Annotated in this window: 51 protein-coding genes and 1 pseudogene (1 of these 52 running past the window's edge); 42 read left to right on the top strand and 10 right to left on the bottom strand. The window is 38.1% G+C overall.

The genetic code is table 11. The annotated features are described in order from the left end of the window. Positions 1-183 precede the first annotated feature (183 nt). The 4 genes from AC1VNJ_RS20330 to AC1VNJ_RS20345 all read left to right on the top strand — a co-directional run bounded on the left by AC1VNJ_RS20330 (position 184) and on the right by AC1VNJ_RS20345 (position 3,301). Entirely contained in the window at positions 184-1,428 is a 1,245-nt protein-coding gene (locus AC1VNJ_RS20330; protein ID WP_482641212.1) for a Bcr/CflA family efflux MFS transporter, read from the top strand. 118 nt (positions 1,429-1,546) lie between these two features. Continuing rightward, a complete protein-coding gene (locus AC1VNJ_RS20335; RefSeq protein WP_028413974.1) occupies positions 1,547-2,389 on the top strand; it encodes an aldo/keto reductase in 843 nt (280 codons plus the stop codon). Positions 2,390-2,528: 139 nt separating this feature from the next. Then, positions 2,529-3,014 carry a PaaI family thioesterase gene (locus AC1VNJ_RS20340; RefSeq protein ID WP_034266606.1) on the top strand — a complete coding sequence of 162 codons (486 nt, stop codon included), beginning with the start codon at positions 2,529-2,531 and terminating at the stop codon, positions 3,012-3,014. Between the two features lie 38 nt (positions 3,015-3,052). Further along, on the top strand, positions 3,053-3,301 hold the full coding sequence (locus AC1VNJ_RS20345) for a hypothetical protein (RefSeq protein WP_328132593.1): 249 nt from the start codon (positions 3,053-3,055) through the stop codon (positions 3,299-3,301). Between the two features lie 333 nt (positions 3,302-3,634). Here the strand turns inward: AC1VNJ_RS20345 and AC1VNJ_RS20350 are convergent, their stop codons facing one another. Continuing rightward, positions 3,635-4,429 carry a helix-turn-helix domain-containing protein gene (locus tag AC1VNJ_RS20350; RefSeq protein ID WP_482641213.1) on the bottom strand — a complete coding sequence of 265 codons (795 nt, stop codon included), beginning with the start codon at positions 4,427-4,429 and terminating at the stop codon, positions 3,635-3,637. A gap of 206 nt (positions 4,430-4,635) precedes the next feature. On the opposite strand from AC1VNJ_RS20350, the gene AC1VNJ_RS20355 reads away from it, so the two are divergent. From AC1VNJ_RS20355 to AC1VNJ_RS20380, 6 genes and pseudogenes are all read left to right on the top strand, one after another. Beyond that, positions 4,636-6,585: a primary-amine oxidase gene (locus AC1VNJ_RS20355; RefSeq protein WP_034266611.1), complete on the top strand. Its 1,950-nt coding sequence runs from the start codon at positions 4,636-4,638 to the stop codon at positions 6,583-6,585. Positions 6,586-6,651: 66 nt separating this feature from the next. Continuing rightward, complete coding sequence (locus AC1VNJ_RS20360; protein WP_034266613.1) at positions 6,652-7,224, top strand: hypothetical protein; 573 nt, start codon at positions 6,652-6,654, stop codon at positions 7,222-7,224. A 60-nt stretch (positions 7,225-7,284) separates the two neighbouring features. Next, positions 7,285-8,712 carry an APC family permease gene (locus AC1VNJ_RS20365; RefSeq protein WP_034266615.1) on the top strand — a complete coding sequence of 476 codons (1,428 nt, stop codon included), beginning with the start codon at positions 7,285-7,287 and terminating at the stop codon, positions 8,710-8,712. Between the two features lie 185 nt (positions 8,713-8,897). Then, positions 8,898-9,431, top strand: a pseudogene (locus AC1VNJ_RS20370) (pyruvate kinase); the annotation flags it as partial. Between the two features lie 492 nt (positions 9,432-9,923). Next, complete coding sequence (locus AC1VNJ_RS20375) at positions 9,924-12,677, top strand: CHASE3 domain-containing protein (RefSeq protein ID WP_482641214.1); 2,754 nt, start codon at positions 9,924-9,926, stop codon at positions 12,675-12,677. Between the two features lie 18 nt (positions 12,678-12,695). Further along, positions 12,696-13,550 (top strand): CheR family methyltransferase, encoded by an 855-nt coding sequence (locus AC1VNJ_RS20380; protein ID WP_028413962.1) that lies wholly within the window; start codon positions 12,696-12,698, stop codon positions 13,548-13,550. Between the two features lie 30 nt (positions 13,551-13,580). On the opposite strand, the gene AC1VNJ_RS20385 is transcribed toward AC1VNJ_RS20380, so the two are convergent. Then, a complete protein-coding gene (locus AC1VNJ_RS20385; RefSeq protein WP_028413961.1) occupies positions 13,581-14,720 on the bottom strand; it encodes a SpoIIE family protein phosphatase in 1,140 nt (379 codons plus the stop codon). Positions 14,721-14,906: 186 nt separating this feature from the next. Next, complete coding sequence (locus AC1VNJ_RS20390) at positions 14,907-15,521, bottom strand: LysE family translocator (RefSeq protein WP_482641215.1); 615 nt, start codon at positions 15,519-15,521, stop codon at positions 14,907-14,909. 304 nt (positions 15,522-15,825) lie between these two features. Between AC1VNJ_RS20390 and AC1VNJ_RS20395 the strand changes: the two genes are divergently transcribed. The 15 genes from AC1VNJ_RS20395 to AC1VNJ_RS20465 all read left to right on the top strand — a co-directional run bounded on the left by AC1VNJ_RS20395 (position 15,826) and on the right by AC1VNJ_RS20465 (position 34,971). Next, positions 15,826-17,199, top strand: a complete 1,374-nt coding sequence (locus AC1VNJ_RS20395; protein WP_482641216.1) for an amino acid permease — start codon at positions 15,826-15,828, stop codon at positions 17,197-17,199. A 173-nt stretch (positions 17,200-17,372) separates the two neighbouring features. Beyond that, positions 17,373-18,065 (top strand): Crp/Fnr family transcriptional regulator, encoded by a 693-nt coding sequence (locus AC1VNJ_RS20400; RefSeq protein WP_099000049.1) that lies wholly within the window; start codon positions 17,373-17,375, stop codon positions 18,063-18,065. A gap of 36 nt (positions 18,066-18,101) precedes the next feature. Then, positions 18,102-18,818, top strand: a complete 717-nt coding sequence (locus AC1VNJ_RS20405) for a YjjG family noncanonical pyrimidine nucleotidase (RefSeq protein ID WP_482641217.1) — start codon at positions 18,102-18,104, stop codon at positions 18,816-18,818. A gap of 221 nt (positions 18,819-19,039) precedes the next feature. After that, on the top strand, positions 19,040-20,728 hold the full coding sequence (gene ggt / locus AC1VNJ_RS20410; protein WP_482641218.1) for a gamma-glutamyltransferase: 1,689 nt from the start codon (positions 19,040-19,042) through the stop codon (positions 20,726-20,728). Positions 20,729-21,313: 585 nt separating this feature from the next. Continuing rightward, on the top strand, positions 21,314-22,768 hold the full coding sequence (locus AC1VNJ_RS20415) for a glycoside hydrolase family 68 protein (protein WP_325075782.1): 1,455 nt from the start codon (positions 21,314-21,316) through the stop codon (positions 22,766-22,768). Between the two features lie 96 nt (positions 22,769-22,864). Further along, positions 22,865-24,430 (top strand): glycoside hydrolase family 32 protein, encoded by a 1,566-nt coding sequence (locus tag AC1VNJ_RS20420; protein WP_482641219.1) that lies wholly within the window; start codon positions 22,865-22,867, stop codon positions 24,428-24,430. 106 nt (positions 24,431-24,536) lie between these two features. Continuing rightward, a complete protein-coding gene (locus tag AC1VNJ_RS20425; protein WP_013056263.1) occupies positions 24,537-24,971 on the top strand; it encodes a ferritin-like domain-containing protein in 435 nt (144 codons plus the stop codon). A gap of 301 nt (positions 24,972-25,272) precedes the next feature. Then, complete coding sequence (locus AC1VNJ_RS20430) at positions 25,273-26,733, top strand: MDR family MFS transporter (RefSeq protein WP_482641220.1); 1,461 nt, start codon at positions 25,273-25,275, stop codon at positions 26,731-26,733. Between the two features lie 462 nt (positions 26,734-27,195). Continuing rightward, positions 27,196-28,386 (top strand): glycine C-acetyltransferase, encoded by a 1,191-nt coding sequence (locus tag AC1VNJ_RS20435; protein ID WP_028413952.1) that lies wholly within the window; start codon positions 27,196-27,198, stop codon positions 28,384-28,386. A 37-nt stretch (positions 28,387-28,423) separates the two neighbouring features. Beyond that, the gene (locus AC1VNJ_RS20440; protein WP_482641221.1) at positions 28,424-29,383 is read left to right on the top strand and encodes an L-threonine 3-dehydrogenase; all 960 of its coding nucleotides are present in this window, start codon (positions 28,424-28,426) and stop codon (positions 29,381-29,383) included. A 207-nt stretch (positions 29,384-29,590) separates the two neighbouring features. Continuing rightward, on the top strand, positions 29,591-30,055 hold the full coding sequence (gene hutP, locus AC1VNJ_RS20445) for a hut operon transcriptional regulator HutP (RefSeq protein WP_028413950.1): 465 nt from the start codon (positions 29,591-29,593) through the stop codon (positions 30,053-30,055). A 354-nt stretch (positions 30,056-30,409) separates the two neighbouring features. After that, positions 30,410-31,630 (top strand): MFS transporter, encoded by a 1,221-nt coding sequence (locus tag AC1VNJ_RS20450; protein ID WP_049163753.1) that lies wholly within the window; start codon positions 30,410-30,412, stop codon positions 31,628-31,630. Positions 31,631-31,896: 266 nt separating this feature from the next. After that, entirely contained in the window at positions 31,897-32,562 is a 666-nt protein-coding gene (locus tag AC1VNJ_RS20455; RefSeq protein ID WP_028413948.1) for a type 1 glutamine amidotransferase domain-containing protein, read from the top strand. Between the two features lie 198 nt (positions 32,563-32,760). Next, on the top strand, positions 32,761-33,051 hold the full coding sequence (locus AC1VNJ_RS20460) for a putative quinol monooxygenase (protein WP_098627159.1): 291 nt from the start codon (positions 32,761-32,763) through the stop codon (positions 33,049-33,051). A 480-nt stretch (positions 33,052-33,531) separates the two neighbouring features. Next, positions 33,532-34,971 (top strand): aldehyde dehydrogenase family protein, encoded by a 1,440-nt coding sequence (locus tag AC1VNJ_RS20465; protein ID WP_034266655.1) that lies wholly within the window; start codon positions 33,532-33,534, stop codon positions 34,969-34,971. 142 nt (positions 34,972-35,113) lie between these two features. Here AC1VNJ_RS20465 and AC1VNJ_RS20470 read toward each other — a convergent pair whose 3' ends face one another. After that, positions 35,114-35,350, bottom strand: coding sequence for a hypothetical protein (locus tag AC1VNJ_RS20470; RefSeq protein WP_098627160.1), 237 nt, complete (start codon positions 35,348-35,350; stop codon positions 35,114-35,116). A 170-nt stretch (positions 35,351-35,520) separates the two neighbouring features. Here AC1VNJ_RS20470 and AC1VNJ_RS20475 point away from each other — a divergent pair, with 170 nt between their 5' ends. The 3 genes from AC1VNJ_RS20475 to AC1VNJ_RS20485 all read left to right on the top strand — a co-directional run bounded on the left by AC1VNJ_RS20475 (position 35,521) and on the right by AC1VNJ_RS20485 (position 37,817). Then, positions 35,521-36,144: a LysE family transporter gene (locus AC1VNJ_RS20475; protein ID WP_080754396.1), complete on the top strand. Its 624-nt coding sequence runs from the start codon at positions 35,521-35,523 to the stop codon at positions 36,142-36,144. 119 nt (positions 36,145-36,263) lie between these two features. Next, positions 36,264-37,607 carry an amino acid permease gene (locus AC1VNJ_RS20480; protein ID WP_033578508.1) on the top strand — a complete coding sequence of 448 codons (1,344 nt, stop codon included), beginning with the start codon at positions 36,264-36,266 and terminating at the stop codon, positions 37,605-37,607. A gap of 69 nt (positions 37,608-37,676) precedes the next feature. Further along, entirely contained in the window at positions 37,677-37,817 is a 141-nt protein-coding gene (locus tag AC1VNJ_RS20485; protein WP_013082476.1) for a hypothetical protein, read from the top strand. 44 nt (positions 37,818-37,861) lie between these two features. Here the strand turns inward: AC1VNJ_RS20485 and AC1VNJ_RS20490 are convergent, their stop codons facing one another. Next, positions 37,862-38,014, bottom strand: a complete 153-nt coding sequence (locus AC1VNJ_RS20490; protein ID WP_014460817.1) for a YpzG family protein — start codon at positions 38,012-38,014, stop codon at positions 37,862-37,864. A gap of 227 nt (positions 38,015-38,241) precedes the next feature. Beyond that, positions 38,242-39,915 (bottom strand): ribonuclease J, encoded by a 1,674-nt coding sequence (locus AC1VNJ_RS20495; protein WP_482641222.1) that lies wholly within the window; start codon positions 39,913-39,915, stop codon positions 38,242-38,244. 216 nt (positions 39,916-40,131) lie between these two features. On the opposite strand from AC1VNJ_RS20495, the gene AC1VNJ_RS20500 reads away from it, so the two are divergent. The 4 genes from AC1VNJ_RS20500 (at position 40,132) to AC1VNJ_RS20515 (ending at position 42,630) form a co-directional block, all read left to right on the top strand. Further along, a complete protein-coding gene (locus AC1VNJ_RS20500) occupies positions 40,132-40,275 on the top strand; it encodes a hypothetical protein (protein ID WP_165573353.1) in 144 nt (47 codons plus the stop codon). 68 nt (positions 40,276-40,343) lie between these two features. Next, positions 40,344-40,490 (top strand): hypothetical protein, encoded by a 147-nt coding sequence (locus tag AC1VNJ_RS20505; protein ID WP_155017158.1) that lies wholly within the window; start codon positions 40,344-40,346, stop codon positions 40,488-40,490. A gap of 181 nt (positions 40,491-40,671) precedes the next feature. Then, on the top strand, positions 40,672-42,258 hold the full coding sequence (locus AC1VNJ_RS20510) for a type 1 glutamine amidotransferase family protein (RefSeq protein WP_274863566.1): 1,587 nt from the start codon (positions 40,672-40,674) through the stop codon (positions 42,256-42,258). A gap of 147 nt (positions 42,259-42,405) precedes the next feature. Next, on the top strand, positions 42,406-42,630 hold the full coding sequence (locus AC1VNJ_RS20515) for a hypothetical protein (RefSeq protein WP_028413940.1): 225 nt from the start codon (positions 42,406-42,408) through the stop codon (positions 42,628-42,630). Positions 42,631-42,726: 96 nt separating this feature from the next. On the opposite strand, the gene AC1VNJ_RS20520 is transcribed toward AC1VNJ_RS20515, so the two are convergent. Then, positions 42,727-43,458: a ZIP family metal transporter gene (locus AC1VNJ_RS20520; protein WP_033578511.1), complete on the bottom strand. Its 732-nt coding sequence runs from the start codon at positions 43,456-43,458 to the stop codon at positions 42,727-42,729. 464 nt (positions 43,459-43,922) lie between these two features. Here AC1VNJ_RS20520 and AC1VNJ_RS20525 point away from each other — a divergent pair, with 464 nt between their 5' ends. Both AC1VNJ_RS20525 and AC1VNJ_RS20530 read left to right on the top strand, forming a co-directional pair. Beyond that, positions 43,923-45,308, top strand: coding sequence for an amino acid permease (locus tag AC1VNJ_RS20525; protein WP_098113420.1), 1,386 nt, complete (start codon positions 43,923-43,925; stop codon positions 45,306-45,308). A 369-nt stretch (positions 45,309-45,677) separates the two neighbouring features. Further along, positions 45,678-45,878, top strand: a complete 201-nt coding sequence (locus AC1VNJ_RS20530) for a hypothetical protein (protein WP_028413937.1) — start codon at positions 45,678-45,680, stop codon at positions 45,876-45,878. Between the two features lie 89 nt (positions 45,879-45,967). On the opposite strand, the gene AC1VNJ_RS20535 is transcribed toward AC1VNJ_RS20530, so the two are convergent. Beyond that, positions 45,968-46,177: an alpha/beta-type small acid-soluble spore protein gene (locus AC1VNJ_RS20535; RefSeq protein ID WP_013058452.1), complete on the bottom strand. Its 210-nt coding sequence runs from the start codon at positions 46,175-46,177 to the stop codon at positions 45,968-45,970. 90 nt (positions 46,178-46,267) lie between these two features. Continuing rightward, positions 46,268-47,251: a LacI family DNA-binding transcriptional regulator gene (locus tag AC1VNJ_RS20540; RefSeq protein ID WP_028413936.1), complete on the bottom strand. Its 984-nt coding sequence runs from the start codon at positions 47,249-47,251 to the stop codon at positions 46,268-46,270. 326 nt (positions 47,252-47,577) lie between these two features. Between AC1VNJ_RS20540 and AC1VNJ_RS20545 the strand changes: the two genes are divergently transcribed. The 5 genes from AC1VNJ_RS20545 to AC1VNJ_RS20565 all read left to right on the top strand — a co-directional run bounded on the left by AC1VNJ_RS20545 (position 47,578) and on the right by AC1VNJ_RS20565 (position 53,515). Next, positions 47,578-48,819 carry an MFS transporter gene (locus AC1VNJ_RS20545; protein ID WP_028413935.1) on the top strand — a complete coding sequence of 414 codons (1,242 nt, stop codon included), beginning with the start codon at positions 47,578-47,580 and terminating at the stop codon, positions 48,817-48,819. A 21-nt stretch (positions 48,820-48,840) separates the two neighbouring features. Next, positions 48,841-50,298, top strand: a complete 1,458-nt coding sequence (locus AC1VNJ_RS20550) for a glycoside hydrolase family 32 protein (protein ID WP_047751886.1) — start codon at positions 48,841-48,843, stop codon at positions 50,296-50,298. A 273-nt stretch (positions 50,299-50,571) separates the two neighbouring features. Then, positions 50,572-52,032 (top strand): protein adenylyltransferase SelO, encoded by a 1,461-nt coding sequence (locus AC1VNJ_RS20555; RefSeq protein WP_482641223.1) that lies wholly within the window; start codon positions 50,572-50,574, stop codon positions 52,030-52,032. Positions 52,033-52,249: 217 nt separating this feature from the next. Continuing rightward, the gene (map, locus tag AC1VNJ_RS20560; RefSeq protein WP_014460782.1) at positions 52,250-52,996 is read left to right on the top strand and encodes a type I methionyl aminopeptidase; all 747 of its coding nucleotides are present in this window, start codon (positions 52,250-52,252) and stop codon (positions 52,994-52,996) included. Positions 52,997-53,206: 210 nt separating this feature from the next. Further along, positions 53,207-53,515, top strand: a complete 309-nt coding sequence (locus AC1VNJ_RS20565) for a DUF5634 family protein (RefSeq protein WP_028413927.1) — start codon at positions 53,207-53,209, stop codon at positions 53,513-53,515. Between the two features lie 869 nt (positions 53,516-54,384). On the opposite strand, the gene AC1VNJ_RS20570 is transcribed toward AC1VNJ_RS20565, so the two are convergent. Continuing rightward, a complete protein-coding gene (locus tag AC1VNJ_RS20570; protein ID WP_482641224.1) occupies positions 54,385-54,858 on the bottom strand; it encodes a YbaK/EbsC family protein in 474 nt (157 codons plus the stop codon). 315 nt (positions 54,859-55,173) lie between these two features. On the opposite strand from AC1VNJ_RS20570, the gene AC1VNJ_RS20575 reads away from it, so the two are divergent. The 3 genes from AC1VNJ_RS20575 to hutH all read left to right on the top strand — a co-directional run. After that, positions 55,174-55,365 carry a hypothetical protein gene (locus AC1VNJ_RS20575; protein WP_033578521.1) on the top strand — a complete coding sequence of 64 codons (192 nt, stop codon included), beginning with the start codon at positions 55,174-55,176 and terminating at the stop codon, positions 55,363-55,365. 37 nt (positions 55,366-55,402) lie between these two features. Further along, the gene (locus AC1VNJ_RS20580; RefSeq protein ID WP_482641225.1) at positions 55,403-56,227 is read left to right on the top strand and encodes an aldo/keto reductase; all 825 of its coding nucleotides are present in this window, start codon (positions 55,403-55,405) and stop codon (positions 56,225-56,227) included. Between the two features lie 354 nt (positions 56,228-56,581). Then, positions 56,582-57,671: the 5' portion of a histidine ammonia-lyase gene (gene hutH, locus AC1VNJ_RS20585; RefSeq protein ID WP_482641226.1), read on the top strand. The gene runs 422 nt beyond the window's last position; only the first 1,090 of its 1,512 coding nucleotides appear in the window; it begins with the start codon at positions 56,582-56,584; its stop codon lies beyond the right edge, outside the window.

Below are 57,671 nucleotides of genomic sequence, written 5' to 3' on the forward strand. Positions count from 1 at the left end.
GAATTTCAAGCGCTGTTTTTTATGTTAACCGTATGTAGTTGTAGTTTCTCATACCTCCTTCTTTGCCAGTGGAACTTTATCTGCATCTCTAGACAAATGTCCTAGACAGAAGGGGTGCCTTTCAATAGACTAGAGGTTATCTGTGAAAATACAATATTTAAGTAAGGAAGGTGCTCTGCTATTATGCTTCATAATCCAACTGGAAAAAAACGTCTAGGATTAGCGTTTCTTCTCAGCACGCTTGCGATATTAGGTCCGCTTAATATCGATATGTATTTGCCAAGTTTTCCTGCTATTGCTGATCATTTAGATGCGCGAGCTTCACTTGTACAGCTTAGCTTAACATCGTGTTTACTAGGACTTGCCGTTGGTCAAATCGTGATTGGTCCAATCAGTGATGCAAAGGGACGAAAAGGACCTTTACTCATCTCCATCTCTTTATTTATGTTATCGTCATTGCTCTGTGCACTGGCTCCTACTATCACGGCTTTAGTTATCGCACGCTTTTTGCAGGGGTTTACGGCTTCGGCAGGAGTTGTTCTTTCTCGCGCCATTGTCAGAGACGTCTTTAGCGGAAGAGAACTTACGAAGTTTTTTGCTCTGTTAATGGTTATCAATGCCTTTGCACCAATGATAGCACCAATGGCCGGAGGTGCTATTTTACTTCTTCCTTTTGCAAGCTGGCATACTATTTTCTTGTTTTTAAGTTTAATAGGTCTTTTAATTGTTTTAACAATCTCAATGCGTTTAAAAGAAACTTTGCCCATTGAAAATAGAACACCAAGTTCAATTGGTCATTCTGTTCGCATAATGGGCAGTTTATTACAAGACCGTTCTTTTATTGGATATGCCCTAATTATCGGACTGGTCCATGGAGGAAGCTTTGCTTATGTATCAGGCACTCCATTTGTCTATCAAGGGATATACCATGTTTCTCCGCAAGTTTTTAGCATTTTGTTTGGTATTAACGGCTTGGCTATTGTGACTGGAAGCTTTATTATTGGGCGCTTTAGCGGAATTATCCATGAAAGAAGCCTGCTTCGCATTGCCGTGATTACGGCTGTAAGTGCTACTAGCGTACTTCTTATCATGACTATGCTTAAAGGACCGCTTGCTACGATTGTTATTCCCATTTTTATTTACATGATCTCTATAGGAATGACGATCACAGGCTCGGTGACATTGGCAATGAAAAATCAAGGACATAGAGCAGGGAGTGCGAGTGCCGTGTTAGGTATGCTTCCATTAACTTTAGGATCAATTGTTTCTCCTTTAGTAGGGATTAACGAAACAACAGCGATTCCGATGGCTGCTATCTTATTTAGTACGGCGCTTTTAGGTTTTGTAGCTTTCTTTACGTTAACTAAAAACAAGAAAGAAGCAGAAAAGTGCGAAGTTAACGAGTTTAAAACGGAGGTTTCTCCGTAATCGCTTTTTGGATTGTTTTAAAAGCATCACTCCTTTGTGAAAAGGAGTGATGCAAATTTATTCAAGTATTGGATAATATATGCTAACCTTAGGGCATGATCGAAAGGAGTGGATAATAATGAGTAAAGTAATTCCTGAAATAACCCTTAATGACGGGGTAACCTTGCCTGCTATAGGTTTTGGTACATACAAGCTTAACGGAAATGAAGGAGTCAACGCTATAACGAGTGCGATTGATGTAGGGTATCGTTTAATCGATACTGCTTATAATTACGAAAATGAAGGCACTGTGGGGCAAGCTCTCCGAAAAACACCGGTTTCTAGACAAGAACTATTTGTTACCTCTAAACTCCCAGGGCGATACCATACGTATGACAAAGCAATTCCTACCATTCAAGAATCTTTATATCGGGCGAATTTAGACTATTACGATTTGTATCTTATTCATTGGCCTAATCCTAAACAAGATCATTATGTAGAAGCTTGGCAAGCACTGATTGATGCGAAGCGCTGGGGCTTGATTCGTTCAATTGGTGTTTGTAATTTTCTTCCCGAGCATATTGAGCGCTTGGAAAAAGAGACCGGCATTTTACCAAGCATCAATCAAATAGAACTGCATCCTTTTTTTAATCAACATCAATATCGAAATTGGTATCAAGAGAAAAACATTCAAATTGAATCTTGGAGTCCACTAGGACGAGCGAGTGCTGTTTTAGAAAATGAAACAATTAAACAAATTGCAGACCGTCATAATAAGACAGTTTCACAAGTGATTTTGCGATGGCATTATCAGCTAGGCGCCATTTCAATCCCAAAATCGTCATCTCGCAAGCGGCAGCTTGAAAACATATCGATTTTTTCATTTTCTTTAGATGAAGCGGAGATGAATATGCTTTCAGAATTGAACCGCGAAGATGGAAGACTTAATAATCAAGACCCCGCTGCCTATGAAGAATTTTAACCATAAGGCCTCACTTATTTTTTAGGTGAGGCTTTTCTTCTAAGATTTTTAGTTATGTAAGCTTGAAAATAGTCCGTTTAGTTCTAACGATTGTAAGAGAAAATGTGTTAAAATATTCCGAAAAAAGGAGTGGTGAACCATGGAAAAAGTAGTAAAAGCGATTCAAGACGAATATCCGGATGATTTTGCATGGTGTTACGGTTGCGGCCGATTAAATCAAGACGGCTATCATTTTCGGACAGGATGGCTAGGAGAAAAAACAATTACCCTTTATACACCTAAGCCTGAACATACAGCTATACCAGGATTTGTATATGGCGGACTTCTTGCATCACTGATTGATTGTCATGGAACAGGCTCTGCATCTCTTGCTCTATACCGTAAAAATGGCTGCGAAATAGGAGATTCAGCAGAGCCGCCGCGGTTTGTTACCGGTTCTCTCCACGTAGATTTTAAAAAACCAACGCCACAGGGTGAAGTACTAAAAGCGATAGGAACGGTTGAAGAAATTCACCCGAAGAAATGGAAAGTTAAAACAGAAGTATACGCGAATGATATCGTTGTTGCGACCGGAGAAGTTGTGGCAGTTGTTATGCCAAATACGTTTAAACGAAAAGAAGACTAAAAAATGCAAAACAGTTACATAAAAGGGGAGGAAAAGGTATGGATAAATGTAATTTAGACCACTCGGTAGAAGATGTACATCAGAAGTTTAATTCGCAGTCACAGTGGCTGCCAGAAGATATTCGTTCATTATTTCATGAGTTTCTCGTGCGAAACCCTTCGCAAACAACATTAAACGAGATGTTTCATTTGCTGAAGAAATATGATTTAGTTGATGAACAAGAAAGAAAAGAGCGAGATCGAAAAATCAAATGGCTGATATTAAATAAAGAAGATACGAGAGCTTAAGTTTTTATCCCTGAACAGCTTGTGACCCCGCAGTTGATTTCCGTGCAAGACTTCACTTTCCGTGGGCGCCCGCTGAGCCTCCTCGTCACATACGCTCCTGCGGTGTCTCACCTGTTCCGCTTTTCCCGCAGGAGTCTTCGTCTTGCCCTTCAATCAACTGCTAAAAAGATCTATACGCATGAAACCGGCTTTTACCACAACAAAAAAACGAACCCTTCATCAAACATCTTGATGAAGGGTTCGTTTTTCACTTCGTCTAAAATCCTTTTGTCCCAGCCTCTTTCTTTGAATAGCTGTAAATAGACCGTTGCTCTCAACACTAGTATTTTTTTATCACTTGAAAATATACTTATATTCAATAGGTGTTATATTCATATATTTTTTAAATTCTTTGTAGAAATGAGATTTATCATAAAAATCATACCCCTCTGTTATAGTATGTACCGTTTGCCGAGTATTCAACAGTTCATATACTGAATGCTGTAACCTGACAATTTGACTAAATTTTTTAGGAGAATATCCTACGTGTTCTTCGAATTTTTTACGCAAGTAACGGTCCGAATATCCCGTATCCTCCGCTAACTCTTTAATTTCAAAAGTTCCTCGCGAGGTATAAATTTTGTTAAGACAATATGTAATTAAGTTTTGAGCATAGTTGATGTGTGAATTTTTTGTGCGTAAGAATTTATTAAAAGCTATTATACGCTCTTTAAATCCTACCGACTTTGCTATCTCTTCTAATAAATTGTTTTGAATATTTAACACTTCGTATAAAGGAAGTTGACGATGTTGAATAATTTCTTTAATTGAACATTGAAACTTCAATTTGCATTGCTGTGGAGAGAGACGAACTCCAAAATAATCTACATTTTCTTCAAAGAAATAAAAACTTCGCTCTTCTGGACCAGAAGCTAAGAGTGCGAGAGGATTAGAGTCATCACAGCAAAAAAGTAAATCTAAACAACCGTCTGGAATAATAGGGAGTGATCCCTTCAGCGAAGTTCCTACGTTAAATTGATAAAACAAGGAAATGTCGCTTTGTGTATGCTGTTCAGGTCTATACTCTATATAGGAGTAACAATTTGATTTCATTTCAGGCTGAGTAGGATTAAATATGTAACTTTTCATTACAGTATAGCCTTCTTTCTTAAATTCTGAATTTTTAGTTTTTAAATAAAAAAAGTATAGTTTAAATTAATGGTGATGGCAAAGAACATGTCAGAATATCTGACGCATTATGTTATTTATGTGAGGTAGTTCCGTTTTTTACAATGCTTCTTCCTTATATCCGAGCTATAGTAAAAACAAGCAAAAGAATAAGGGAGGAATTATTTATGCAGACCCATGAAACCATCATTAATACAGTCAATCACCCTTTAGAACCTCTAACAGCAGATGAAATTAAAAATGCTGTTCGGATCTTGAAAAAAGAACAAAAAATTAGTGAATATGTAAGATTTGTAACGGTTGTGTTAAAAGAGCCGGCCAAGGATATCGTACTTGCTTATGTATCAGGTGAAAAAATTAATCGCGAAGCATTTATGATTCTATTAGATAATGAATCTGGAAATACGTATGAAGCAGTTGTATCGTTGACGAGTCAATCAGTAGTAAGCTGGGAGCATATTCCTGGGGTGCAAGCTGGAATTATGCTAGATGAGTTTGAAGAGTGTGAACAAGTTGTTAAAAATAACGAAGAATTTCGAATTGCTTTGCAAAAAAGAGATATTACAGATGTCGATTTAGTAATGGTGGACCCTTGGTCTGCAGGACATTTTGGCATAGAAGAAGATGAAGGCAAACGATTAGCTAGAGCCATTTGCTGGATTAAAAAATTCCCTAATGATAATGGATATGCCTATCCATTAACAGGAATTGTTGTATATGTGGATTTGAATAAAATGGAAGTTGATCGAGTAGAAGATCATGGTGTAAGGACTATACCTCCTACCCATGGAAATTATACGCCAGAAACGACTGACAGCATTACGTTTAGGGAAGACTTGAAACCTTTAGAAATCGTTCAACCGGAAGGGCCAAGCTTTGAAATAGACGGTCACTTTATAAAGTGGCAAAAATGGAATATTCGTTTCGGCTTTACACCGCGAGAAGGCCTAGTGCTTCACACGGTAGGATATGAAGACAAAGGAAAAGTACGTCCTATTTTGTATAGAGCTGCGCTTTCTGAAATGGTTGTTCCGTATGGAGATGGAAGTTTTGCTCATAATAGTCAAAATGCATTTGATGCAGGAGAGTATGGAATGGGGCAGCTTGCAAATTCATTGACATTAGGCTGTGATTGCTTAGGAGAAATTCGTTATTTTGACGCCGTTATGACTGATAGTAGAGGAAATGTGCGAACCATTCCAAATGCAATTTGCCTTCACGAAGAAGACTATGGGATTGCTTGGAAGCATACGGATTGGAGAACTGAGCAAGTGGAAGTGCGTCGTTCACGCAGGTTAGTTCTATCATTCTTTTGTACAGTAGGAAACTATGATTACGGATTTTATTGGAGTTTTTATCAAGATGGAACAATGGAATGTGAAGTAAAGTTAACCGGAATGTTAAATACAGGAACATTTGACGAAAGCGGTATATCTAAATATGGTACTGAAATTGCACCGCAGTTAAATGCGATTTATCATCAGCATTTCTTTAATTTTCGTTTGGATACGATGTTAGATGGTATGAAAAATTCAGTTGTCGAAATTAACACGCTTCCTGAGAAAAAAGGTGAAGGAAACCCTTATCATAACGCTTTTTATATTGATACGAAAACATTTAAAAAAGAGCAGGAAGCGCAGCGTATTATGGATATGGCTTCACAAAGAACGTGGAAAATTGTCAATCCTAATTCCTTAAATGCCGTGGGGAAACCTGTAGGTTACAAAATTATGCCTGGTGAGAACTGTTTGCCTTTTGCAAGCGATGAGGCAAGTGTAATGAAGCGTGCAGGATTTCTGAATAAACACCTATTTGTGACAAAGTATGACCCAAATGAAATGTACGCTACAGGTAATTACCCAAATCAGAATCAAGGAGGGGACGGTTTACCAAAATACGCGGCTGGAAATCGTGATATTGAAAATGAAGATTTAGTAGTTTGGTATACAATGGGGCATCACCATATTACAAGACCAGAAGATTGGCCCGTTATGCCTACGGCTTATATTAATTTCCAGTTAAAACCGGTTGGGTTTTTCGACCGAAATCCAGCGATTGACTTGCCGCGGCCAAAAGCAAAAAATTCGACATGTAGTTCTAGCTGTCATAAAGAATAAATCGCAAGAAAAGAAGAAGAATAGATTTCTTCTTCTTTTTTTAAAAGAGAAAAGGAGACGAACATAATGTTATTAATTGTGAGTGTAATAATGGTTATTGGATACAGCGTTTATTTTTTCAGTAGTTCGCACGTCAAAGGCATCACTACACAAGCATCTATCACTAAGTGCATTTCTATGTTGTTAGGCATGACAAGCAGTTTAACAATTGGTCTTATTATAGTAGCTTGGCTACCTAATATGCTGGCTTTTTCTACAATAATTGCAATTTTATTAAGTATAGGAACGGCAATATTAGTAGGAGGGAGATTTGGATTGGGCGGTATTCTTGAAGCTCTTGCATCTAGTTTAATGGGAGCGATGATGGGGACGATGTTAGGCGCTATGCTTTCTTCACAAGAACTCACCATGATGATAGCGATAATGGCTGTTGTTTATCTGATAAGTGTGTTTTCAATGATAATGATTTTAATGAATGCCGATGTAAATACAAAGTGGTCTGTCTTAAAGAAGAAGCCAATTTCATTTTATGTAGCATTTTTATTAAGTGTATGCTTGGTTAGTACCATGGGGGTTTTGCATCTAAATGATAAAGAAGTAGAAAACCATGAGATGAATCATACTCACCAGCATTCATAAAAAGTTTGAATTGTGTCAAAGGAAATAGATTAAAAAATTAGTAAGGAGATGATACTATCCATGCAAGATAAGCAAATACCTCAAGAAAAGGCTATGGAGACATCTGAATTTGGGTATGAGCAAGAGTTAAAAGGATCTATGAACGTGTGGCAGCTGACGGCTTTTGGTCTAAATTATATGCTTCCGTTAGCTCCGGCCGTCATCTTTGGTGTTTTATTATCCACTTCAGGAGGAACAGTGGCTTTACCATTTTTATTAGCCGGTATGGCAATGTTTTTAACCGCTTTTAGCTATGCTGTTATGGTACGAAACTTTCCATTATCCGGTTCAGTATATAGCTATGTTGGTCGGGGGTGGAATGCACATTTAGGTTTCCTGGCAGGATGGGTCGTTACCCTTGATTATGTGCTGATTCCTACTATTACGTCTGTAAGTGCAGCATATTTAGTTCAGCAATACTTTCCAAATGTGCCATTTTGGATTCTTCTTGCAGTGTTTTCAGTAGGTATAGGTTTACTAAATTTATTCGGGGTGGAATTAATATCAAAGATGGGGCTTTGGTTTTTATTGCTCGGTGAATTTGTTGTATGGACTTGTATTTTATTTTGGGGAAAATCAGTATATGTGGATGGTATAGGAACAGGTACTCTATTGAGTGTGGAGCCCTTTCATTTTGAAAGTGCGCCAGGACTAGTAGCTGCGACTTCTGTAGCTGTATTAAGTTTTTTAGGATTTGATGCCATTACAACGCTTGCAGAAGAGACACGAAATCCTAAACGAGATATACCAAAAGCAATATTCATGTGTATTGGAATTGGGATGATCACCATGGTGACTTGCAGCTATGTAGCTATGCTTGTTATACCTGACTGGGAAACTCATGTGAATGATCTAAATTGGATGAATACGGTTTTATTTCAAGTGTCTAAAATGACTGGAGGAGATACGCTGGGACTCTTTTTTACAGCGGGTTATCTGAGTTCACTGGCTGTTTTTAATTTAGTTGCCACAGCCGCCGGCGCCCGGTTGTTATATGGAATGGGAAGAGACAATCTGTTGCCAAAAAGTGTGTTTGCAGCAGTAAATAAAAGGTTTAATACTCCTCACTTTAATATTATCATCATCGTTGCTATTGAATTTATTTTAGGTAATACTGTAGACTTGGGAACAATCTCAAACTTAGTAAACTATGGGGCATTTTTTGGTTTTGCTGCGTTGAATGTATCAGTGGTTTGGCTATATTATATTAAGAGAAAAGGGCAAGGTCCTCTTCATTTAAGTTCAGAGACGGAGTGGGTACCAAAGGGCAGACATCATGTTCGCTATTTGTTCATTCCCCTATTAGGTTTTTTAGTTATTATCTATGTGTGGATAGGAATGGATAAGCTGGCTCTTCTCTTAGGAAGTATGTGGCTAATTGGAGGATTTATTTTTCTCTTCTTTCGAACTAATCGCTTTAAAGATCTACCACCTCATTTAAAGAATTAACAAAGAAGCAGATTTTGCTTTTTAGAATCTGGCTCCTGCCTACTATATATGTTCCACTCCAGCGCTTTAATAGCTTTTTTATTAAAGATTAGCTGAGGTTTACTATTCTTTTATATTTTGGGGACTCTACATTAATAATCTACCACCGCTAAAATATAAAATACAGTTGTTTAGTAAAAAGATCTTTATTGAAAGAAAAATTAGATTTTCTTGCTTGTTCGTTCGTAAGAACCCCTGAACATTTAAAAGACATTAAAGATTTTATCCATTTAAAACATCTAAATGCACCAAAGCTGATTGCGAAAGTGGAAACAATGGAAGCTATAGAAAATTTCAAGCAAATATGTGAAGAAGGCGATGGAATTATGATTGCACGAGGAGATTTAGGGGTAGAGCTACCGTATGAATGGATTCCTTTGCTCCAAAAAATATTAATTCATGAATGCAGCTTGCACGATAAATATGTGATCACCGCGACACAAATGCTTCAATCAATGGTGAGCAGCGCAATTCCTACAAGAGCCGAGGTGACGGATGTGTTTCAGGCAGTACTGGACGGCACGAATGCAGTGATGCTTTCTGCTGAAACAGCAGCTGGGAAATATCCGATTGAAAGCATGGAAACACTTTATAAAGTATCACATCTTGCTGAAACGATTCAAAATAAAAGAGTTGCGAGCTCCGCAGAGATTTTGGCAATGTTAAAGAGCTCGAGATAAAAAGTACAGCAAGTAGATATGTAAGTTTAAAAAATATATTTAAATTAAAAAAAGTGGAAATGTTTTCTACTATCCAAGTACAATTCAATTAATGAATGCTTTGCATTTTGCATATAAGTATTTATACCTATGTTGTCATAATTTATGTGATTCCCCAAAGCATAAATTACTTTTCATTACCTTATTGTGTACAAATATATTATGAGATAAGCCCATGCCTGTACAGGCATGGGCTTATCTTTATATGGCGTTTTAAAACGTCAATTTCTAATTGGGGAATTAATCTTCACCTCTTGCACAATAAATATTCTTCTGTACAAAAATAGAGTGTATAATAGGAATGTTGACTTGATAGGAAAAAGAGAGAAGCCTTATCAAGCAAAGGAAGATGGAGTGGAGAGTGTGTACTGAAAGTGAAATTGTCCAGCGGCAAAAATAAACATGTTTTTCGAATGCTTCTAGAAGAATATCTAGAATGAAAGTAGGAACATTATGGAAAAGAAAATGAGGTTTGGCATCAAATCCAAAATTATTATTGGATATTTAATTGTTATTGTCTGTTTATTTATTGCATTTATTGTTTTAAACAGTCAAATTTCATCTTTGCAAAAAGAGCGAAATTTTATCATTGATCATGATATTGAAGTCCATGATCTGACCAATCGAATTGAAAAGCACCTGCTTGATATGGAAACCGGACAAAGAGGCTATATTATTACAGGAGAAGCGAGTTACTTAGAACCGTATAACAGTGCAGCAACAAGTTGGGAAAAAGATTATAATGCGCTGTATCAGCTTCTAAATAATAATCCAAATCAGCAGGAGAAACTGGAGAAGATTAAAGGAAGTATTCAAGACTGGATTGAAGCTGCTGGTGAACCGACCATTGCATTAAAAAAAGAAAATAATACAAAAGAGCTTCAGCAATTTTTTGAGAAAGATCCTGGGCGCCAGTATATGGACGATATACGCAGCCAATTTACTTCTTTTAGAAATGTAGAGAAAAAATCGACTGAAACAAGAGCAACAGAGTTAGACGAGAAAAATCAAAAAATTAAAATTGGACTTTACGGTTTGCTGTTATTCGTTACGCTTATTTCACTTGCTATCGCTATTGTGTTGTCTAATTCTATTGTGAATACGATTAAAGAAGTTACGCAAACGATCAAACGAATTACGGCTTCAAAAGGCGAGCTAAAAGGAAGAATTAAAGTTCGATCTAATGATGAAATTAAAGATTTAGGACTAGCCACGAACGCGTTGTTAGAAAATATTGAAGAGCGAAACTGGCTTCAAACGAACATTGCTCATGCTGTAACGATGTACCAAGGCATAGCATCGGTAGACAAGCTAGCGGAAAAATTTCTCTTTACGGTTTCAGAAATGACAGGAGCTTCTTTCGGAGCATTTTATGTTCGAGAGGAAAATGATAAAGGAAACCTATTCGTCAAACAAGCTGCTTTTGCAGATAGAAAAAGCGACGCGGGAAGAGAGAGCTTTTTGATAGGCGAAGGGCTTATTGGACAAGCTGCTTTAGAGAAAAGAACCTTTGTCATAAACGATGTACCTGACACGTACCAGCTCATTACTTCCGGATTAGGAGACGTAAAACCTAAGAGTATTTTTATTGTACCCGTCTTGTTTGAAGATGAAGTAATTGCTGTTATCGAGCTTGCATCGCTGCACGAGTTTACAGTTTTAGAGCAAGAACTTATTAGTCAAGTGATTGAAACGTTTGGTCTCACTATCAATGGCGTAATTAGACGTATGGAAATTGCTCGTCTATTAAAAGAATCTCAGGCGATGACAGAAGAGCTCCAAGCTCAGTCTGAAGAACTTCAAACACAATCAGAAGAACTGCAAATGCAGTCTGAAGAGCTGCGTATGATTAATGAACAGCTAGAAGAAAGAACAAAAGACGCAGAAGAAAAATCGTTTGAATTAGAGGCTGCAAAAGAAGATTTAGAAGAAAAAGCGCATCAGCTGGAGTTGAATTCTCAATATAAATCTGAATTTCTTGCTAATATGTCGCATGAGCTTCGAACACCACTTAACAGCATTCTTATTCTGTCTGAAATGCTTGAGGAAAACGCAGCCAAAACGCTATCTGAAGATGAAGAAGAATACGCTCGTATTATTCATTCTTCAGGAAAAGACTTGCTCGCGTTAATCAACGATATCTTGGATTTATCAAAAGTAGAGTCTGGAAAACTAGATATCTTGCTTGCTGAGATGAATATGAGTGAGCTTCCAGATCAAATCGAACGTAATTTCAGCCACGTTGCTGAACAGAAAAACGTACAATTGAAAATTCATAAAGCACAAGATGTACCGGACATCATTCACACAGATGAAAAGAGATTCCAGCAAATTGTGAAAAATCTTTTATCAAATGCATTTAAATTTACGGAATCGGGATCTGTCACCGTATCCATTCAACGAGTAGCTGACCATCGTCTCACAACAGCTATGCGTACAGTTGATACAGATTGCTGGCTAGAAATAGCTGTAGCTGATACAGGAATTGGTATACCAAAAGAAAAGCATCAGCTTATCTTTGAAGCGTTTCAGCAGGCGGATGGAGCTACGGTCCGCAAGTACGGAGGAACAGGACTTGGCTTATCTATTTGCAGTGAGTTTGCAAAATTATTGGGCGGCTGGATTTCTCTAAGCAGTGAAGTAGGAAAAGGAAGTACGTTTACACTCTATCTTCCTAGTCTCTCTAATGGTCTTATTGATTATGAAAAAGTGAATTTTGCATATGAAGAAGTAGCGGTATCTGTAGAAGAAGCTGAACCTGAAGCAGAAATAACTGAAATTGATCATCCTGTACAACCAGTTGAACCTTCATTGCAAGATGATGAAAATGTGTTTCAAGATAAGCGAGTGCTCATCGTAGATGATGACCAGCGCAACATCTTTGCCTTAAAAACTGCGCTAGCTAAACAAGGTATGACCATTATGACAGCTCATAACGGAATAGAGTGTCTTGAAATGATGGAGAATAGTGAACCATTTGATCTCATTTTAATGGATATTATGATGCCGCAAATGGACGGATATGAAGCCATGCAGAAAATCAGAGGAGAGCTAAAGCTTGTTGATTTGCCTATTATTGCATTAACCGCTAAAGCGATGAAAAACGATCGTGAAAAATGCTTGGAAGCTGGAGCATCAGATTATATCAGCAAACCTTTAGATTTAAATCAGCTGTTCTCCGTTATGCGTGTATGGCTAGTAAATTAAGCGGGGTATGAAACATAAATGGATATGAAGCACCTAGATTTAAGTGAAGACTTAGTTATGAATAAAAAAACAGATTTAGAGATTGATTTACTGCTGACGGCTATTTATCGATTAACGGGATTCGATTTCAGACAGTACGCTAAATCTTCTATTTGTCGCCGAGTCTATAATCGAATGAAAATTGAACGTATTCCAACCGTGTCTCGATTGTTAGAAAAAGCGATTCACGAAGAAGAATTTATGAATCAGCTTTTAAATGATTTTTCAATAAATGTAACAGAGATGTTTCGCGATCCAAGCTTTTTTAAAGCATTTCGCACAAAAGTGATTCCGGTATTAAAGGATTATCCGGAAATTCGCATTTGGCACGCTGGCTGTGCAACGGGCGAAGAGGTATTTTCTATGGCGATTCTTTTAGAAGAAGAAGGGTTAATGGATAAAACGGTCATTTACGCAACCGATATGAACGAAGATGTATTAGAAAAAGCAAAACAAGGCGCCTTTTCTTTACGTAAAATGAAGTCATATACAAAAAATTATATTCAAGCCGGGGGAAAGAATGCCTTCTCGGAATATTATCAAACGGATCATCACTATGCATATTTTCATCCGTCGCTGTTAAAAAATATTATCTTTGCTCAGCATAATTTAGTCACGGATCAGTCATTTAATGAATTTCACGTTATCATTTGCCGAAACGTCCTTATTTATTTTACAGCTCAGCTGCAAAATCAAGTGTATAATTTATTTTCAGAAAGCCTGTGTGTAAAAGGGTTTCTTGGGCTTGGCGATAAAGAAACGCTTCGCTTTGCTGAGGGAGCAGCTTCTTATATTGAGTTTGCAGGAAACGAGCGCATCTATCAAAAGCAATAAAAAAAGACCTCATTTGTGAGGTCTTTTTTATTATGCTTGCGCTTGAATCATAAGCACGCACATGTCATCAGGCTGGTTTAACTTTTGTTCTTCTGAGAAAATTTCATTCATAAATGCCTGCGGATTTGTCCATTTTTGTTCAGTAAGTTGTTGAAGACGAAGAGCAGACTCATTTTCGCAAGGGCCCATCGATTCAAGAGCTCCGTCTGTAAATAGCAAAATTTGCACATCGTTCTCAAAGCTGACAACAGATTTCTGAACGTCCATTTCTTCAAAAAAACCTACAGGGCAGCTTCCTCGTTGAAGAGGAACGAGCGTATGTTCATCCACTAACATATAACCTTCTGGGTGCCCGGCATTCACATATTCTACTGTCTTAGCTTCCGTATCAATCACTAAATAAATAGCAGTGAAATAGTAAGGAATTTCATCTTTTTCGCTGTGCAATAATTCCATGTAACGATTCAACTCTGTAATAACCTGCTCAGGGTCTATGAGGGACTTGATAGCTTCTCTGAGCACAGACGAAATAAACATACAAACAAGCGAGGCAGAGATGCCGTGCCCCATCATATCAAAAAGAATAATACCGTACCGGTGCTCGTCAATTTTGTGCCAATAGTACATATCACCCGCTAATTTAAAAGAAGGGTAATATGAAACTTCCATTTGAATATCTTTCTCTCGTAAAGGGGGGCTGAGTAAGTTTTGCTGTACGTGCGTAGCTAAATCTAACTCAGTTTGAATTTTCTTTTCATGTTCAGTGTGCCAGTCAATTTCTGCTTTAAGGCGTAAGGCTACCCGCATACGAGCCAGCAGTTCCACTTTATTAATCGGCTTTGTGACGTAATCTGTTCCGCCAGCGTCTAGAGCTTCTACTAATTTGCTGCTGTCTTCTAGGGCTGTGACAAAGATAATTGGAATATGTTTTAAGCGTTCTACCTGTTGAATTCGCCTGCAGGCTTCGATTCCATCAATTTCGGGCATCATAATATCAAGTAAAATCAAATCGACCGAATTCGTTTTTGAGTTCTCATCGTCCAGGTTAAGATAGTCAAAAAGCGCATGGGCAGACGTAAGAGACACACAGTTATCGTAGCCAGCGCCTTTTAGAATTTTTTCAATCACAAATAGATTGACTTGATTGTCATCTACGAGAAGAATGGTCATGCTTTATTTCCCCTTATTATGTTTGAAGACTATTGATTGAGTATGTAGTTTTCAAGCATTTTTTATACTTTTTCTGTTTTTCTATTTATCTATTATACAGAAAACACAGCGTTTAGGGTATTTTTTAAGATTATTCTTTTCTATTAAAAAAGTCACTTGTCCCCAGAAAAGGAGACAAGTGACTTTTTATAGCAACTTGTATAACGCAAATATCCCGAAAGTCAGTACCACCGCTCCCGAAATACGATTTACCCAGATCAAGCTGTTATTCGTAAAATTCGACCGGGCAAGACTAATAGCAAAACTGAGCGAAAGCCACCAGCAGGCCGATCCTAAAAATACGCCTGCAACCATTGTCAGCGCAGAAGCAACATCAAATGCTGATTTACTAATGCCTACACCAGAAAACACGCCAATAAAAAATAAGATCGTCATTGGATTCGTAACCGTTAAAAAAAGAACGGATGTATACGAACGAAGCAACCCTTCTCCTTTAGCAGCAGCAGCGTGCTCTGCAGGTTGAGAACGAAAAGTTTGTACACCTAAATAGCATAAAAATAATCCCCCAATCAGCTGAAGCCAAATCTTTTGGGTTAATAAAAAGGTTGTAATGAACGTTAGGCCAAACGCAGCGATGCATCCATAAAGAGCATCTGCTGTAGCTGCTCCCAGCCCGGATACAAACCCGTGTAATCGCCCTTTAGATAACGTTCGATTAATGCATAAAATGCCGATGGGACCGACCGGAGCAGCGACGGAAAACCCAATCACTAATCCCTTGAGAAAATAAAATAAGTTCATCTTTTATGTTGCTCCTAAGAAGTTTTTCTTTAGTATAGTACAAAAGCAATCAGGAATGAAGGAAATTTTGATAAAGTTTTTAACGCATGTATTTAGTCTGGTCGGGTACACCATAATAGGGTGATAGAAAAAACATCATTAGTGAATTTGTTTTAATCATTAAAAAGTTCATAAACTAAAATATTTTACACAGAAAATTAAATGTAGTAAAATAGTTTACTGTTACATACATAGAAAGATCTACCATTAAAAAATAGACTATAAAAAGTATTATTAGTAACAAAATGAAGAGAGGTTAGTCATCATGAGTAATCTGTTTGCAAAAAAAGACATTAACAAGCTGTTAGATGAAAATGCAGCAAAAGAATCAACTAAAACGCTAGGTTTATTCGATGTTATTTTGATGGGAGTAGGAGCAACCATTGGGACAGGAGTTCTGGTTATAGCAGGACTAGTTGCCGCCAGGGATGCAGGGCCCTCGGTCTCCGTTTCATTTATTATTTCTGCAATAGCCTGTATTCTTGTTGCGTTGTGCTATGCAGAATTTGGTTCAGCTGTTCCAAGTTCAGGAGGCGCATATACATACATATATGTTTCATTAGGAAAATTTATAGCGCATTTAATAGGGTGGTCCATTGTAGGATGCTATACGGTGTCTTTAGCGTCTGTAGCAGGCGGGTGGTCTTCTTACGTAAATAATGTGCTTACTGAATTTGGTATTAGACTTCCTGAATCGTTCACGGCCATACCAAGCAACGGAGGTATTATTAATGTTCCGGCAGTATTTATTGTACTGTGCATGTCGTTTTTATTAACAAGAGGAGTAAAAGAAAGTAAAAAAATAAATAACTTAATGGTTTTAATCAAGATAGGTATTGTTCTTTTATTTGTAGCGGTCGGCGTCTTTTTTATTCATACAAATAACTGGCACCCATTTACTCCATACGGTGTGAAAGGGATCTTTGCAGGCGCAGCTTCCGTCTTTTTCGCTTATAACGGATTTGATGCCATTTCTACTTCGGCAGAAGAAGTGAAAAATCCGCAAAGAAACTTGCCGCTAGGTATTTTGATTGCACTAAGTGTTTGTGCAGTCATTTACGTAGTCATTGCATTAGTATTAACAGGGATGGTTTCTTATAAAGAGCTAAACGTGGGCGATGCGTTATCATATGCGCTCAATAGCGTTGGACAAGAATGGGCAGCGCTTATTGTATCTATAGGAGCAGTTATTGGTATAATGGCCGTCGTGTTTGCTTATTTGTTTGTTGTGCCTCGCGTACTGATGTCAATGAGTCATGATGGATTATTGCCGTCTCTTTTTGCGAAAGTAAACCGAAAGAACAGTGAACCTGTCATATCGACATGGCTTGTCGGGGCGTTAGGGGCGACTGTAGCTGGTTTTATTGATTTAAAACAGCTGGCGGATTTAGCAAATATGCTGGCGATTGTTACGTTTGCTGCCGTTTCATTCTCGATTTTGGCTCTTCGAAGAAGTCAGCCTAACCTAAAGCGAGGTTTCAAAGTACCTTTTGTGCCATTCATTCCGATCTTTGCTATTCTTTGCTGTATCTTTCTTATGTTTAACTTATCAATGGTAACGTGGATGTACTCAATCGGCTGGATGCTGATTGGCGTCTTTATTTACGTTGGATACGGGAGAAATAAAAAGAGCGTTTAGCAAAAAAAGACTCTAAGCAAACGAGCTAGAGTCTTTTTTGTGTATACATTTCTTTTGAAAGGGATCTATGAACATAACGTAAAAATTAAAATTTTATTCGGGACATATGTCCTTTTTATTTTGGGAAGTGTTATTGTTTAATAAAAAGAAACCGTTATGATGGAGAGGAAAACATGAGGGAAATTACGAGTGAGAAACAACTGCTGGAGTATATAAATACTTATAAATTAGAGTTAGTTTTCAAGAAAGACTTACTACCGCATTTGTCACTGTATGATGTGGAGGCAGGAGAACGTCTTTGTTCTCAAGGAGATGCGTCTCATTGTTTGTACATACTGGTGAAAGGCAAGGTTAAAGTTTATACCATATCGCCCGAAGGCAAGACGCTTGTTCTTTCCTTTAAACAGCCCCTTGAAGTGATAGGCGATATTGAGTATGTACAGGATGTTGATATTATGAATACGGTTGAAGCCGTTTCACCTTTAGTTGTAATTGGTATACCATACAAACGATTAAAACAGCATGCGAGCGATGATCCACAGCTACTGACGTTTTTACTGGAAATGCTCACAAAAAAGTTTTGCGCAAAATCGAACTCGCTCAGCTTTAATTTAATGTACCCAGTTGAAGTGCGGCTGGCGAGCTACTTGCTCTCTATTTTTTGTGAAGAATCACATTTGGTTATGGATCAAAAAACAGAAAGCCTAAAAGATATAGCCAATTTAATCGGAACGACTTACCGGCATTTAAATCGTGTTCTTCAGAAATTTGTAGCGCAAGGAGTTATTGAAAAACAGAAAGGCTCTATTATTCTCAAAGATAAAGAAAAACTGAGCTGTCTAGCAAACGACAATATATACGAGTAGAAAAAGCAATAGATTAGTTGAAGGGGAGAGAGAAGAATGAAAACATACAGAACGCTTCTATTTGACATTGATAATACGCTTTTAGATTTTAACGCAGCCGAAGAGCAGGCTTTACAGTTTCTTTTTGCTAACCACAATATTCCGCTGACTGATGAAAGCAAAAAACGTTATAGTTTGATAAACCAGGGGTTATGGACAGCTTTTGAAGAAAATAAAATAAGCCGTGAGCAAGTTGTAAATACTCGCTTTTCTACTCTATGTAAAGAATATGGAATAGAGAAAAACGGAAAGCTGCTTGAAGCAGAGTACCGAACGTATTTGAATAATGGTCATCAGCTAATTGACGGAGCTATTGAGGTAATTAAAAACCTGAGCAGTCACTATGAGTTATATGTTGTTACAAATGGCGTATCGGCTACACAATATAAGCGCCTTCAGGACTCAGGTCTATATCCTTATTTTAAAGAAGTATTTGTTTCAGAAGATACAGGTTTTCAAAAACCTATGAAGGAATATTTTGATTATGTTTTTTCACGTATAAAAGAGCTGTCCGTACATGAAACATTGATTGTTGGAGATTCTTTGAGTGCAGACATTCAAGGCGGGCAGCTAGCCGGTATTGATACGTGCTGGTTTAATCCTCAGGAAAAAAAGAATGATACAAATTGGAATTCTACCTATGAAATTGGAAGGCTTCAAGAGCTTTATAACCTGCTGAATGTAAATAATGAAGTAGCTTCGGTACAAGTGTAAAAGTGTATAAACGTTAGAAAACGCAAAAAGCGCCAACCCTGTTCTTTAAATAAAACGGGTTGGCGCTTTTTCTGTTTTATAGATTTCAAAGGGCTTAAAATACGCTAGGGATATCGGTCTAGGTACAGTAATCAATACAAATTTAAACAGTTTTATCCCAAAAGCAATAGGGTATTTTACCAATATCCCAGATAAAGTAAGTAACTAGGAGGTCGTAAAAGATGATTAATGGCAAAAGTTTATCTCGTTCAGGAAAGAGTTCATATAGAAGAGAAACAGCCGTTGGAAAAACAGGAATGGTAGCCAGTGCCCATCCAATTGCAACCGACGCCGGAGAACAGGTACTAAGAGCTGGAGGTAACGCAATTGATGCAGCAATTGCCGTTCAGTTTGGGCTCAACGTTGGAGAACCGATGATGACCGGTATTGGAGGCAGCGGCTTTTTTATGGTATACCACAATGAAAGCAAAACAACTAAAATTTTTGACGGGCATTCTCAGGCTCCTAAAGCAGCTTATCCTGAAATGTTTCTTGATGAAAATAAAGAAGTTATTCCGTTTAGAAAGCGTTCTACTCATGCAACGGCAATTGGAATTCCAGGGATTTTAAAGGCGATGGAAGCAGCTCGTAAAGAGTATGGAACAAAACCCCTTGCTGAATTAATTGAACCGGCTGCCAAAGCAGCAGAAGCGGGTGTGGAAACAAACTGGGTGCTTGGAGATATTTTAAAAACATATGCCTATCGACTAGGAGAACATGCTAAGCAGCTATATTCTCCAAACGGCAAGCCTATGCAAGAAGGAGATATGATTAATAAAAAAGATCTTGCTAAAACATTCCGCATTCTTCAAGAAAAAGGGATCGAGGCTTTTTATGAAGGTGAAATTGCAGAAGCCATTATTTCAACGATAAAAGAGCACGGCGGTTTTATGGAACTGTCAGATTTGAAAGAATACCAGATTAAGATTGATGAACCCGTGTGGGGAGATTATAAAGGATACCGAATTGCTTCTTCCAACATGCCTAGTGCAGGAGGAGCTACGGTGCTGCAAATTTTAAAGCTATTAGAGAACTTCGATGTGTCTCAGTACGACGTGAAATCGTGGGAAAAGTATTATTTGTTTGCAGAAGCTATGCGCATTGCATTTTCAGATAAAATTGCATTCTCTGGAGATCCGGCCTACAGTGACATTCCATTAAAAGGGCTTTTAAATGACAAATATATAAAGGAACGTCAAAAATTAATTAATTGGAAGCATAAAAATGAGAAAGTTGATTTTGGCAACCCGTGGGATTATGAGAAAGGCCAAAAAGTGAACGTTGTGCGTCAGCCTTATGAACCTGAACGTGAGCTTAGTGAAACAACTCACTTCACGGTAGTTGACCGCTGGGGCAATATTGTCGCTTGTACATCAACTGTGGAACATCCTTTTGGTACAGGAATTATGGTTAAAGACCATGGATTTTTACTCAACAACGAGCTTACTGATTTTGATGCTATACCTGGAGGGCTAAACCAAGCGGATGCAGGAAAGCGTCCGGTTAGCTGTAAAAGCCCAACCATCGTTTTTAAAGACAGTGAACCTGTACTCACTTTAGGGTCTCCGGGCGGACCAACGATTGTAGGCTCTGTGTTCCAAACGCTTATGAATGTCTTAGACTATGGAATGGATATAAAAGAAGCGATTGAAGAACCAAGAATTTTTAATAGTACAGGATCACTTATCGGTTGGGAAGCCGGAGTGGATATGAATGCCAAAGGAGAGCTAGAAGCCATGGGGTTTAATTTTGGAGATGAGCCGTTCCCAATCGGAAATGTTCAAGGTATTCAAATTGATAAAGAAAACGGCCGTTTATTTGGAGCAGCTGATTCCAGCCGTGAAGGAAAAGCAACTGGCTTAGACTCTTAATATTAAAAAGATGCATCATACGCTCCCTCTTTTATAAGAAGGGATGGCGTATGATGCATTAAAAAAGATAAAAATGAGTAGGTGAAAAGAAGGAATATTTTTTTCGGAAAACATACTTTAGACCTTGATTAGTATCATCCTAATCTCCAGAAAGGAAAAAGAATAGAACGTTTTCATGTCCGAATAATAAAAAAGAGTACTGATTTTTCAAGATATTGATGAAAACAAAATGATTGGAAAGCATAAAAAAAGGAATAGCGCTTTCAATGCTAGAAAGATAGAGTATTTAATCGTGTAAAGAGTATAAAACGCAACGGCTGGAAAACGTAGTTTGGAATGGAGAAAAAGTCGTACCCTTTTTTTGAAAAACGGTTACATAAAAAGTCTCTTGCACGGAAACTTTGGTCCTAGTTACAGCTCAATGAAAAAGATGAAAATGAGAAATAGCTACATTTGGCATGTTTGACTTTCGTCATTTATCCAAGTAATCTTTTGGTTGAACGGAACCGGTTCTGTTTTCGAATTTTTAATAGCTAATTGAATTAATAAATTTATATTCTTTACTAACACAAAAGGAGAAAACATATGAAAATGAAACGAGTTGCTAAGCATACAACTGCTGCTACATTGGCTGCAGCCCTACTAGTAGGCGGGGGATACCAAACATTTGCTAAAGGAAACGACAGCAAAGACTTTAATAACAGCTACGGAATTTCGCATATTACTCGCGATAATATGGTGAAAATTCCACAGCAGCAAAACAGTGATCAGTTTAAAGTTCCTGCTTTTGACGAATCAACTATTAAAAACATTGCTTCTGCTAAGGGAAAAGATGCATCGGGAAATACAATTGACTTAGATGTATGGGACAGCTGGCCATTACAAAATGCTGACGGAACAGTGGCGACTTATCATGGATATCAAATTGTGTTTGCCCTAGCAGGTGATCCAAAAGATTCGAATGACACGTCTGTTTATCTTTTCTATAAAAAAGCTGGAGACAAATCGATTGACAGCTGGAAAAACGCTGGAAGAGTGTTTAAAGACAGCGATAAATTCGTTCCGAATGACCCGCACCTTAAAAATCAAACACAAGAATGGTCTGGTTCTGCCACATTAACGAAAGATGGTAAAGTTCGTTTATTCTACACGGATTATTCAGGTAAACAATACGGAAAACAAACGTTAACGACAGCTCAAGTGAACATGTCTCAGCCAAACGATAATACGTTAAAAGTTGACGGAGTAGAAGATTACAAGTCAATCTTTGATGGTGACGGAAAGATTTATCAAACGGTTCAGCAGTTTATTGATGAAGGCGGTTATGACACAGGGGATAACCATACGCTAAGAGATCCTCATTACATAGAAGACAATGGACATAAGTACCTTGTTTTCGAAGCTAACACTGGAACAGAAGATGGCTATCAAGGCGAAGACTCTCTATATAACAGAGCATACTACGGAGGAAACAATCCTTTCTTCCAATCTGAAAAGAAAAAGCTTCTTGAAGGATCTAATAAAGAAAAAGCTTCTTTAGCAAACGGGGCTTTGGGCATTATTGAGTTAAATGATGACTATACGCTCAAAAAAGTAATGAAGCCGCTTATCACATCAAATACAGTTACAGACGAAATTGAACGTGCAAACATTTTCAAAAAAGATGGAAAATGGTACTTGTTCACTGATTCTCGCGGATCTAAAATGACGATTGGTGGAATCGGACAAGATGATGTGTATATGCTAGGCTATGTTTCAAATACGTTAACAGGAAAATATAAGCCTTTAAATGATACGGGATTAGTTCTTCATATGGATTTAGATCCTAATGATAAAACATTTACGTATTCTCACTTTGCCGTACCGCAAACAAAAGGTAATAATGTTGTTATTACAAGCTACATGACAAACAGAGGCTTTTATGAAGACAACCACTCTACATTTGCACCAAGCTTCTTAGTAAATATTGACGGTTCAAAAACATCTGTTGTAAAAGATAGCGTTCTTGAACAAGGTCAGTTAACAGTGGATGAAGACTAAGCCCTTTGCAATAGCAACAAAAGAAAATGGTGATTGTAATCACCATTTTCTTTTGTTTTATTCGATGTAGACAAAAAAGAGAAAGGCGGGGTTTGTTTGAAGAAAAAAGGTGCTTATAAATGGATAACGCTTGCCGTTCTTTTAGTTGTAATAGCCGGACTCATTATAGCAGGCGTATCCAAAAAAGAGGATACAAAAGATCGAGGAAAAGAAAAAGGAAATAAAAGTGAATCCACTTATCGCCCGGTGTATCATTTTAGCACGCCTGATAAATGGAAAAATGATCCTCAAAAGCCCATTTATTTTGACGGAGAGTATCATTACTATTACTTATACAATCATGATTACCCTAAAGGGAACGGGACGGAATGGCGACATGCAACGTCTAAAGATTTGGTTCATTGGAAAGATAAAGGAGTAGCTATTCCAAAGTATACAAATAAAAATGGCGATATATGGTCCGGATCCGTTGTAGAAGATAAAGAGAACACAGCAGGTTTTGGTAAAGGCGCCATTGTAGCGATTATGACCCAGCCTTCTGCTGATGGACAAAAGCAAGAACAGTATTTATGGTATAGCACCGATAGAGGAAAAACCTTTAAATCATATAGCAAAAATCCTATCATGCCTAATCCAGGCACCAAAGATTTTCGAGATCCCAAAGTCATATGGGATCATGAACATGATAAGTGGGTTCTCGTCATGTCAGAAGGTGAAAAAATCGGATTTTATGAATCTTCTAATCTAAAGGATTGGACGTATACGGGAGGATTTGTCACTAAAGATATTGGCATTACAGAATGTCCAGATCTTTTTCAAATGAAGGCGGATGACGGGACAGTTAAGTGGGTTCTCGGGACAAGTGCAAATGGAAAAGAAAGCGGAAAGCCAAACACCTATGCTTATTGGACAGGAAATTACGATGGAACAACATTCACTCCCGATATGGATGAGCCGCAATGGCTAGATCATGGTTTTGATTGGTACGGAGCAGTCACGTTTAAAGACGGTAAAAATGAGGATTCTTTAGAAAAACGCTACGCTTTTGCATGGATGAACAACTGGGATTATCCAGATAAGACACCAACGATGAAAGGTGGGTTTAACGGATTCGATTCAATAACCCGTGAAATTACGCTTTCAAAACAAGACAACGATCAGTACAGCCTGTTATCAAAGCCTGTCGAAGAATTAAATCAGCTAACTGATTCAACAAATTCTCTCAAGCAAGTAGAAGTAAACGGAGAGAAAAAGTTAAAGATAAAAGGTGAAGCTTATCAGCTTGATACAGATATTTCATGGTCAGATGCAGAAAATGTAGGCTTACGACTTCGAGAGTCCGCAGATCAAAAGCGGCACATTGATGTAGGGGTTTTTGCAAAAGATAACGTCTCATATGTGAATAGAAGCTATAGTAATCAGCCTGATCAAAGCAAAAAATATGTGGAAAGCCGCGATTACTTTGATGCAGGCAAGAAAAATGTTCATTTGAAGATATTGGTAGATAAAACAAGTATTGAAGTCTTTATTGATGATGGAAAAACCGTACATTCTAGCGAGGTGTTTCCTCGTCACAACGACCAAGGAATTACACTTTTTTCCCAAGGAGGAACGTCTTTCTTTAAGAACATAGAAATCAAACATTTTCGTTCCAGTCAGTAAATTCCCTATTTTTAAAAAAGGGAGCAGAATATCACCTTATTATGGTTTAGGACTCGTTAAAAAGGGTATATGCCTACTAACAGTAAATGAAAGGGTGTTTATTCAAATGGAAGAGAAAATGAGACAACTAATAGAGGGACTTAATACCGATTTAGCGGGTGAATATTCGGCGGTTATTCAGTACACTTACTATGCGTCTACAGTAACCGGCCTAGAATATCAAATTTTAAAACCTTTCTTTGAAGGAGAAATTCCTGACGAGCAAGGGCATGCCCTTTATTTATCAGAAAAAATCAAAAACCTTGGCGGTGAGCCAACAACAAAGCCAGCTGAGGTGAAGCACGTCTCAAACGTGACGGAAATGCTTAAAGAAGCGAGCAAGGCTGAAAAAGAAACGATCCAGCGCTATGAAGAGCGTAAAAAACAAGCAGAAGAGTTAGGATTAACAGAGCTTGTTGTCAAACTTGAGGATATGATTGCAGATGAAACAAATCATATGGAAGAAATGGAACGTTTATTAAAAGATCCCCGACTAAGTTAATCATACAAAATACGTAAAAAGCATCCCGTAACACCTGTTACGGGATGCTTTTTGTGGTTTGAAAAAGAAATAAAACATCATGTACGCATGTTTTTATAAATGAGAGGAAAGTCATATTTTTGAAATTCTCTATCGCTTTGAAAAATTTTATAGTAAAATAATTATTTGGCTGCATATGGCAGTAACTATATGCGGAGCATCACATACATATAAAGGCTAAAAGGGTATAAGTATATTGAAACCGCTTTTATCTTCTGTGAAAAAAACGATGGGATGCCCGCAGTTGCAAGGAGAGAAAGAGATGAGGAAACGAATCATGACAGCGCTGCTGCTTGTCACTGTTTTAGCTGCAATGGAAGGAACCATTGTCAGTACGGCTGTTCCAAGAATTACAAGTGATTTGTCGGGTATTGAGCTAGTTAGCTGGGTATATGCCATTTATATGCTGACAACAGCTGTATCTACACCTATATACGGAAAGTTAGCGGATTTATTCGGCCGCAAAAAAGTTATGCTTGTTGGAATTATTATTTTCTTAATCGGATCTATACTTTGCGGGCTTAGCTTTTCGATGCAACAATTAATTGTCTACAGAGCAATCCAAGGGCTAGGCGCCGGGGTCGTTATGCCCCTTACAATGATTATTATTGGCGACTTGTATGAAGAAGCAAAAGAAAGAGCCAAAGCCCAAGGTTGGATTAGCGCAGTTTGGGGAGTTGCTGGAGTTCTCGGTCCTCTTCTTGGGGGATTTTTAGTCGATACGCTGTCTTGGCGCTATATTTTCTTTTTAAATATACCGTTTGGACTAATGGCTTTTATTGTTCTTCTAGTAAACTATAAAGAAGAAGTGGTAAAAGAAAAACGCTATATCGATTACATTGGAGCGGTGACGTTTTCAGTTGGAACCATTGCATTTTTATACGCGCTGTTAACCGGAAGTCAGCATCAAAACTGGGGAGATCCGGTCATTATAGGATTATTTGTTCTAGCTGTTCTGACATTCATGGGCTTTATTTATATCGAAAAGAAATCGCCGGAACCTCTTATTCCGCTTGAGCTGTTTTCTATTCGAAGTGTATCTGTTATAAACTTATTAACACTTCTTGTCGGGTCAGTAGTTATTAGTATTACGGTTTACCTTCCAATTTGGAGCCAAGGAGTGATGGGAAAAAGTGCAACCGCTGCCGGTTTTGTGTTAATGCCCATGCCAGTATGCTGGACAATTGGTTCACTGCTTTCAGGGAATTTAGTAGGGCGTCTTAAAACGCACTCCATCCTTACGCTAGGAACGGCAATCGTAAGTACGGCATGTTTTATGCTGTTTTTAGTCTCCACGCACTCACAGGTATTTTTAATTTATGTAGCCGTTGGGGTTCTTGGGTTAGGAATGGGGATTATTACGCCTATCTTTATGTTAGTTATTCAATCAGCAGTCCCAGCCAGCAAAAGAGGAGTAGCGGTGGCTCTTAATACGTTTACAAATACATTTAGTCAAACACTAGGTTCCGCAGTGTTTGGTACAATCTTTAACTTAGTGACGCTTTCACAGGCAAAGAAATTAGGGCAAGAAAATTTGAATGCTTCGTTTGAGACAGGCGGGGTACCGGCAGAAGAACTGTCAAAGCTGCATGAAATTCTTGCATCAGGTGTTCACATTATTTACAGTGGAACGTTTTTAGCTGCTTTACTAAGCTTTGCTGTCTCATGCTTATTAGTAAAAAACGGCCATAAAAAAATAAAGAACATATCTGTGCAAAAGTAACGGAAGAGACTGTTACAAAAGTAGTTTAATTGAAGGACAATCCGAACGAGTTTGATTAAGGACCAAACTCGTTCGGATTTTTTTATTGGTAGGTGAATGTAGGTGCTTTTAGCTGTTGAATTAGTTATGCATTAGTCTCTTTTTAAAAAGAATTATCAAAGAGAGAAAAGAAAAAAGATATTGTCTAATAACGTTCGGGAAAAATCGTTAACAGAAGGACGGATTTTTATTATTGCCGAAAATTTCTTATTTTTTGTTTTTTTAGTATGGACATTTACTTGGTTGTTGATTATTATAAATTCTATAAGCATTGAATTTTAAGCGCTTACAAAAGAAACATTTGTCTTTCTCAGGAATACACTTGATTTTTAATTCATATACTACAAGTGCTTAGATTAATCTTTTAATGGGGAAAAGAGAAGTTTATAAGACGTGTTGAACAACAATGAGGGGGTATGGAAGATGACAAGCAGACGTTTAAAAGAATTCTTGAATAATAATTTAGAAGATTTAAAAGATAAAGGGCTATACAACGTCATTAATCCAGTAGAGGGACCAAATGGACCTGTGATTCAAATTGATGGAAAACAATTAATTAATTTATCATCCAACAACTATTTGGGGCTTGCTACAGACGAAAGGCTTATTAACGCGTCCAACGAAGCCACTGAAAAATACGGGGTGGGAGCTGGAGCTGTCCGAACGATTAATGGAACTCTAGATATTCATATTAAGCTAGAGGAAAAGCTTGCCGAGTTTAAGCATACGGAAGCAGCTATAGCTTACCAATCTGGCTTTAACTGCAATATGGCAGCCATCTCTGCAGTTATGGATAAACATGACGCGATTTTATCAGATGAGCTGAATCACGCTTCAATTATTGACGGGTGTCGGCTATCAAAAGCAAAAATTATTCCTTACAAACATTCGGATATGGAAGATCTCCGTGCAAAAGCAGGCGAAGCACAAAAGTCCGGTGCCTATAATAAAATAATGGTAATTACCGACGGTGTATTCTCAATGGATGGAGACATTGCTAAGCTTCCGGAAATTGTAGAAATCGCACAGGAATTTGATTTAATCACATACGTAGATGATGCTCACGGATCGGGCGTATTAGGTAACGGTATGGGGACAGTCAAACATTTTGGCTTATCTGAAAAAGTAGACTTCCAAATTGGAACATTGTCAAAAGCGATTGGAGCTGTAGGCGGATACGTAGCTGGAAAAAAAGACTTAATTGACTGGTTGAAAGTACGAAGCCGCCCGTTTTTATTCTCGACTGCTATTACACCAGGCACGGCTGCTGCATGTATTAAAGCGATTGAAATTCTAAGCACAAGTACAGAGCTGCAGGATCAAATGTGGGAAAACAGCCGTTATTTAAAGCAAGGATTAAAAGAGCTGGGCTTTGATACCGGCGAAAGTGAAACACCTATTACTCCGTGCATTATAGGAGATGAAAATCAAACGCAGATTTTTAGTGAGAGATTAATAGAAGAAGGGGTATACGCTAAATCAATTGTTTTCCCTACCGTTCCAAGAGGAACAGGACGCGTTCGCAATATGCCAACGGCTGCTCATACAAAAGAAATGTTAGATGAAGCACTTCGTATCTACAAAAAAGTAGGCAAGGAAATGAAATTAATTTAAACGTTGAATCTAAGCAGTACATGAGGAGGATATTGAGATGAAAAAAGTATTAATAACGGGGTCTCTAGGACAAATCGGTTCTGAATTAACAATGAAAATGAGAGAGATATATGGTTCAGAAAATATTATTGCCACTGATATTCGCAAGACGACGAGCGATGTTGTGACTTCAGGTCCATTCGAGATTTTAGACGTAACGGATCAGACTGCGTTATTTACGATCGCCGAAAAGCATAAAGTCGATACGGTTATTCACTTGGCTGCGCTGTTATCAGCGACAGCCGAGCAAAAGCCGCTTCTAGCTTGGAATCTAAATATGGGCGGATTAGTAAACGCGCTCGAAGTAGCTCGAGAGCTGAAGTGCCAATTTTTTACTCCAAGTTCAATTGGTGCATTTGGTCCAACGACTCCAAAAGACTGGACGCCGCAGGATACAATTCAACGTCCTACCACGATGTATGGTGTTAATAAAGTAGCGGGTGAATTACTTTGCGATTACTATCACCATAAATTCGGAGTAGATACACGAGGGCTACGTTTTCCAGGCTTAATTTCATACGTAACGCCTCCAGGTGGAGGGACAACGGACTACGCTGTTGAAATTTATTATGAAGCCGTTAAACATAAGCGCTATACGTCTTATATCGACAAAGGAACCTATATGGATATGATGTATATGCCTGACGCACTAAACGCTGTCATCCAACTAATGGAAGCAGACGGTTCTAAGCTGAAGCATCGAAATTCATTTAACGTTTGTGCCATGAGCTTTGATCCAGAACAAATGGCAGCTGAAATCAGAAAAACAATTCCGGAATTTATGCTGAATTACCAAGTAGATCCTGTTCGACAAGCAATTGCTGAAAGCTGGCCCAACCATATAGATTCCAGCTGTGCGAAAGAAGAGTGGGGATTTAAAGCAGAATATAACCTAGAAAAAATGACGAGAGAGATGCTGGGAAAGTTAAAAGTTGAATCACAGCTTGTCTTAACGTAAGTAGAGAAAAATGATTTCTTCCTTGACAATAAAGTAAGCGCTTACTAAGAGGTGAGTTACTTGTTGCAAGTTCTACTTCGTAACAGTGGTGGACAGTACACATAGATTCTCTGACCCTTTAAGTGAGCGCTCGTTCGCTGAATAATCAGCACCCTTTTAGGTACCGTCTGTTAAAATAATAAGGGGATAGAAGGGAGGGAATGACAGTTGAGCAATAAATTTCAACAAGTTAATGATTTTTCAATGGGAAGATTAACATCTTTACTCGTTCTTTTACATAATACGGAACTAGCTGAAGGTATTGAAAAGGAAATCAATGAGAGAGGATATAGCTATACAGTTGGAAAAGTTGGAGCGATGGAGCTGTCTAAAGTTGTGGCCGCAATTGAAACGAGCGCCAAGACAAACAACATTATTAATGCCCAGTCGTACCGGGAAGTCCACGCTCTTTATCATGCTATACTTGAAGCTATTCAAGGAGTTAGTCGAGGAACGCTGCAGCTAGGTGATATTTTACGGACGGTAGGACTCACATTTTCAATTGTGCGCGGAAAAATTGAGTTCTCAGGATCAAGCGACGAATGGATTAGCGTTTGTGTGTATGGAACGATAGGCGCACCGAAAAAAGGCTTTGAACATGATACGTTAGGTTTTGGTTTTAACCATATTTAAAAATAATGGACAAAATAGTATGAACGTAAAAAGTGAGAGATGCACATAGCTGCTTTAAAAAAGATATTTTTCTTATTGAAAGCTTTTGTGCGGCGTGTTAACATAATGATTAATATAATAATTGCCTTTAAGACGGTCCAGAGAGGCCGAAAAGGACGGATCACTTATTTACTGCTTCTATGCCTATCTGTGCCCTTTTGCCCTCTGCGACAAAAGGGCTTTTATGCGTTGCGTACCTCTTTTAAACGAAGTCCAGAGAGGCTTCAAAAGAGAATGGACATATGTTATTTTATCCATTCCTTCAAAAAAGAAAGAGCGTTGATACAGAAAGAATACAGTGGAGGGTGGAACAACATGAATTATCGTAACAAGACAGTTGTAGCATCAGTAGCAGGTTTGACGTTAGAAGGGATGGACATTATGTTTATCTCGTTTGCTATGTCAATGATTATCGCTGAATTTCACATTGATTTAGCAACGGGTGGACTTATTTCTTCTATTACGAATATAGGAATGCTGATAGGCGGAGTCATCTTCGGAATTTTAGCAGATAAATTTGGAAGAGTGCGGGTTTTTACCTACACGGTTCTTCTATTTGCAGTCGGAACGGCATTAACAGGTTTTGCAGCAAATGTTGAACAAGTGTATGCTTCACGATTTATTGCCGGAATTGGGGCTGGAGGAGAGTACGGAATCGGTATGGCTCTTGTTGCAGAAGCGTGGCCGAAACATAAGCAAGGAAGAGCTTCATCTTATGTTAGTATTGGCGCACAATTTGGAGTTATTCTTGCGGCGCTTTTAAGTTCTCTGATCCTGCCGATTTTCGGATGGAGAGCGCTGTTTTTTGTCGGAATTATCCCCGTCATTTTTGCTTTTATCGTACGAAAAAATTTAAACGAATCTCCTGAGTGGTTAAAAGCTCAAAAAGAGAAAACAGCCGTTGTTAAAAATAATGGCAAGCTACGTCAACTATTTGCTACGCCTAAGACGGCGATGACGACTATTTCTCTGGCAGTGATGGCTACCGTTCAAATTGCAGGCTATAACGGACTCATGATATGGCTTCCGTCTATGCTTCAGCAATCACAAGGACTCTCTGTTTCAAGTTCAGCTCTTTGGACAATCAGTACAGCCGTTGGAATGATTATAGGCATGCTAACATTTGGTCAATTTATGGATCGTTTTGGTTCGAAGCGTACTTTTGGAATTTTTCTTCTCGCTTCAGCGTGTGCGGTATTTTTATACTCGTATGCCGAAGGAAGTGCAGGGCTGCTTATAGGAGGAGCTGTTGTCGGATTTTTCTCAAACGGAATGTTCGCAGGATACGGAGCCTTGATCAGCAGTCACTATTCGGTAGAAGTTCGCAGTACTGCAACGAACACTATTTTTAACTTCGGGAGAGCGCTCGGAGGGTTGTCACCCATTCTTGTCGGCTATCTTTTGCAAAGCTATGATATGACGGTAGCGATGACGTACTTGGCGGGGCTGTACTGTATTTCGTTTATTTTTATGATGAGTCTTAAAAAAACGGGAGAAAAGAACGTGAAACAAATGAACGCTCAATCTGCTCTTTAACATAAAAAATAGATTCTATGCTTTTCTGGAAAAAACCGCGCTTACTCAAAAGGGCGGTTTTTTTGAGTGTATAAAAAATAAGTTCAGGTGTTAGATGATTGTTTCTTTCACAGATGCTTTATTAACAAAGACGTCCACAGTATCTATAAAAATATTTATGGATAAGCAGCTATTTTCTAATTTGTATTATAGTAATTCCTCTCTTACAATATGATGTGTAAGGCGGAAACAGAAAATACTATCTTTATTTACAGGAGGACGTTACTATGTCTAAACATATATTAATGGTCGTAACAACGGCTGACAAAATGAAAGAAAATCATCCAACAGGCCTTTGGCTTTCAGAATTTGGTGAAGCGTACGTAGAGTTTGAAAAAGCTGGATTTACGATTACTGTAGCAAGTCCTCTAGGAGGAAAAGCGCCGGTGGATGCTCGCAGCCTTGAAGGAGAGACTTCTCAAGAAATCTTAAATACAGCTAAGCATCTAGAGAATACCCTAAAACTTGATACAATTACAGACAGTGCTAAATTTGATGCTGTTTTCTTACCAGGCGGTCATGGCACAATGTTTGATCTGCCAGATAATCAAACGCTTCATGCTTTAATTCGTGAACTATACGAAGGAGACAAAGTAGTAGCCGCTGTATGCCATGGACCCGCAGGCTTAGTAGGTGTTACATTATCAGATGAAAAGCCGTTGGTGGAAGGAAAAGATGTCGCTGCGTTTACAGATGATGAAGAACGTGAAACAACATTAGACCGCTTCATGCCGTTTCTTTTGGAAACACGCCTGCGTGAACTTGGTGCAAATGTAGTAACTGCTCCAAACTGGACCGATAATGTACAAGCAGATGGCAACCTAATAACAGGTCAAAATCCTCAGTCAACAATCAGTGTAGCAAAAGCAGTCGTGAAACAATTATTAAACTAAGATGTAAAAAAGCCTGTAGGACTACAGGCTTTTTTATTAACAGCATCAACAAAGACCGCCGTAGATAATGTGTATGTTTTGCTGTTTTGGACTAGAGAGATCCATCATCATACAAAAAATATGATGGTCAGTGTAATGAATACAAAAAGAGGGAAGCTTTTTATGGAGACTATTTTTTAAAAGAAATGAGGAAAAACGATGTCAGAAGTTATTATTAACGCCATTTTACAAGCCAAGCCAGGAAAAGAAGAAGAGCTTCGATCAGAGTTAGTAAAAGTTATTGAACCATCAAGAGAAGAAAAAGGATGTATTCAATACATTCTCCACCAGGATACAGACAAAGCAGGCACATTTGTTTTTTATGAGAAATGGAAAAGCAAAGAAGATGTTGAAGCTCACATTGAAACACCTCACTATCAACAATACAGACAGCAAACAGAACCGTTAATTGAAAGCAGAGCAGTACATCGTTTACAAGAAGTACGTTAATAAAAAGAAGTTGGAACAAAAGTGTTTTAGTTGAAGGAAGATCCGAACGAGTAATCGAGATTCTTGATGGAGAATCAAACTCGTTCGGATTTTTTTGTGGTTATGGTGAATATGAGTTTCATTTAGTGAGACCAAGCAGAAGCGTAAGCGATGAGGAGGCTAATCGACCGCACGCAGAAAGAAAAGGCTTGCAGGGAAATCAACAGCGGAATAACAAATAACCCATACTAAGTCCTTTATCCCATTTGTTTATCTTTAGATGGGATTGATTTCGTTATGACTCAATCTCTGTTTGTTATAAAGAACTAAAAAGCTGCAGAGGAAAAAAATTTCAGCTGCAAAAAGCCGATTGGAAAAGGGGTAAGGCTGTGGAAGAAACAAAAAATAATACCAGTGGTGTTTGAGAAGCAGACAGGCGGGTAGATAAAAACTAGATGACATAGTTCAATAATTAACAAACTAAAAGGAGAGATCAAATCAATGCGTACAAATTTAAAACACTTTATTAACGGAGAATGGGTTGAATCAACAGGAAGCGAAACGTCAGATGTGATCAATCCTGCTACTGAAAAATCAATTGGTAAAATTAGCTTAGGTACAAAAGAAGATCTAGATAAAGCCGTGGCAGCAGCTAAAGCAGCCCTTCCCACATTTTCAAGAACAACAAAAGAAGAGCGAATTAAAATGCTTCGCAATATTGCAAAAGGATATGAAAAGCGTAAACAGGAGCTTATTGAAGTTATGACTGAAGAGCTTGGCGCTCCTTTAAAAATTTCAGAAGAAGTGCACTATGAAATGGGACTTAGCCACTTTAAAGAAGCAGCTAATGCGCTTGAAGATTACACATTTGAAAAAGATCATGGAAGCTACAAGGTCGTAAAAGAGTCTATTGGAGTAAGCGGACTTATTACACCATGGAACTTCCCAACAAATCAAACGTCTACTAAAATTGCAGGAGCTATCGCAGCAGGAAGTCCAATGGTATTAAAACCATCAGAACTTACACCGTATGCAGCGATGATATTAGCAGAAATCATTGATGAAGCTGGTGTACCAAAAGGTGCCTTTAACCTTGTAAACGGAACGGGAAGCACAATCGGTGACGGTATTAGTTCTCACCCGGACATTGATTTTGTATCATTTACAGGATCAGGTGCTGTAGGCGAGAAAATTATGCAAAACGCTGCTAAAACAATCAAAAAAGTAGCGCTTGAGCTAGGCGGGAAATCACCGCTAGTTGTATTAGAGGATGCGGATGTAGAAGAAGCGGCTAAAATAGCAGTTTCACACATTGCAATGAATACAGGGCAAGTATGTACGGCAGCAACGCGCATTATCATTCCTGCCTCTATGAAAGAAAAATTTGAAGAAGCAGTGAAGAAAGTTCTACCATCATTCCCAGTTGGTGATCCGTTAGATAAAGACAACGTAACTGGACCGCTCGTAGCGGAAAAACAGTGGGATCGCGTACAGGATTATATTCAAAAAGGAATGGATGAAGGTGCAAAGCTTCTTACTGGCGGAACGGGCAAACCGGACGGCTTAGAGACAGGGTACTTTGTTAAACCGACAGTCTTTACTGACGTTTCAAATGATATGGTTATTGCACAAGAAGAAATCTTCGGACCTGTAACAACTATTATTACGTATGATGATCTAGAGCAAGCTCTTGAAATTGCAAATGATACAGTTTATGGACTTGCAGGCTATGCGGTCGGAAAAGACCAAGAAACACTTGACTATGTTGCTAAAAACATTAGAGCTGGTCAAATCATCGTTAACGATGCCGAGCAAGACAGAGCTGCGCCATTCGGCGGATTCAAACAATCTGGTATTGGACGCGAGTGGGGAGCATTTGGTATTGAAGAATATCTAGAGCCAAAAGCGATCATGGGCGTTAAAGTTCCGGCAAAAGTATAATTAATGTAAAAAAAGAAGGGAGTTTTTCTCCTTTCTTTTTTTAGGATAAAGGATTAAAAGCTCTAAGAACGCAGTGTGTTCTTAGAGCTTTTTCAGATTTGTTTATCTGGAAGTGAGAAAACAGTTATGTTTATTACTCTTATTAAAAATTTTGCTGAATAGCTTGCTGTGCTTCGCGTAAATGTCTTAAGTGTTCTTCCATTCGTTTTAATTCTTTATCACCAGACGCCGCTTCTTTTTGTTCATTAATTTGCTGCTGAACCATATTCAACTGCATTTGAGCTTTTTGAAAATTGGCTGCATCCAAATTCATCTGCCCTTGACAAACAGCCTGTTCAGCTAATTGTAATGCTTCTTTAATATGAGTGTATGAATTCATGCTTCTCACCCTTCTGTATAGTATTTACAGTTAACATGCGCTGGTTCTTCGTAGCTATACAAAAGGATTTAGAAATAAAATAAAAATTACGTAGTACAAGCTAAGCAGGTTGCATAGATTTATCATAGTTCAATTTATAAAATCTTAGAAGTGATAGAGGGTGGATGTATGTGGGGGCTTTTTTCAGCTATGTATTATTAGGGCTATCATTAGCTGCGCCAATCGGTCCAATCAATGCAGCTCAGCTTGATAAAGGAATTAAAAGTGGTTTTTTGCATGCTTGGTTCTTAGGTATAGGAGCAACATCGGTTGACGCTCTTTATATGCTTGTAGTTTATTTTGGGTCCGTTCATTTTTTAAGTAGCGATTTTATGAAAACGTTTCTTTTTTCGTTTGGGTGCTTTGTATTAATTTATACAGGTGTTGAGGGGCTAATGGGTGCAGGGAGGATTACACAGCATAGAAAAACAAACGGTGATTCTGTGTTAAAGTGTTTTTTCTCAGGTTTTTTGCTGTCATTAACGAATCCGCTTACAATTCTCTTTTGGCTTGGCATTTATGGCTCTGTTTTAGCAAAAACGGCTAATACATATGAAACTGAACAGCTTATCTTATATAGCTGCGCTATTTTTACGGGAATTCTGGCCTGGGATATTGCGATGGCAGCTTTAGCAAGCACGTTTCGACGATACTTAGCTGCGACGTTTTTAACTGCCGTGTCCGTTGTATCGGGGTTATCTTTAATAGGGTTTGGCCTATATTTCGGCTGGCAAGCCGCACAGCAATTAGGCTAAAAGAAGTGCTGAATCTAAAGTGTTTTCAGTACGTTGAAAAATAATAGAAAAGATGCTTCTTTTTACGCATAAATTTTTCAAACTATCACACACTACATCGAAGTGTGAGGAGTGATAGAGTGAAAAAGAAAATAGGCTGCGGAAGTCAAGTTGAAGGGAAATTAAAATGGTGGCAGCTGTCTTTAATCGGAGTAGGATGCATAATCGGCACAGGCTATTTTTTAGGATCAAGTATTGCCATAAAAGCAGCTGGGCCCTCTGTTTTAATTGCTTTTTTACTGGCAGGAGTATGCACATTTATTGTATTTGAGGCGCTTGCTAAAATGAGTGCTCAAGATCCTCAAAAAGGTTCGTTTCGCTCCTATGCTAAAAAAGCTTATGGAAGATGGGCAGGATTTAGCAGCGGATGGGTGTACTGGAGTTCAGAGATGCTGATCATGGGGAGTCAGCTCACGGCTTTATCTCTTTTTACACGTTTTTGGTTTGAAGATATTCCACTGTGGGTCTTTGCCTCTATTTATGCTGTTTTAGGCATTAGTGTTGTATTAATCGGGACAAAAGGCTTTGAACGAATGGAAAATGTATTTGCTGTCACAAAAGTGGCTGCTATTTTAATGTTTATTGTATTAGCTAGTCTCGCTTTATTTGGATTTCTTGACGAAGGTGCAAAACAAGGAGTGCCGCGAACGATAAGTGAAGTATTTCCTCATGGATTTTTAGGTTTATGGGGCGCTTTGCTTTATGCCTTTTATGCTTTCGGCGGCATCGAAGTCATGGGAATCATGACGGTTCGTTTACAAAAAAAAGAAGACGCACCGAAAGCGGGAAGAAGTATGCTTATTCTTCTTGGAATTATTTATATTGTTTCACTGAGTTTAGCTATTTTAATTGTGCCATTTCATGATTTCCATGGAAATCAAAGTCCATTTATAAAGGCTTTAGAAACATATCATCTTCCATTTTTTCCTCATGTTTTTAATGGAGCAATGATTATTGCGGGTTTCTCAACGATGTCAGCGTCTTTTTTTTCCGTAACAACAATGATTGTCACTCTTTCAGAAGATGGAGATGCTCCTGCATTGTTTTCAAAACAAAAACAGAAAAAGCTGCAGTTTCCTTTACCGGCTTTACTTTTAACAACAGCGGGATTAGTTATTTCTATTGTCCTTTCCTTGCTATTGCCCGGGAAAATTTATGAGTACATTACAACAGCAGCTGGACTGATGCTGATTTATAACTGGTTTTTTATTTTAATTTCGTTTCATCGCTTAATTAAACAAACCGTTTGGGATAAAGTAAAACAAGCTGTTGGCCTCTTATTAATCCTGCTAGCAGTAAGCGGTACGCTGTTAGAATCTGCAAGCAGACCAGGTTTCTTTGCAAGCTTAGGCTTTTTAATTGTTATAAGCCTTGTTATTTTAAAACTGCGCCATAAGTGGAAAGAAGAAGAAGCCGCTAGTTAACATATATTTAATCTTTATGAGGGACACTATGCACGTTGTACAATTACAAAATAAAAGGTGGTTATGATCATGCCAAAAAACAAGCAGACTCCTTCTTCACAAGTAGATCAAAAACAAGTAGTAGATGACAAAGCAAAAGCGCTACGAGAAAATAATTATGAAGATGGTCATATTCGCAAGATAACTCAAAGCGGGGCAGACGGCCAATAACAAAAAAAGACGCGTTCGCGTCTTTTTTTTGTTGAAGTGTATCCTTACCAACGATGAGCTTTTGCATTACTTCGCAAGATGATGTTCGTTTGAGACATCTCTGTATGTCCATTTACTTGGGACTTTGAACGCTTCGGTCTCGTCCAGTTGTGGCGGAATAGTTCTGAATGCTGATCTACATGATTTTTATCATTCATCATAATCACCTCAAGGATAGGATACTTTCACAAGATATTTGCGGTGAAATATCTCTCTTATAGAATGGGGTAAAAAAGAAGAAATACACCTAACACTTTTAACCATACATATAAAAGCAGTGCCTATTCATAAACTACAGAAGGCAACTTCTAACTTTAGGTTAAGCTTCGGATTTATAAGGGAAAAACTGCCTTAGTGGGGACTAAGGCAGTTTTTGCTGGAGGGATTAAACTTCAATAATGATGGGAAGAATCATAGGTCTTCTTTTCGTTTGGTTATATAAGAACTGTCCAAGGGTGGTCTTAATTTCTTTTTTCATGATGTTCCATTGGTGAACGTGCGCTTTTTGCAATTGATTTACAATTTTAGTCACTTGTCGATTAACGTCTTTTAATAGCTGCTCTGAGTCTCTTGTATAAACAAAACCTCGCGAAATTGTATCTGGACCCGACACAATTTTTCCTTCCGTTTTATTTAAAGTAATCACAATAACCAGCATACCATCTTCTGAAAGCTGTTTGCGGTCACGTAAAACCGCATTTCCAACATCCCCAATGCCAAACCCATCTACATATACATTGCCTGCAGAGATTTTTCTTGTTTGAACAGCTGTTCCGCCCTTGATGTCGACAATATCACCGTTATTTATAATAAAAATGTTCGCTTTTTCCACCCCTACGGATTCTGCTAATAAGCTGTGGTGATGAAGCATTCGAAACTCACCGTGAATGGGGATAAAATACTTTGGCTTCATCAATGTAGCCATTAATTTTAGCTCTTCTTGATAGCCATGTCCTGATACGTGCATGCCTGTTGCGCTTCCTGAACCGTAAATCACATGAGCCCCGAGTGTGAAAAGACTGTCGACAATACGAGAGATATTACGTTCATTGCCAGGAATAGGCCCTGCTGATAAAATGACCGTGTCTTCAGGAGCAATCTCTACTTGTCGGTGATTTCCGCTGGCTAATCTAGATAGAGCGGCCATCGGCTCGCCTTGGCTTCCAGTGCAGAGAATAGCGACTTGTTCAGGCGCAAGTGAATGTACTTCATAAGGTTCAATCAGCATCCCTTCAGGAATGGTTAAATATCCTTTCTCTAAGGCAACTGATACAACGTTAACCATGCTTCTTCCTAGCAGCGCAAGCTTTCTGTTCGTTTTAATCGCTGCATCGACAATTTGCTGTACGCGGTTAACATTTGAGGCGAAAGTAGAAATAATCACTTTTCGCTTTGCTTTACGAAAAGCTTCTTCTATATGTTTGCCAACTAGCTTTTCTGAAGGTGTAAATCCGGGGCGTTCAGCATTTGTACTTTCTGATATTAAAGCCAGTACACCTTCACTGCCGATTTTCGCCATTTTATGAAGATCTGGATATTGGTCGTTAACAGGAGTTAAATCAAACTTAAAATCTCCCGTATGTACAACAGCTCCTTCAGGCGTATGAAAGACAATTCCAAGACAATCTGGAATGCTGTGATTCGTTTTAAAAAAAGAAAGCGGAATATTGCCTAATGTAATTTCTGACTCTTCGTTGATTTCAATAAGCTCCGTCTCAGCAGATAATTGATGTTCCTGCAGTTTAATATCGATTAATCCGAGTGTAAGGCTTGTTGCATAAATGGGGAGGCTTAACTGTTTTAGAAGATAAGGAATACCTCCGATATGATCTTCATGACCATGCGTAACAACCAGTGCTCGAACTTTTTCTCGGTTCTCTTGCAAGTATGTAATATCAGGTATGATCAAATCAATTCCTAATAAACTTTCGTCAGGGAATTTAGAGCCACAGTCAATTACAATGATGTCATCATCATATTGAACGGCATACATATTTTTTCCTATTTCATTAATGCCCCCTAAAGCAAAAATGGATAGTGTGTTTCTATTTATACTCACACTTAGTTCCTCCTATATTTTCAAAATGAATATGCAGAATTTCTACTCTTAGTATGAACATTTATTTCTGGTGCATTCTGTTAAATATGGAGATTTTATTTTTATTCAATATGAGGATGCAAGCAAAAAGAAAAGAAAGTCATTTTCCTAATACTACCTCTTATTTTCTTTTTATAACTCCATAAAATATAGACGTTATACATGGAGGTGGATGAAATGAGTAAACAAAATAAAAGCACAAACCAAGGAGTCAGCAGCAGTGCAGCAGCTTCTGTTGATAATGTGAATAAAAATATTTTATCAAACGATATTCATACAGATGAGCTTCAAAAAGCAAAAGCAAGTCGTCATAACAAATAAAAGAGTGACAGACAAAAGAGCAGCTTTGAGCTGCTCTGGATAAAATAGAGATAGGGAAGTGAAAAAACGTGTCAGAACACAAAAATTCTCAGTATAAAGAAGAAAATAAGTCAACGCCTAGTCGTCCTCTTGAATATAAAGAACGCGCAAACGAATCAAAGAGTACACGTCAAATGCTGCGCAGTATTCTCGAATATTCAAGTCGTTATCGTTAACAAATTTTACATATAATCATGGGCATATTTAAAAGGGAATGTCTCGACAAATATAAGGTATAAAGAACCTTTTTTGAAAAAATATATATTATTTACAATAAATTTAAAAAAATCATAAATGAACCTGCTATAATCCTCTTGAAAAGACAAGCGTTGCAAAAATTTGAGGGGAGAATTTTATATGCGGAAAAAATATAATCGCGTAGGTTATGCCGTTTTGACAATGTGTACAGCTTTATCTATCTCACTGCCTTTTACTACTCATCCAGCATCAGCAGAAAGCGCTGCTGACCCTGCACCAGAAATTAAAGCTTCTGTTGTAAATGAAAACAATGGTAAAAAAATCTTGTTTGATAATACCCATGGTCAAACGGCGGGTACAGCAGATTGGGTTATTGACGGAGGTTTTTCTGATTTTGGGAAAGGGCTGGCTGGCAGCGGGTTTGATGTAAAAGAGCTGCGGAAATCTACGCCGATTACATACAGTGACCTTAGCGGCTATAGTGTGTTTGTTGTGCCAGAAGCAAATATTCCGTATAAATCTTCTGAACAAGCTGCCCTTTTACAATATGTTCAGAACGGGGGAAGCGTCTTCTTTATTGCTGATCATTACAATGCAGACCGAAACAAAAACCGCTGGGATTCTTCAGAAGTTTTTAACGGGTACCGTCGTGGAGCATGGACAAACCCAGCAAAAGGCATGACAACGGAAGAAGCAAACTCTGAGGCAATGCAAAACGTAACAAGTTCTGACTGGTTAGCAAGTAACTTTGGTGTTCGCTTTCGCTATAATGCCATTGGTGATGTGACAGCCAATGATATTGTATCTCCTTCTCAAGCATTCGGTATTACGCTAGGTGTTTCCACCGTTGCTATGCATGCAGGTTCTACGGTTGCAATTACGGACCCAAACAAAGCAAAAGGAATTGTGTATCTTCCTAAGACAACGGCAAAATGGTCAAATGCTGTAGATCAAGGAGTGTATAACGGAGGGGGAAGAGCAGAAGGTCCTTTTGCTGCTGTTTCAAAAGTAGGGGCAGGTAAAGCTGCTTTTATAGGAGATTCTTCACCAGTTGAAGATGCTACACCAAAATATAAACGAGAAGATACAGGATCTTCTAAAACCACATATGACGGATTTAAGGAACAAGACGATTCTACACTGCTTGTAAATATGGTCAATTGGTTAGCGAAGCAAGAAAGCTATATTTCTTTGAATCAAGTATCAGGACTTCAATTGGATCAAGCTACAGCATTACTTTCGTCGGAAACGCCAAGTCAGTCCACTGAGCCTCAGCCAGAACCATGGTCAGCACCTACAGCAGGGTATAAATGGTACGATACGTCAACTTTTGCATCTGGTTCATATGGTTATAAAGGTGGAACTACGCAACCACCAACTGCTAGTGCTTACACATTTGAACATCAAGCCATTTTACCAACGAGCGGCGTATTCCAAATACGCGTAAAGGTAAGCGGGCTTTCAGCTAACACTGCGTACAGCACGTTTAATCTAGGTGTATATAACGGATCGGGAACTCAAATTGCTAAAGTCCAAAACGCAGATGGAAGCTGGCCGTCATCCTATGGATACAGCAGCAATTTTTCAATTACAACGGACGCAGCTGGAAATGGAGAAAAGGTTGTAAATGTCCAACTAAATCCAAGTGCAGCGGGGAGTGCTAATCTCCGTTTACGCCAAAGCAGTACGAACGCATATACAGAAGCTGTAACGGTAGGGAACGTAGCGGTTGAACCACTGCCTTAATAATAGTGAAAGCAAGCACTTGTGCTTGCTTTTTTGTTGTTGTATTTCCTATCTTTGAGGTTAAAGAAACGTCAGAGGAGAGGCTTATCCATAAAGGAGAAATATGATATCTTAGAAGAAAGAATGAAGTAAAAGGAGTCAGCTAATATGTCTAAATATAAAGAATTAGAGACAGGTTATCTAATGGATAAAATTAAAGAATACAAAGAATTAATTTGGAGAGTAGGGCCAGGAAGTGAAAGAACAATAGAAGCTGTTCAAGAGATTCAAGGAATGGAAAAAGAGTTAAAAGCACGGGATGCGGAATTTGAAGCTACGGATTGGAAAGCTTTTACTCAGGAAATAAGAGAGAACTACGATTTTATTTATTAAGAAGACACATTTATCATAATGTGCTTGAGATAAATATCTCCAAGTAGAAGGCTTTCTGCTTTCTACTTGGAAACGATAAAAGTAGTATGAAGACGATTAAGAAAAATGATCCAGTATCAATGAAGCAAGTAATCCAAGTGCAGCAATCAATCCTGTAATAGAACCTCCTTCTTCATAGGCCTCTGGCATCATTGTAGAACCTACCATAGCAATAATACCACCGCCGGCAAAAGCAGCAATAGCAGCCATAAGTGTCTCAGATGCATGATCTAAAAAAACAAAGCCTGTCCATGAACTAAAAGCTGAAATGAACAAAACAGCTGCCCATAGTAAAAAAATTTTCCTCTTAGAGAATCCACTTTTTACTAGACCGGTCGTACTGGACAGTCCTTCAGGAATATTACTTATAAAAATAGCGATAACAAGAAGCCAGCTAACGGTTGCTTTTTCAATTAAGCTAGCTCCAATCATAATGGACTCTGGGATTGCATCCATGACGGTTCCTATAAATATAGCAATTCCAGAACTATTCGCGGCCATTTGTTTTGTAGACCTCTTTCTTTTATTCGCTCCTTGACGTGAAATTAGATAGTCTAAAAAAGTAAAAACGACAGCCCCCGCAAGGAACCCAAGAGAAGTAGCTTTTAACCCGCCGCTATGAACCGAGTCTCCAAGCAGCTCATAGGTAGATGCTCCAATTAATACACCCGTCCCAAAAGCCATAATATAACCAATTATCTTTTTGCCGATAGGCAAAAAAACTGCTGCCAAAGCACCAAGAAGGACAGCTGATCCTGAAATTCCGCCCCACATCGCAGCTTGCCACATGAAAAATCCCTCCTCATCTCTATTTTCTATGGATACTTTCCCTAAGAAAAGAAAGAAAAAACGTAAAAGTAGAAAAAAGGAATTTATTCGATTAAGTAATGGTTTCATTTCGTTATCCTTGAGAAAGAGAGTGTTCCAGCATCCAAGCTGAGACTATATTTATTTTAATATTCATAAAATTTTAATTATACTGAAATAAAAAACTATTTTACGAAAATGACTGATTTGACAGAGGTAAATGGTTTACTTAAGTGTTTTTCTGAAAAAAACAATTGTATTTCTGAGGAAAATTTATTATTATAAAATAAGTAATTATACAGTCGAATAGCTAAAAATAGAAAAAATAGTTTAGTTGTAAAGGTACTAGGTAAAAATGGAATGATTTAAAAACGACAGCTGTTCCATCAGAAACAGAAAGTATCTTTCCTAACAGAGCTATAGCAAGTTTAGGAGGAGGAAATGGAATGGCAGACAAAGAGTTAAAAAGAGGCTTAGAATCTCGTCACATTCAAATGATCGCGCTTGGTGGAACAATTGGCGTTGGATTATTTATGGGATCAGCAAGCACGATTCAATGGACAGGTCCATCGGTATTGCTTGCTTACGCAATTTGCGGAATGTTTATTTTCTTTATTATGCGTGCTATGGGCGAAATGCTGTACATGGAACCAAGCACAGGTTCATTCGCTACATTTGGCCACAAATATATTCATCCATTAGCAGGTTATATGGCTGCTTGGAGTAACTGGTTTCAATTTGTAATCGTAGGGATGTCCGAAATTATAGCGGTAGGAGCATATATGCATTACTGGTTCCCTCATTTACCAGCTTGGGTGCCTGGTATTATCGCCATGTTGATTTTAGGCACAGCAAACTTAGTTTCAGTGAAATCATTTGGAGAGTTTGAATTTTGGTTTGCGATGATTAAAATTGTAACGATTATTTTAATGATTATCGCAGGACTTGGATTAATTTTCTTTGGATTTGGAAATGGTGGAGACGCAATCGGGTTATCAAATCTTTGGGCACACGGAGGCTTCTTTGCAGGCGGATGGTCAGGCTTTTTCTTCGCGCTATCTCTTGTTATTGCAGCTTATCAAGGAGTCGAGCTAATTGGGATTACAGCTGGTGAAGCAAAGGATCCTAAAAAAACGTTAAGAAACGCAATTCAAAGCATCATCTGGCGCATTTTAATTTTTTATATTGGCGCTATTTTCGTCATCGTGACGGTATATCCTTGGAATGAGTTAGATTCTTTAGGAAGTCCATTTGTATCTACATTTGCTAAAGTTGGTGTTACGGCAGCTGCAGGTATCATTAACTTTGTAGTCATTACGGCAGCGATGTCAGGCTGTAATAGCGGAATCTTTAGTGCAGGACGCATGCTTTATACGCTCGGTGTAAACGGTCAAGCACCTAAATTCTTTACAAAAATTTCTCGCAACGGCGTTCCAATTTACAGTACGCTCGCTGTTATGATTGGATTAGTAATTGGTGTTATTTTAAACTACATCGCTCCACCTAATGTATTTGTTTATGTATACAGTGCTAGCGTGCTTCCTGGTATGATTCCTTGGTTCATTATTCTTATCAGCCAAATTCGTTTCCGTAAAGCTAAAGGTGCTGAAATGGATAGTCATCCTTTCAAAATGCCTTTTGCGCCTGTAACGAACTATGTAACCATTGCTTTTCTACTAATGGTGCTTGTAGGCATGTGGTTTAATGATGAAACGCGTATTTCACTTATTGTAGGGGTTATTTTCCTCGCTCTCGTTGTCATTAGTTTTTACGCATTCGGAATCAATAAACGTATGATACCTGATACAGAGAACGGTCAAATAAAGAAATAAATATGCTTTTTCATAATCGAAAAGCAAAACAAAAAAACGGCTGATAAAAGCCGTTTTTTTGTTTTGCTTAAATAAAAGACATAAGAAAAAATGTCATTAAATGCACAAAACGAAATACTCGTTCAAATGCAGGAGGAGAACGAGGAAGCGGGAGATGTTATTGATGTATTTATGAAAGAGTATAAAACAGAAGAAATTATTGAATAGCACGTAATTGAGAAGAATATTGAGTGGTTTTGTTGAATAAATAAAAAGAAAACACCTTTATTTTTTATTGAAAAAGAAACGGACGTAAGAAAACTTCTTGTTTATCAAGAAGTTTCTTTTGTATCTGAACATTAGTTTGTATACGCAGGTAGGGGAGAGGTGATGAAGGTGAAAAAAATTGGTGAAGGTCACGTCTTTTTTATTATTCTCGGAGGCCTGTTTATTTTAATAGGTACACTCTTTGCAAATACTTCTGTTTATTTTCTCATCTCCGGATGGATAGCAGCTGTCTGTTGTTTAGGAATCAGTGCTGTACTAAAGAAAGGAAAAACAAAATCAGTCAGTAAAGAAGATGAGCAATAATAATTTTTATATAAAGATGGAAATTAAATATATGAAAAGGAAGAATGGATATCCATTCTTCCTTAAGTCATGGTGTGTATGAAATTGTCTTAGAAACGTCCGCCGCCAAGTTGTTGCTCAGCTAATTGTACAAGACGTTTTGTGATTTCGCCGCCTACTGATCCGTTTGCACGTGCAGTAGTGTCAGCTCCTAAATTTACTCCGAACTCGCTAGCGATTTCATATTTCATTTGATCGATTGCTTGTTCAGCTCCGTATACTAATAATTCATTATTATTGCTGCTTTTATTGTTTGCCATTGTATTCAACTCCTTTCTGTAACGTTAAGGTGTGAATAAAGGAAGAAGAATATGCAACAAACTGATATTTATTTTATAAAAAACATATTTTTACGTCGTTTGCCCTTCTAGAAGCTTAACAGGAAGACAGATTTCACGGGGGACATTACTAAATTCTCCTTCAATTTCTTTTAGTAAAATATCAATGGCTGTTTGAGCAATCGATTCGATTGGCTGTTGAATTGTAGTTAGGCCAGGTAACAAAGTCTGACTGGCTTCTGTTCCATCATAGCCCACGATTTTTAAATCTTTTGGGATGCATTTTCCTCTTTTTTGTGCTTCAGCAACTACTAAAGCTGCAAGTAAGTCATCGCTTGCAAAAATACCGTCTACTTCCGGATGTTCTTCAAAAACCTTAGAAATAGTTTCTCGCTGAATGTTGCGGTCAAAGGTATTTGAAATCTCATACGTGATAGGCTGTTTTCCGTACTGTTTCATCACGTTTTCATATGCTTTCCTTCTTAAGTTAGCTGGAGTTTCAAGTTTAAGGGGACCGTTAATATGAATAATATGCTTACAATCTTTTGAAATAAGCAATTCCGTGGCTTGTTCTCCTCCAGAATAGTTATCAGAAGATACGGTAGGAATATCTTTTGATAAATAATGATCGACTGCTACTACAGGAAGGCTTTGACTTTCGGAATCAAAAATACCTCTATTATAAGTAACGGCAATAACACCGTCTACCTGATTTCTGATAAGCATTTCTACATATTTTTTTTCTTTATCAATGCGATTCAGACTGTTACAAAGAAGTACTTTGTAGTTAAGGGAAGCACATATACTTTCAATATGAAAGGCTAACTCTCCGAAAAAAGGGTTGCTCGTTTGCGGGACAATCATCCCGATTAAATTTGTTCGCTTATTAAATAATGAACGCGCAATATCATTTGGGAAATAATTAATTTCTTTCATTGCTTTATAGACATTTTCTCGCGTTTCTTTGCTTATGTAACCACGGTTATTTAATACACGAGAAACTGTAGTCGGTGAAACACCTGCAATTTTTGCTACATCACTAATTTTGGCTTTCATCTAGTTTCCTCCTAATTTCTCCAAAACCTTGCTTTTATAGTATATATCTGCTGTGGAAAAGCCTTAAAATAAATGCAATCAAGCAAGCAGCTTTCCAGTCGCTACGTTTTATTTTGATACATAAAAATCTATGTAAGGATTGTAAACGGTTTATTGAACAACTTAAACATACCACAAAGCCCACTTTTACGCCTAATACAAGCTTTTTGCAATATAAAATGTGAAACCGGTTGACATATGAAACCGGTTGACATAAAATCAAGTTGAAAGTGCTTTCATTTTGTTAGATAAAAGATTTTATATCTTAAGCTAAAGGGGTAACTAAAATGAAAAGTTCAAAAAGTTTATATTGGAAGCTGAGTGCATATTTTTTCTTCTTCTTTTTTACGTGGTCGTCGAGCTACTCTTTATTTTCTATCTGGTTAGGGCAAGAGATTAAGTTGAACGGATCAGCTACAGGCTTAATCTTTTCTGTAAACGCTATCTTTGCATTGTGTATGCAGCCTTTGTACGGATATATATCTGACAGGATAGGTTTAAAGAAACACATTTTATTTTTTATTAGCTGTCTTTTAGTGTTTGTAGGACCATTTTATATTTTTGTTTATGGGCCCTTACTTCAATACAATGTGTTGATAGGAGCTATTATTGGAGGCTTATATTTAGGAGTAGCGTTTTTGGCGGGCATCGGAGCGATTGAAACATACATAGAGAAAGTCAGCCGAAAATATAAATTTGAGTACGGGAAATCTAGAATGTGGGGGTCATTAGGCTGGGCTGCAGCTACATTCTTTGCAGGACAACTATTTAACATTAATCCTCATATTAATTTTTGGGTGGCATCCGTTTCAGCGGTTATCCTAGTGGCTATTATTTTTTCTGTGAAGGTAGAAATGAGCAGCTATGAAATGGAAAAAGCTGAATCTGTCACGCTGAGAGATGTAGGTAATTTATTCTTATTGAAGGAATTTTGGTTTTTTATGATTTATGTTGTTGGCGTTACGTGCGTGTATGGGGTATACGATCAGCAATTTCCTATCTATTACGCATCTTTGTTTCCTACTGAATCGATAGGTAATCAAGTATTTGGCTACTTAAATTCGTTTCAAGTATTTTTAGAAGCCGGAATGATGTTCGCAGCACCGTTTATTGTAAATAAGATCGGTGCAAAAAATAGTTTGATTTTAGCAGGGTTTCTAATGGGATTTCGTATTATTGGGTCAGGACTTGTGGTTGGTCCAATTGGAATATCTTCGATGAAGCTTATTCATGCATTAGAACTTCCTATTATGCTCATTGCCATCTTTAAATATTTGGCAGCTAACTTTGACACGCGCCTATCTTCTATCCTTTATTTGGTTGGATTCCAATTCGCTTCACAAATAGGTGCTTCAGTTCTTTCACCCATAGCGGGAGGATTATATGATAGCGTAGGCTTTTCCCGTACCTATTTAATTATGGGAGGTATGGTTTTGGTATTTAACGTTATTTCCATGTTTACACTACTAAACTCTAAAAAACATAAGTTTATAAGAAAAGATGTACAAGAAAACACGCAGATTATATAGGGGGATATGATGATGTTAACGATAAATAAAATCGAGCAAGCTCAACGTTCATTAAATGAAGCAGAGAAAAAGGTAAATCATCAATATCGGTTAGGGTATCATATTATGGCGCCAGCGAACTGGATTAATGATCCGAATGGGTTGGTTCAGTATAAAGGAGAATATCATGTTTTTTATCAACATCATCCTTATGACGAGAATTGGGGACCGATGCATTGGGGACATGTCAAAAGCAAAGATCTTGTTCATTGGCAGCATTTACCGATTGCTTTAGCTCCTGGAGATACATTTGATAAAGATGGATGTTTTTCTGGAAGTGCCGTGGATAACCAAGGAGAGCTTACGCTAATTTATACAGGACATAATTATATAGACAAAGAGCTGGATACTTTTTTTCAAAACCAAAATATAGCTGTTAGTAAAGACGGCATTACCTTTGAAAAAGTAGAGGTCAACCCAGTTATTGCGGAGCCGCCGGCAGATAGTTCTCATCATTTTCGAGACCCTAAAGTATGGAAGCACGAGGATTTCTGGTATATGATTCTAGGAAACTCAACAAAGAAACAAGAGGGACGCGTTATTTTATACCGGTCTTCAAATTTACGAAAATGGGAATATGTTGGCGTCCTTGCTAAAAGCGATGGAGATCTAGGATATATGTGGGAGTGTCCGGACTTCTTTGAGTTAGACGGAAAGCATGTGTTAATGATTTCTCCTCAAGGGATAGAAGCAAAAGGTGATTCCTATCACAACCTTTTCCAAACAGGATATTTAGTTGGAGAATATAGTTATGAAACCAATACCTTTCATCATGGGTCATTTACTGAATTAGATCACGGCCACGATTTTTATGCTGTTCAAACGCTTTTAGATGATAAAGGAAGACGAATTGCAATCGGGTGGATGGACATGTGGGAAGCTAATATGCCAACGAAAGAGGATGGATGGTGCGGTGCGCTAACGCTTCCGAGAGAACTAACTTTAAGAGAGGATAAAGTGTTAATGAACCCCGTCCAAGAGCTGACATCACTTCGGAAAACTCAATATAATATGCTAACCAATAAAGCTCTTTCTGAAAGCTATGTAGTAGAAGTAAATGAAGATTTGCTAGAGATACAAGCTGTATTTGATTTAGCGGACTGCCAAGCTTCATCAGTAGGAATAAAAATTTGTGGAATAAACAATGAAGAAACGCTTATGTGTTATAACCTTAATGAGCAAAAGCTAGTGCTTGACTGTACTCACTCGGGAAAAGAAGATGGAGTGAGGAAAGTAGCGTTGCAAGCAGGTGAGACACTAGCTTTACGAATATTTGTGGATCGTTCTTCCATCGAAGTATTTGCAAACGAAGGACAAGCTACCATGACAAGCCGCATTTATCCAAAAGAAAGCAGGCTTGGAATTGAGTTATTTACTGAAGGAGGAGACGTAATCGTAAAAGAGTTAACATATTGGAATTTAAAAGATATTTGGGGGTAAAATACAGAGGAAGAAGTATATTAATACTTCTTCTTTTTTGAGCATTTAATAGCTCGTCAACAAAGTGGCGGTATATAAATGGATAAGGCACTTTAGATTAAAAGTACGAGCAAATACGATATAATAGTAAAAGAGATAATGAATGAAAGAGAAACTGTCCTGCTCTAAGATGCCCAAAAGAAAGCAGGATAGAGCAGGGCTGCTGCACTTATAAAACCACGATCAGTAAAGAAAAGAGTTATGTTTTAAGACACAAGAAGAAAAGGAGATACGATGACTAATCAAAAAGAAACAGGATGGAATTTACGTAATAGCTATGCGGAGTTACCAAACATTTTTTTTACGCCTCTTGATCCTAATCCAGTGAGTTCACCTAAAATAGTCAAATTTAACGACTCTTTAGCCGCATCTCTAGGGTTACAAAAAGAACAGCTGCAAAGCCAAGAAGGAGTTAGCATTTTGGCTGGAAACAGTGTTCCAAAAGGTGCTTTCCCGCTTGCACAAGCTTATGGGGGGCATCAATTTGGCCACTTTAACATGCTAGGAGACGGACGGGCTATGCTGATAGGGGAGCAAGTTACGCCTTCGGGTGAACGAGTGGATCTTCAGCTTAAAGGCTCAGGCCGAACTCCGTATTCCCGGGGTGGAGACGGTCGTGCAGCTCTGGGACCTATGCTGCGTGAGTATATGATTAGTGAGGCGATGCAGGCCCTTGGTATTCCGACTACTCGGAGCCTGGCAGTCGTAACAACAGGCGAATCCATTGTTCGCGAAAAAGAACTGCCGGGGGCGATTTTGACGCGTGTAGCTTCCAGTCACCTTCGTTTTGGCACATTTCAATTTGCTGCAAAATGGGGAACAGTCGAAAACCTTCAAGCTTTAGCTGACTATGCATTAGAACGTCACTTCTCCCACATAGAAAAGAATGAAAAAAAATATTTATCATTGCTTCAAGAAGTGATTAAGCGTCACGCTACCCTAGTTGCTAAATGGCAGCTTATTGGTTTTATTCATGGCGTCATGAATACGGATAATATGACAATTAGCGGAGAAACAATTGATTATGGGCCATGTGCATTTATGGATACCTATGATCCAGAAACTGTATTTAGTTCAATTGATGTACAAGGGCGCTATGCATATCAAAATCAACCAGGCATTACAGGGTGGAATCTTGCGAGGTTTGCTGAAGCTTTATTACCTCTGTTGGATCAAGATATAGAAAAAGCAGTTGAAATAGCACAAAACGCCGTGACGGAATTTCCAAAATTCTATCGAGAAAACTGGCTGGCGGGTATGCAGGCTAAACTTGGGCTTTTTAACGAAGAAAAAGAAGATGAAGCATTATTCCAAGAGCTTCTTACCATGATGAAAACCTATAAAGCTGACTATACAAATACATTTCGTGCATTAACTTTCAATAAGCTAGGAAAGAGTGAACTGTTTGAAAGCGAAGAATTTGCACAGTGGCAGGAGTTATGGCAGAAAAGACTAGGCAGACAAAAACAATCTAAAGCAGAGTCGGAAGAGCTTATGAAACATAACAATCCCGCTGTCATTCCTCGAAATCACCGAGTAGAAGCAGCGCTAGATGCAGCACAAAAAGGAGACTACAGCGTTATGGAAGATCTTCTAGAAGTGCTTTCTAGCCCATATGAATCGCCGGATCAGTTAGAGTATTGTACACCGTCTGCTCCGTCTAATCAGCCTTATCAAACGTACTGCGGCACTTGATGAATTCGTTAATAAATCTATAAAATTCTAGAGTTTAAAAAGATGCTGCTTTTTGGGAGCATCTTTTTGGGTTTAATCGGTTCTTAGCACATGATAAATATCTTACTAGTCTAATTAATTGTACATTTTAGTTCTTAAAAGGTCTTTTGAAAAATCCTCATAAAAATATGATAAAATCGGATAGGATATATATTTCGAGGAAGGAAAGTGTTTTTTTATGATTATTGGTAACGAACAGGATTTAGAAAGTTTACGCAAAATTGGACGTATCGTTGCACTTGCGCGCGAAGAAATGAAAAAACAAGCAAAAGCAGGTATGACAACAAAAGAGCTTGATATGATCGGTAAAAAAATATTAGATGAACACGGTGCTATTTCTGCACCTGAAAAAGAATATAATTTCCCAGGTGTAACGTGCATTAGTGTCAACGAAGAAGTGGCTCACGGTATTCCGGGAGACCGCGTATTAAAAGATGGCGATTTAGTAAATGTGGATGTATCCGCAGTACTTGATGGCTATTATTCGGATACGGGTATTTCATTTGTTATTGGGCAAGACGAAGAAAAAGAAAAGCTGTGTCAAGCTGCAGTAGATGCATTTTGGGCAGCTATGAAAAAAGTAAAAGCTGGTTCAAAACAAAATCAAATTGGTCGTGCTGTTTCTAACTTTGCACACCAAAACGGATATGCTGTTATTGAAAACTTAACGGGTCATGGTGTTGGCCGCAGCTTGCATGACGCTCCTAACCACATTTTAAACTATTATGATCCAATGGATAAAGCCCTCTTGAAAAAAGGTCTTGTTATTGCTGTAGAGCCGTTTATCTCTATGAAGGCTGATCATATCATTGAACGCGGAGACGACGGCTGGACGTTTGTTACACCTGATAATAGTCTTGTAGCACAATGTGAACATACGATTGTTGTAACAAACGGTGAACCGATTATTTTAACTGAACTATAATCAAGTTTCTCTGTAGATTTCGGTAACAAAAAAGCTACTTCACTTAGCAATGTTTTTTCGTTGCATTATAGTGAGGTAGCTTTTTTATTACTATGTAATGAATGACTATTATATTGACTTGCTTTGTTCATACAACGTTTGAAAGATAGTGTAATTGAATATGCTCAAGGGAATGCTAAGTATAAATCGAAATGAAAAGGGGTATGAAATGTGGAATATGTAGGAAGAGAAGCGATTGTAAGTGAACTGACTCATCATATGGATGACATTTTAAACAAATATAACCTTCAAGGCGTCTCCGTATATGAAGAGGAAGGAGAAGGTAATCACTATTATCTTGGCTACACAGTAAAAAAGAATGATCATGTGTTTATGGTTAACAGACCTTATCTAAAAGATAAAGACGGGAAATTAGCAGTCGAAAAGCAAGAATGGACTCTTCAAGGTAACGAAGGAGAAACAAACGGATATACTTCACTTGAAGATGCATTTCAAAAAATTGATGAAACCATACATTAAATAATTTTTTGAATTTCAAGTTCAGATTTTTTCTTTGAATGCGTGAATCTGAACAGTAGAGCGCTAATGGCTGTCGTGCTTCTTTCACCTATACTATCTAACTTTTCTTTGCTATAAAGTCTAGAAAATTACATGTAATAAAAAATTGTTTTTTTTTAGGTTTTACTATATAAATACGGGGTACACATATAGTACAGCAGCTATCATGCAAATGGTTGTTGTGAAAGGTTAAATACTTAGCGTTTGAAGGGACTGATTAGTTTTGAAAGGCTTAACAGCGACTTCAGCAAATGTATTACCGCAAATTGAAAGTAGATATCCGTATCTCACGCAAGGCACTTTGGTTATGAACCGATATACGTAACGAAAGGGCCTGACTAGGCAAACAAAGGAAAGACTGAATCAACGAGAAGAAGCCTGCATCTAAACATGTAGGCTTCTTCTTTTTTACAGATGAAACTAAGACGATGAATGAGTACATAACAGGTATACATTAAGAAGATTCAGATTCAGTCCATTTTTCGTGCACGTTTTTCTTGAAAAAAGGTCATAAGTTGAAGATACTGTATATAACTATGTAAAAGAATTTTTGAATACAAAATAGTAAATCTGCTTGAGGTGAAAATGATGAGAAAAGCAAATAAAAGTGAATTTCTGTGGAATACGTTAGACGGCTGGCTTTTTATCCCTAGGAACATTCCTTTACTATTTCTTTTTGTATTTCTCTTAGGGGTTTCTTACCTAGGTTGGGTTAAGCTGTTTCATAAATTCGTTTAGGTACGCCAATGAGCTGAAACAAAAAACTGTTTCAGCTTATTGGCGTACTGATTGATTTATTTTATGTATATCTGTACCTTAATTTACCTAAGTTATTCATTCCATCCTTTGCACACATCAACGCATTTTAAGCATTTCGAAAATTCTTCTAGTTCGGGTATTGTTAATTCAATTGCACTATTTCCACTTCCACAGGCAGGGAAAACGGTAACAAAACGTTTCAGAGATTCATCTAGATACACGTGAACACCTTCATTAACGGCAAATGGGCATACTCCGCCTACGGCATGACCAATCAGCGTTTCTACTTCACTTGCTCCAAGCATTTTTGCTTTGGTTCCAAACTCTTCTTTATATTTTCGATTATCAATTTTCGCATCTCCTGCTGCCACAATTAATAGAACGGTTCCTTCTGCGTTAAAAGAAAGACTTTTTGCGATCCGTTGCGGCTCACATTTTAAAGCTTGCGCTGCCAGTTCTACAGTAGCACTGGACTCATCCATTTCAATAATTCGATTCTCCATGCCATATTGTTTAAAATATGCTTTTACTCTTTCAATTGCCATTTTTATATCCATTCCTTTCGTTAACTCTTGCAAATATGTATGATTGCCTTACAGAGGATGTACAGTTTCTCTTTGAAATAAAAAATTCTTATTATTTTGTATATACGGAAATTATACACAACTTCTCAGTTAAAAGCACATATTCGTTTTAATTAAAAAAGTTACGTAGGTAAAGTATTTTTAGCTGATTGAAGCAGGATTACGGAACCCTTTGACGAATGTAACTATGTCGGCTGCGAAAACATAGGCATTAGAACAAAAGATAAATGATGAAATTGAAAAGGCGCAAATGTTCTAGTGAAATGAGGAGAAGGAATGCCAAATTTACACACTATCGTCAGTTTCTTTAGCAGTACATGTATGGCAACGATGAGTATGATTTATTTGTTTTCCCTTGTACCGCGGGCATGGTCTTTTAAATTTCGATTTGGAGCCATGATTGTAGGAATCCCAGTCGGCATTATAATGGGCCAGGTTGCTATGCTGATCGGCTGGCACCATCATTAAAACTTTGAACTTTTTAACAAAAAAGGAGACATGTAAAATGAATATTGTCACATTAAACAACGGCTTAAAAATGCCTCAGCTTGGATTTGGCGTATGGCAAGTAGAAGATAACAAAGCAGCAGCTGCAGTGTCAAAAGCAATTGAAGTTGGATATACCTCTATCGACACAGCTATGATTTATAAAAATGAAGAAGGAGTAGGTCAAGCGATTAAAGAATCTTCTGTTACTCGGGAAGAGCTGTTTATTACAACAAAAGTTTGGAACAGCGACCAAGGCTATGAAAATGCACTACGTGCGTTTGATGAAAGCCTAGAACGATTAGGACTTGATTATGTGGATTTATATTTGATTCACTGGCCTACTCCTCAATATGATGAGTATGTGGAGACGTATAAAGCATTAGAAAAGCTTTATCACGATGGCAAAGTAAAAGCAATTGGCGTCTGCAACTTTGAAATTGAGCATTTGGAGCGCTTGTTAAATGAATGTGACGTAACGCCTGTTTTAAACCAAATTGAGTGCCATCCGTATCTTGCTCAAAATGAATTAAAAGAGTTTTGCGCCAAACATAATATTTTCGTGGAAGCATGGAGCCCTCTTGATCAAGGAGGAGAAGTGTTACAAGACGAGGTTATTCAAAAAATTGCTGAAGTACATAGCAAAACTCCGGCTCAAGTTGTATTGCGCTGGCACTTACAGAACAACACAATTGTCATTCCTAAGTCAGTTACACCGTCTAGAATAGAAGAAAACTTTAACGTGTTTGATTTTGAACTTACTGCTGATGATATGGCAGAGATTAATGGATTAAACAGCAACCGCCGCAAAGGTCCGCACCCAAGCGACATGAACGTCCGATAACGTTTAAAAAATAAAATTGTGCAGCCGTGAATCATCGCTGCTATAAGAAATAACAATTTTATTTCAGATTATTTAAAATTTTCTTAAATAATAATTGACAAATGATTAATTCAGCGTAATACTTAGTGTAGGTACCCTAGTTGCTTTAAGTTGTACAGCTTAAAGTGTATAGTGATTTAGTCATTTAGCGATTGTATGTATAAGTGAAATACTGATTATTAATAAAAGCCCATAGTGTAAGTAGGTTAGTTTATAGGGGGCTATATCAAAAGGAGCTTGTTTCCTCTTTGATATAGCCCCTTTTTGTGTTCAAAAAGAAAAGGCAGTCTACAGTTTAACAAGGGAGCGGGTATGATGTTTATTCAAATTGATGGAAATTCACTGACGTTCGACCAAATTTACAAAGTTATTTACCAAGGATACTCCGTGAAAATTAGCGATCACGCAGTTGAACATATACAAAAAAGCAGAACGTTAGTTGAAGAGAGCGTTACGAACAACAACGTAATTTACGGAGTGAATACGGGATTTGGAAAGTTTAGTGATACGGTTATTTCAAAAACAGACTTAGCTGATCTGCAGATTAACCTGATTCGCAGTCATGCCTGCGGACTAGGAGAGCCATTTTCGTTAGAAGTAAGCAGAGTCATGCTGCTTTTACGAGCGAACGCATTAGCTAAAGGGTATTCCGGAATACGACTGGAAACCTTGCAGCTTCTTATCCATTGCTTAAACCAAAACGTAGTACCGGTTATCCCGAGTCAAGGTTCGCTTGGAGCTAGCGGTGACTTAGCCCCGTTATCACATCTAGCGCTGCTGCTAGTTGGAGAAGGAGAAGCTGTATATAATGGTCAGCGAATGCAAGGAGAAGATGCTTTAAAGCTAGCAGGGCTTGAACCTATACAATTACAGGCAAAAGAAGGGCTAGCTTTGATCAACGGCACTCAGGCAATGACGGCTGTAGGAGTAGTTTCGTACCTTGAAGCTCAAAAGCTCGCTGATCTTGCTGACGGAATTGCAGCACTGACATTAGAAGGTCTGCAAGGTATTGTAGAAGCATTCATGCCTGAGTCACATGCAGTAAGACCTTACCCGGAACAACAGCAGGTAGCTGCCCGAATTCTTTCGTACTTAGAAGGCAGTCAATTAACTACTTCTCAAGGTCAAATAAGAGTGCAAGATGCTTACTCACTGCGCTGCATTCCTCAAGTTCATGGTGCTATTTATCAAGTTTTAAATTATGTAAAAGAAAAGCTGTTAATTGAGATTAATTCAGCAACTGATAACCCGCTCATCTTTGCTGACAGCGGCAAAGTAATTTCTGGAGGGAATTTTCATGGGCAGCCCATTGCGTTTGCTATGGATTTTCTAGGAATTGCAATGGCGGAGCTTGGGAATATTTCTGAACGGCGCATTGAACGAATAGTAAACCCTCAGCTTAGCG

Source organism: Priestia sp. 3CA3 (assembly GCF_056836725.1).

Excerpts from the sequence above, each read along its gene's own strand:
- AC1VNJ_RS20330 (WP_482641212.1), top strand. The coding sequence starts at position 184 with ATGCTTCATAATCCAACTGGAAAAAAACGTCTAGGATTAGCGTTTCTT.
- AC1VNJ_RS20335 (WP_028413974.1), top strand. The coding sequence starts at position 1,547 with ATGAGTAAAGTAATTCCTGAAATAACCCTTAATGACGGGGTAACCTTG.
- AC1VNJ_RS20340 (WP_034266606.1), top strand. The coding sequence starts at position 2,529 with ATGGAAAAAGTAGTAAAAGCGATTCAAGACGAATATCCGGATGATTTT.
- AC1VNJ_RS20345 (WP_328132593.1), top strand. The coding sequence starts at position 3,053 with ATGGATAAATGTAATTTAGACCACTCGGTAGAAGATGTACATCAGAAG.
- AC1VNJ_RS20350 (WP_482641213.1), bottom strand. The coding sequence starts at position 4,429 with ATGAAAAGTTACATATTTAATCCTACTCAGCCTGAAATGAAATCAAAT.
- AC1VNJ_RS20355 (WP_034266611.1), top strand. The coding sequence starts at position 4,636 with ATGCAGACCCATGAAACCATCATTAATACAGTCAATCACCCTTTAGAA.
- AC1VNJ_RS20360 (WP_034266613.1), top strand. The coding sequence starts at position 6,652 with ATGTTATTAATTGTGAGTGTAATAATGGTTATTGGATACAGCGTTTAT.
- AC1VNJ_RS20365 (WP_034266615.1), top strand. The coding sequence starts at position 7,285 with ATGCAAGATAAGCAAATACCTCAAGAAAAGGCTATGGAGACATCTGAA.
- AC1VNJ_RS20375 (WP_482641214.1), top strand. The coding sequence starts at position 9,924 with ATGGAAAAGAAAATGAGGTTTGGCATCAAATCCAAAATTATTATTGGA.
- AC1VNJ_RS20380 (WP_028413962.1), top strand. The coding sequence starts at position 12,696 with ATGGATATGAAGCACCTAGATTTAAGTGAAGACTTAGTTATGAATAAA.
- AC1VNJ_RS20385 (WP_028413961.1), bottom strand. The coding sequence starts at position 14,720 with ATGACCATTCTTCTCGTAGATGACAATCAAGTCAATCTATTTGTGATT.
- AC1VNJ_RS20390 (WP_482641215.1), bottom strand. The coding sequence starts at position 15,521 with ATGAACTTATTTTATTTTCTCAAGGGATTAGTGATTGGGTTTTCCGTC.
- AC1VNJ_RS20395 (WP_482641216.1), top strand. The coding sequence starts at position 15,826 with ATGAGTAATCTGTTTGCAAAAAAAGACATTAACAAGCTGTTAGATGAA.
- AC1VNJ_RS20400 (WP_099000049.1), top strand. The coding sequence starts at position 17,373 with ATGAGGGAAATTACGAGTGAGAAACAACTGCTGGAGTATATAAATACT.
- AC1VNJ_RS20405 (WP_482641217.1), top strand. The coding sequence starts at position 18,102 with ATGAAAACATACAGAACGCTTCTATTTGACATTGATAATACGCTTTTA.
- ggt (WP_482641218.1), top strand. The coding sequence starts at position 19,040 with ATGATTAATGGCAAAAGTTTATCTCGTTCAGGAAAGAGTTCATATAGA.
- AC1VNJ_RS20415 (WP_325075782.1), top strand. The coding sequence starts at position 21,314 with ATGAAAATGAAACGAGTTGCTAAGCATACAACTGCTGCTACATTGGCT.
- AC1VNJ_RS20425 (WP_013056263.1), top strand. The coding sequence starts at position 24,537 with ATGGAAGAGAAAATGAGACAACTAATAGAGGGACTTAATACCGATTTA.
- AC1VNJ_RS20430 (WP_482641220.1), top strand. The coding sequence starts at position 25,273 with ATGAGGAAACGAATCATGACAGCGCTGCTGCTTGTCACTGTTTTAGCT.
- AC1VNJ_RS20435 (WP_028413952.1), top strand. The coding sequence starts at position 27,196 with ATGACAAGCAGACGTTTAAAAGAATTCTTGAATAATAATTTAGAAGAT.
- AC1VNJ_RS20440 (WP_482641221.1), top strand. The coding sequence starts at position 28,424 with ATGAAAAAAGTATTAATAACGGGGTCTCTAGGACAAATCGGTTCTGAA.
- AC1VNJ_RS20450 (WP_049163753.1), top strand. The coding sequence starts at position 30,410 with ATGAATTATCGTAACAAGACAGTTGTAGCATCAGTAGCAGGTTTGACG.
- AC1VNJ_RS20455 (WP_028413948.1), top strand. The coding sequence starts at position 31,897 with ATGTCTAAACATATATTAATGGTCGTAACAACGGCTGACAAAATGAAA.
- AC1VNJ_RS20460 (WP_098627159.1), top strand. The coding sequence starts at position 32,761 with ATGTCAGAAGTTATTATTAACGCCATTTTACAAGCCAAGCCAGGAAAA.
- AC1VNJ_RS20465 (WP_034266655.1), top strand. The coding sequence starts at position 33,532 with ATGCGTACAAATTTAAAACACTTTATTAACGGAGAATGGGTTGAATCA.
- AC1VNJ_RS20470 (WP_098627160.1), bottom strand. The coding sequence starts at position 35,350 with ATGAATTCATACACTCATATTAAAGAAGCATTACAATTAGCTGAACAG.
- AC1VNJ_RS20485 (WP_013082476.1), top strand. The coding sequence starts at position 37,677 with ATGCCAAAAAACAAGCAGACTCCTTCTTCACAAGTAGATCAAAAACAA.
- AC1VNJ_RS20490 (WP_014460817.1), bottom strand. The coding sequence starts at position 38,014 with ATGAATGATAAAAATCATGTAGATCAGCATTCAGAACTATTCCGCCAC.
- AC1VNJ_RS20500 (WP_165573353.1), top strand. The coding sequence starts at position 40,132 with ATGAGTAAACAAAATAAAAGCACAAACCAAGGAGTCAGCAGCAGTGCA.
- AC1VNJ_RS20510 (WP_274863566.1), top strand. The coding sequence starts at position 40,672 with ATGCGGAAAAAATATAATCGCGTAGGTTATGCCGTTTTGACAATGTGT.
- AC1VNJ_RS20515 (WP_028413940.1), top strand. The coding sequence starts at position 42,406 with ATGTCTAAATATAAAGAATTAGAGACAGGTTATCTAATGGATAAAATT.
- AC1VNJ_RS20520 (WP_033578511.1), bottom strand. The coding sequence starts at position 43,458 with ATGTGGCAAGCTGCGATGTGGGGCGGAATTTCAGGATCAGCTGTCCTT.
- AC1VNJ_RS20525 (WP_098113420.1), top strand. The coding sequence starts at position 43,923 with ATGGCAGACAAAGAGTTAAAAAGAGGCTTAGAATCTCGTCACATTCAA.
- AC1VNJ_RS20530 (WP_028413937.1), top strand. The coding sequence starts at position 45,678 with ATGAAGGTGAAAAAAATTGGTGAAGGTCACGTCTTTTTTATTATTCTC.
- AC1VNJ_RS20535 (WP_013058452.1), bottom strand. The coding sequence starts at position 46,177 with ATGGCAAACAATAAAAGCAGCAATAATAATGAATTATTAGTATACGGA.
- AC1VNJ_RS20540 (WP_028413936.1), bottom strand. The coding sequence starts at position 47,251 with ATGAAAGCCAAAATTAGTGATGTAGCAAAAATTGCAGGTGTTTCACCG.
- AC1VNJ_RS20545 (WP_028413935.1), top strand. The coding sequence starts at position 47,578 with ATGAAAAGTTCAAAAAGTTTATATTGGAAGCTGAGTGCATATTTTTTC.
- AC1VNJ_RS20555 (WP_482641223.1), top strand. The coding sequence starts at position 50,572 with ATGACTAATCAAAAAGAAACAGGATGGAATTTACGTAATAGCTATGCG.
- map (WP_014460782.1), top strand. The coding sequence starts at position 52,250 with ATGATTATTGGTAACGAACAGGATTTAGAAAGTTTACGCAAAATTGGA.
- AC1VNJ_RS20570 (WP_482641224.1), bottom strand. The coding sequence starts at position 54,858 with ATGGCAATTGAAAGAGTAAAAGCATATTTTAAACAATATGGCATGGAG.
- AC1VNJ_RS20575 (WP_033578521.1), top strand. The coding sequence starts at position 55,174 with ATGCCAAATTTACACACTATCGTCAGTTTCTTTAGCAGTACATGTATG.
- AC1VNJ_RS20580 (WP_482641225.1), top strand. The coding sequence starts at position 55,403 with ATGAATATTGTCACATTAAACAACGGCTTAAAAATGCCTCAGCTTGGA.